The sequence below is a fragment of the Phosphitispora fastidiosa genome, assembly GCF_019008365.1.
Taxonomy (GTDB): Bacteria; Bacillota; Thermincolia; order Thermincolales; family UBA2595; genus Phosphitispora; species Phosphitispora fastidiosa.
Window position 1 is genome coordinate 1 of sequence record NZ_JAHHUL010000027.1, and the last position, 48313, is coordinate 48313.

Annotated in this window: 44 protein-coding genes and 1 riboswitch; of the genes, 28 read left to right on the forward strand and 16 right to left on the reverse strand. The window is 45.8% G+C overall.

The window, feature by feature from the left end; translation table 11 throughout:
- Together Ga0451573_RS17750 and Ga0451573_RS17755 are read right to left on the reverse strand one after the other, a co-directional pair.
- Positions 1–791: IS91 family transposase (locus Ga0451573_RS17750; RefSeq protein ID WP_231685504.1), on the reverse strand; the 791-nt coding region annotated here is incomplete at its 3' end.
- A complete protein-coding gene (locus tag Ga0451573_RS17755) occupies positions 784–1263 on the reverse strand; it encodes a tyrosine-type recombinase/integrase (protein ID WP_269438383.1) in 480 nt (159 codons plus the stop codon). The genes Ga0451573_RS17755 and Ga0451573_RS17750, both read right to left, overlap by 8 nt.
- Here Ga0451573_RS17755 and Ga0451573_RS17760 point away from each other — a divergent pair.
- Both Ga0451573_RS17760 and Ga0451573_RS17765 read left to right on the forward strand, forming a co-directional pair.
- Positions 1245–1832, forward strand: coding sequence for a DUF3795 domain-containing protein (locus Ga0451573_RS17760; RefSeq protein WP_231685506.1), 588 nt, complete (start codon positions 1245–1247; stop codon positions 1830–1832). The two genes, Ga0451573_RS17755 and Ga0451573_RS17760, sit on opposite strands and share 19 nt — an antisense overlap.
- A gap of 276 nt (positions 1833–2108) precedes the next feature.
- On the forward strand, positions 2109–4307 hold the full coding sequence (locus Ga0451573_RS17765) for an S-layer homology domain-containing protein (protein WP_231685507.1): 2199 nt from the start codon (positions 2109–2111) through the stop codon (positions 4305–4307).
- A gap of 393 nt (positions 4308–4700) precedes the next feature.
- Here Ga0451573_RS17765 and Ga0451573_RS17770 read toward each other — a convergent pair whose 3' ends face one another.
- Together Ga0451573_RS17770 and Ga0451573_RS17775 are read right to left on the reverse strand one after the other, a co-directional pair.
- On the reverse strand, positions 4701–5132 hold the full coding sequence (locus tag Ga0451573_RS17770) for a hypothetical protein (protein WP_231685508.1): 432 nt from the start codon (positions 5130–5132) through the stop codon (positions 4701–4703).
- 93 nt (positions 5133–5225) lie between these two features.
- A complete protein-coding gene (locus Ga0451573_RS17775; protein ID WP_231685509.1) occupies positions 5226–5813 on the reverse strand; it encodes a hypothetical protein in 588 nt (195 codons plus the stop codon).
- Positions 5814–6181: 368 nt separating this feature from the next.
- Between Ga0451573_RS17775 and Ga0451573_RS17780 the strand changes: the two genes are divergently transcribed.
- The 3 genes from Ga0451573_RS17780 (at position 6182) to Ga0451573_RS17790 (ending at position 7990) form a co-directional block, all read left to right on the forward strand.
- Entirely contained in the window at positions 6182–7432 is a 1251-nt protein-coding gene (locus Ga0451573_RS17780) for an MFS transporter (protein ID WP_231685510.1), read from the forward strand.
- A 110-nt stretch (positions 7433–7542) separates the two neighbouring features.
- Positions 7543–7818, forward strand: a complete 276-nt coding sequence (locus tag Ga0451573_RS17785) for a hypothetical protein (protein ID WP_231685511.1) — start codon at positions 7543–7545, stop codon at positions 7816–7818.
- 31 nt (positions 7819–7849) lie between these two features.
- Positions 7850–7990 (forward strand): polysaccharide deacetylase family protein, encoded by a 141-nt coding sequence (locus Ga0451573_RS17790; RefSeq protein WP_331459445.1) that lies wholly within the window; start codon positions 7850–7852, stop codon positions 7988–7990.
- Positions 7991–8084: 94 nt separating this feature from the next.
- Here Ga0451573_RS17790 and Ga0451573_RS17795 read toward each other — a convergent pair whose 3' ends face one another.
- Complete coding sequence (locus tag Ga0451573_RS17795) at positions 8085–8687, reverse strand: lysoplasmalogenase family protein (protein ID WP_231685512.1); 603 nt, start codon at positions 8685–8687, stop codon at positions 8085–8087.
- 160 nt (positions 8688–8847) lie between these two features.
- Here Ga0451573_RS17795 and Ga0451573_RS17800 point away from each other — a divergent pair, with 160 nt between their 5' ends.
- Positions 8848–9660, forward strand: coding sequence for a 4Fe-4S dicluster domain-containing protein (locus Ga0451573_RS17800; protein ID WP_231685513.1), 813 nt, complete (start codon positions 8848–8850; stop codon positions 9658–9660).
- 131 nt (positions 9661–9791) lie between these two features.
- Here the strand turns inward: Ga0451573_RS17800 and Ga0451573_RS17805 are convergent, their stop codons facing one another.
- Positions 9792–9968 (reverse strand): VOC family protein, encoded by a 177-nt coding sequence (locus Ga0451573_RS17805; RefSeq protein WP_231685514.1) that lies wholly within the window; start codon positions 9966–9968, stop codon positions 9792–9794.
- A gap of 97 nt (positions 9969–10065) precedes the next feature.
- Here Ga0451573_RS17805 and Ga0451573_RS17810 point away from each other — a divergent pair, with 97 nt between their 5' ends.
- Both Ga0451573_RS17810 and Ga0451573_RS17815 read left to right on the forward strand, forming a co-directional pair.
- On the forward strand, positions 10066–10542 hold the full coding sequence (locus Ga0451573_RS17810; RefSeq protein ID WP_231685515.1) for a GNAT family N-acetyltransferase: 477 nt from the start codon (positions 10066–10068) through the stop codon (positions 10540–10542).
- Between the two features lie 34 nt (positions 10543–10576).
- Positions 10577–11260, forward strand: coding sequence for a class I SAM-dependent methyltransferase (locus Ga0451573_RS17815; RefSeq protein ID WP_231685516.1), 684 nt, complete (start codon positions 10577–10579; stop codon positions 11258–11260).
- A gap of 102 nt (positions 11261–11362) precedes the next feature.
- Here the strand turns inward: Ga0451573_RS17815 and Ga0451573_RS20465 are convergent, their stop codons facing one another.
- The gene (locus Ga0451573_RS20465) at positions 11363–11476 is read right to left on the reverse strand and encodes a GyrI-like domain-containing protein (protein ID WP_492207359.1); all 114 of its coding nucleotides are present in this window, start codon (positions 11474–11476) and stop codon (positions 11363–11365) included.
- A gap of 253 nt (positions 11477–11729) precedes the next feature.
- Here Ga0451573_RS20465 and Ga0451573_RS17825 point away from each other — a divergent pair, with 253 nt between their 5' ends.
- The 5 genes from Ga0451573_RS17825 to Ga0451573_RS17845 all read left to right on the forward strand — a co-directional run bounded on the left by Ga0451573_RS17825 (position 11730) and on the right by Ga0451573_RS17845 (position 19314).
- Positions 11730–12680 (forward strand): hypothetical protein, encoded by a 951-nt coding sequence (locus tag Ga0451573_RS17825; RefSeq protein WP_231685517.1) that lies wholly within the window; start codon positions 11730–11732, stop codon positions 12678–12680.
- Positions 12681–12758: 78 nt separating this feature from the next.
- Positions 12759–15014: a DNA helicase PcrA gene (gene pcrA / locus Ga0451573_RS17830; RefSeq protein ID WP_231685518.1), complete on the forward strand. Its 2256-nt coding sequence runs from the start codon at positions 12759–12761 to the stop codon at positions 15012–15014.
- A 20-nt stretch (positions 15015–15034) separates the two neighbouring features.
- Positions 15035–17029, forward strand: a complete 1995-nt coding sequence (gene ligA / locus Ga0451573_RS17835) for an NAD-dependent DNA ligase LigA (protein ID WP_269438384.1) — start codon at positions 15035–15037, stop codon at positions 17027–17029.
- Positions 17030–17190: 161 nt separating this feature from the next.
- Positions 17191–18915 carry an aldehyde ferredoxin oxidoreductase family protein gene (locus Ga0451573_RS17840; RefSeq protein WP_231685519.1) on the forward strand — a complete coding sequence of 575 codons (1725 nt, stop codon included), beginning with the start codon at positions 17191–17193 and terminating at the stop codon, positions 18913–18915.
- Between the two features lie 75 nt (positions 18916–18990).
- Positions 18991–19314, forward strand: coding sequence for a putative Se/S carrier protein (locus Ga0451573_RS17845; protein WP_231685520.1), 324 nt, complete (start codon positions 18991–18993; stop codon positions 19312–19314).
- Positions 19315–19401: 87 nt separating this feature from the next.
- Here Ga0451573_RS17845 and Ga0451573_RS17850 read toward each other — a convergent pair whose 3' ends face one another.
- Positions 19402–19737 carry a carbohydrate-binding protein gene (locus Ga0451573_RS17850; protein WP_231685521.1) on the reverse strand — a complete coding sequence of 112 codons (336 nt, stop codon included), beginning with the start codon at positions 19735–19737 and terminating at the stop codon, positions 19402–19404.
- 223 nt (positions 19738–19960) lie between these two features.
- On the opposite strand from Ga0451573_RS17850, the gene gatC reads away from it, so the two are divergent.
- The 10 genes from gatC to Ga0451573_RS17900 all read left to right on the forward strand — a co-directional run bounded on the left by gatC (position 19961) and on the right by Ga0451573_RS17900 (position 33386).
- Positions 19961–20242, forward strand: a complete 282-nt coding sequence (gene gatC, locus Ga0451573_RS17855; protein WP_231685522.1) for an Asp-tRNA(Asn)/Glu-tRNA(Gln) amidotransferase subunit GatC — start codon at positions 19961–19963, stop codon at positions 20240–20242.
- 23 nt (positions 20243–20265) lie between these two features.
- Positions 20266–21723, forward strand: a complete 1458-nt coding sequence (gene gatA / locus Ga0451573_RS17860) for an Asp-tRNA(Asn)/Glu-tRNA(Gln) amidotransferase subunit GatA (protein ID WP_231685523.1) — start codon at positions 20266–20268, stop codon at positions 21721–21723.
- A 46-nt stretch (positions 21724–21769) separates the two neighbouring features.
- Positions 21770–23218 carry an Asp-tRNA(Asn)/Glu-tRNA(Gln) amidotransferase subunit GatB gene (gene gatB, locus Ga0451573_RS17865; RefSeq protein ID WP_231685524.1) on the forward strand — a complete coding sequence of 483 codons (1449 nt, stop codon included), beginning with the start codon at positions 21770–21772 and terminating at the stop codon, positions 23216–23218.
- Positions 23219–23575: 357 nt separating this feature from the next.
- A complete protein-coding gene (locus tag Ga0451573_RS17870) occupies positions 23576–24595 on the forward strand; it encodes a S1 family peptidase (protein WP_231685525.1) in 1020 nt (339 codons plus the stop codon).
- A 209-nt stretch (positions 24596–24804) separates the two neighbouring features.
- On the forward strand, positions 24805–25938 hold the full coding sequence (nifV, locus tag Ga0451573_RS17875; protein ID WP_231685526.1) for a homocitrate synthase: 1134 nt from the start codon (positions 24805–24807) through the stop codon (positions 25936–25938).
- Positions 25939–26053: 115 nt separating this feature from the next.
- Positions 26054–27349 carry an NADP-dependent isocitrate dehydrogenase gene (icd, locus tag Ga0451573_RS17880; RefSeq protein WP_435052300.1) on the forward strand — a complete coding sequence of 432 codons (1296 nt, stop codon included), beginning with the start codon at positions 26054–26056 and terminating at the stop codon, positions 27347–27349.
- Positions 27350–27422: 73 nt separating this feature from the next.
- Positions 27423–27512: riboswitch (cyclic di-GMP riboswitch) on the forward strand.
- Positions 27513–27652: 140 nt separating this feature from the next.
- The gene (locus Ga0451573_RS17885; RefSeq protein WP_231685527.1) at positions 27653–28624 is read left to right on the forward strand and encodes a tetratricopeptide repeat protein; all 972 of its coding nucleotides are present in this window, start codon (positions 27653–27655) and stop codon (positions 28622–28624) included.
- 82 nt (positions 28625–28706) lie between these two features.
- Positions 28707–29069, forward strand: a complete 363-nt coding sequence (locus tag Ga0451573_RS17890; protein ID WP_231685528.1) for a carbohydrate-binding protein — start codon at positions 28707–28709, stop codon at positions 29067–29069.
- A gap of 517 nt (positions 29070–29586) precedes the next feature.
- Entirely contained in the window at positions 29587–30852 is a 1266-nt protein-coding gene (locus Ga0451573_RS17895; RefSeq protein WP_231685529.1) for a glycosyltransferase family 4 protein, read from the forward strand.
- A gap of 14 nt (positions 30853–30866) precedes the next feature.
- A complete protein-coding gene (locus Ga0451573_RS17900) occupies positions 30867–33386 on the forward strand; it encodes a sugar phosphate nucleotidyltransferase (RefSeq protein WP_231685530.1) in 2520 nt (839 codons plus the stop codon).
- A gap of 153 nt (positions 33387–33539) precedes the next feature.
- Here Ga0451573_RS17900 and Ga0451573_RS17905 read toward each other — a convergent pair whose 3' ends face one another.
- The 3 genes from Ga0451573_RS17905 to Ga0451573_RS17915 all read right to left on the reverse strand — a co-directional run bounded on the left by Ga0451573_RS17905 (position 33540) and on the right by Ga0451573_RS17915 (position 38990).
- The gene (locus Ga0451573_RS17905; protein WP_231685531.1) at positions 33540–36203 is read right to left on the reverse strand and encodes an S-layer homology domain-containing protein; all 2664 of its coding nucleotides are present in this window, start codon (positions 36201–36203) and stop codon (positions 33540–33542) included.
- 414 nt (positions 36204–36617) lie between these two features.
- Positions 36618–38237: a glycoside hydrolase family 57 protein gene (locus tag Ga0451573_RS17910; RefSeq protein WP_231685532.1), complete on the reverse strand. Its 1620-nt coding sequence runs from the start codon at positions 38235–38237 to the stop codon at positions 36618–36620.
- A gap of 45 nt (positions 38238–38282) precedes the next feature.
- Positions 38283–38990 (reverse strand): DUF4912 domain-containing protein, encoded by a 708-nt coding sequence (locus Ga0451573_RS17915; RefSeq protein WP_231685533.1) that lies wholly within the window; start codon positions 38988–38990, stop codon positions 38283–38285.
- Between the two features lie 176 nt (positions 38991–39166).
- Here Ga0451573_RS17915 and Ga0451573_RS17920 point away from each other — a divergent pair, with 176 nt between their 5' ends.
- The 3 genes from Ga0451573_RS17920 to Ga0451573_RS17930 all read left to right on the forward strand — a co-directional run bounded on the left by Ga0451573_RS17920 (position 39167) and on the right by Ga0451573_RS17930 (position 42705).
- The gene (locus tag Ga0451573_RS17920) at positions 39167–41140 is read left to right on the forward strand and encodes a glycoside hydrolase family 15 protein (RefSeq protein ID WP_231685534.1); all 1974 of its coding nucleotides are present in this window, start codon (positions 39167–39169) and stop codon (positions 41138–41140) included.
- 107 nt (positions 41141–41247) lie between these two features.
- A complete protein-coding gene (locus tag Ga0451573_RS17925; protein WP_231685535.1) occupies positions 41248–41979 on the forward strand; it encodes a CPBP family intramembrane glutamic endopeptidase in 732 nt (243 codons plus the stop codon).
- A gap of 39 nt (positions 41980–42018) precedes the next feature.
- Complete coding sequence (locus Ga0451573_RS17930) at positions 42019–42705, forward strand: CPBP family intramembrane glutamic endopeptidase (RefSeq protein ID WP_231685536.1); 687 nt, start codon at positions 42019–42021, stop codon at positions 42703–42705.
- 49 nt (positions 42706–42754) lie between these two features.
- Here the strand turns inward: Ga0451573_RS17930 and Ga0451573_RS17935 are convergent, their stop codons facing one another.
- On the reverse strand, positions 42755–43207 hold the full coding sequence (locus tag Ga0451573_RS17935) for a hypothetical protein (RefSeq protein ID WP_231685537.1): 453 nt from the start codon (positions 43205–43207) through the stop codon (positions 42755–42757).
- Positions 43208–43382: 175 nt separating this feature from the next.
- On the opposite strand from Ga0451573_RS17935, the gene Ga0451573_RS17940 reads away from it, so the two are divergent.
- A complete protein-coding gene (locus Ga0451573_RS17940; protein ID WP_231685538.1) occupies positions 43383–43745 on the forward strand; it encodes a hypothetical protein in 363 nt (120 codons plus the stop codon).
- 128 nt (positions 43746–43873) lie between these two features.
- Here the strand turns inward: Ga0451573_RS17940 and Ga0451573_RS17945 are convergent, their stop codons facing one another.
- The 4 genes from Ga0451573_RS17945 to Ga0451573_RS17960 form a co-directional block, all read right to left on the reverse strand.
- Positions 43874–44527: a YidC/Oxa1 family membrane protein insertase gene (locus Ga0451573_RS17945; protein ID WP_231685539.1), complete on the reverse strand. Its 654-nt coding sequence runs from the start codon at positions 44525–44527 to the stop codon at positions 43874–43876.
- A 21-nt stretch (positions 44528–44548) separates the two neighbouring features.
- Positions 44549–44818: a hypothetical protein gene (locus Ga0451573_RS17950; RefSeq protein ID WP_231685540.1), complete on the reverse strand. Its 270-nt coding sequence runs from the start codon at positions 44816–44818 to the stop codon at positions 44549–44551.
- A 107-nt stretch (positions 44819–44925) separates the two neighbouring features.
- Positions 44926–46008 (reverse strand): hypothetical protein, encoded by a 1083-nt coding sequence (locus Ga0451573_RS17955; protein ID WP_231685541.1) that lies wholly within the window; start codon positions 46006–46008, stop codon positions 44926–44928.
- A gap of 14 nt (positions 46009–46022) precedes the next feature.
- A complete protein-coding gene (locus Ga0451573_RS17960; RefSeq protein WP_231685542.1) occupies positions 46023–46622 on the reverse strand; it encodes a hypothetical protein in 600 nt (199 codons plus the stop codon).
- A 216-nt stretch (positions 46623–46838) separates the two neighbouring features.
- Here Ga0451573_RS17960 and rlmD point away from each other — a divergent pair, with 216 nt between their 5' ends.
- On the forward strand, positions 46839–48224 hold the full coding sequence (rlmD, locus tag Ga0451573_RS17965; RefSeq protein WP_231685543.1) for a 23S rRNA (uracil(1939)-C(5))-methyltransferase RlmD: 1386 nt from the start codon (positions 46839–46841) through the stop codon (positions 48222–48224).
- Positions 48225–48313 lie beyond the last annotated feature (89 nt).

Below are 48313 nucleotides of genomic sequence, written 5' to 3' on the forward strand. Positions count from 1 at the left end.
ACCTTGCTGTCTTCAACCTTAATAATTCTATTGTTAGAAATAGCAACCCTGTGAGTGTACTGTCCCAGGTATTGCAGCACTTTCTCCGGCCCGGCAAATGGAGGCTTGCAGTAGACTACCCAACTCGCCTTATAAAGCGGACTGAGAAAAGCTTTAAACGTTTCATTGCTGCCTAAAGATTCAATCTTACCGGGGAAAACAAGCTTGTCAGAGAAAAAAGCCTGTTTTAAAAAAGCAAGGAATTTGCCCCGAAAAAGTTTTGCCATAACCTTAACCGGGATAAAGAATTTCTTCCTGGAATTAACCCAGCGCCTGCCATCCAATGACAGGCCGCCACCGGTAACCACGCAGTGGACATTATGCAGGACAAGGGTAGCGCCAATTTGTGCACCCAAATACTTCTTATCACAGGCAAGTTCCTTCAGGGTATCTGAAGCAGCCTGGAACAGGATAGAATACACTTCCTTTTGATTCCTGAGAGCAATTTGATTAAGCTCTTCAGGTATAGTGAAAACCACATGAAAATATCCCACCGGCAGCAGATCCTGACGCCTGTCCTCCAGCCACTTTTCTTTGGTTAACCCCTGGCATTTGGGGCAGTGCCTGTTGCGGCAGGAATTATATGAAATTTTCACATGGCCGCATTCATCACACTCTTGTACATGGCCGCCAAACATAGAAGTGCGGCAGAACTCTATAGCATGGACAGCTTTTAACTGCTGCAGGGGCAGAGCGTGGAGAGCCCTGTAATTTGAGCCATACTCACGGATGATGTGCTGAAGGTCACTCATTATCATCACCCTCCAGTAAATCAAGAGGGCTCTTCACATTTAAAACATCCATCCTGCGCAAATGAAGATAAATACAGGTAGAAACATCCTTTTGAATTCCGGACCTGACCTTGGCATCAACGAAAACCTGCTGCACAGTCCGGATAGAGATAGGCTTGTCCGCAGGCTTGCCGGGGAAAAGCCAGAGAGATGGCCGGTACTGCATCCAGTACTGCCTGAGGATAGAGAGGTTAGCAGGAGAGAGCAGGGAATAGCGATCCTTCTTGCCCTTACCCTGCCTGATAAGGATTTGCATATTCTTACTATCAATATCAGACACCTTGAGATTAGCAATTTCACCAACTCTGAGCCCGGCAGCAAAGGTAGTCATCAATATAGCCTTATGCTTCAGATTTCGGGCAACCGGCGTTCCTGCCGTGACGGCGAAAAACTGTGCTACTAGGGATATAAAGAATGAAAGATGGTGAAACAATGGTTCGGAAAGTTACGATTGAAATTTCTTATCCTGAAATTGGAATATGTGGCCTTTCATGCAGACTTTGCCCTATGTATCACACGGACGGCATAAGTAAGTGCAAAGGATGTAAAAGCCAGAACAGAATTGCCGTTGGATGCCCTTTTATCACATGTGCTGTGAAGAAAAAAGGAGTTGAATTTTGCTGGGACTGTAATGATAGTGGTCAGTGTGAGAAATGGAAAAAGCATAGAGATTTTAGCCGAAAAGTTGACTCATTCAAGTGTTATCAAAAGCTTGAAGACGATATTGGTTTTATTTTGGCAAACGGGATTGAAGACTTTGAAAAAGAACAGTTGTACAGAGAGCAATTGTTAACAGAAATGTTAAACGAATTTAATGAAGGGCGATCCAAAAGTTACTATTGCATTGCTGCAACAGTTTTAAAAATTGACGAACTTCAAGAGGCCTTAAAACAAGCAAAGGAAGGTTCTACCGGTTTAACTATTAAAGAAAAATTTAAATTACTTCATTCAAACATAGATGAAATAGCTAAGAAGAATTATTACATAAAGCTTAGAAAGTAAAAAATAGTTAAGCCCCGCAGGATTTTAAGTCCTGTGCGTCTGCCAAAAACATTAGCTTTGATCAGGTGCTTGCTTGAATTTCCGGCATGAATCGGATAAATAGTTCATATAGTTTAATGTTGACAATAAAAGGCGGAGTTGGTAAAATAAACCTGCATACCGACCGGGCAGTACGTTGCTCAGTTAATTTCCAGATGAAAGGAGGGAAATAAATAGTCATTTAAGTCACGACGAAACAGTGTAGATTTAGCCGAAAATTTGGAGGTGTAGTAGGGAATGAAGCGGAAAGTTTTGTCTGCAGCAATCATCATGACATTATTATTCAGCATTGTTTCACCTGCTTGGGCTCAGGGTGAGTCTGCCAAAATCAGCCAGGAAGAAGCCCTCAAGATAGCCAAGAATGCCTTTGGGATTTCGGACAACCAAAAAAATGTTAATATCGCTTACCGTGAAGGAGAGTATCAAGGCAACAAAAAGACATGGGAGTTTCAGTGGGATTTATCACGTTACAATAAGTTTCATATTATCAGGGTAGAAGTTAATGCCGATACAGGCGAAATAATCAGTTATATGGACGAAAAAGAGTATGATCCCAAAGGCAAACCTAATGCCAAGCTCAAATCCAAAGAGGAATGTAAAGTAATAGCCGAAACCCTTATTCAAAAACTGGCCCCGCAAAAATACCAGGAAATCAAAGAAATCAAGTCACCTATCCCGGAATATCTTTATTGGGGGTACAGCTCAAGGGCCTATAGTTTTAGATATGAACGGCAGGTTAATGGGGTTCCCTTCCCGGAAAACTCTATAAACGTTGCTGTTAATGCTGAAACCGGAAAGGTGGCTAATTACTATTTGAATTGGGACGACGTGGTTAAGTTCCCTTCCGCAGATAATACAATTACACTAGAACAAGCCGAAAAAATCTTCAGGGAGAAAATCGGCCTGGGATTGAATTACGTCCAAACGTCCGGGTTTTATCCGCCAGGCCCCAAGGCCAATAAAAAACCCGTCCAGTTATGTTATTCTATAGACGCACAGTATGGTCCACCTAGGTTAATCGATGCTCTGAAGGGGAAAATAATCGATCAGAACGGTAAAGAGGTTAGCGTTGAACAGAAGGTTTATTTAACTGCCAAAGAAGAACCTTCTGTGCCGCAAAAAAAAGACAAGGTGTTAACCTTAGAAGAAGCAAAAGCCAAAGTTGACGATTATATAAATATTCCGGGTGGCTATAAACTGCAGTCCTCCCGATATTCCGAGGGTTGGGGGGGCGGCAATCAAAAAACATGGAATTTCCAATACGAATCCTCAGACTACAATCCTTATGAATCGTATAATGTTACCGTAAATGCGGTTACCGGTGAACTCCTCAGTTACAACCGTTGGAACGGACCCTGGGAAGAACAGAAAGACCGGCAGATGAAGTATGACTACACAAAATGTAAGCAAATAGCCCAGAATTTCTTAAAGAAAGTAGCGGCTAATAAGGTTGATTATGTCTATTTACGGGAAGACCTGAACAGACAACAAATTATCTATTTAAACGGCAAACCCCAGACACTGCCGTCATATAGTTTCATTTTCACAAGGGTAGTGAACGGGGTTTCTTTTAGCAGCAATAGTATCAATATAGAGGTTGATAATAATACCGGACAAGTCAGAGGTTTCTGGTTAAATTGGGATTCGGATCTCCAGTTTGTTTCCACCGATGCGGTGATTACTGAACAGGCAGCGCTTGATGCACTGCTCGTCAAGGAAAAACCGAGACTGGTATATACAAGAAAATTGAGTGAAGACGGCAGGCCATCTCAGGAAGTACTGCTCACTTTTGCATTATTTACCGAAGACCCTAAAACGGTTAATGCTAAAACCGGTAAAGTGACCAGTTATTACGAGTTGGAGGACTCTGTAAAGATTGATGATATTGAACTCCACTGGGCTGAACGGGAAATCCGCACACTTGCTGCCTGGGGTATTATCTCGGGAAGCAACAACAAGTTTTATCCTGACAAACCGATTACCAGAGCCGAATTTATTACAATGCTGGGCACGTCTAAGGGATTGGAAGCACCCGCCGGCGCGGCCAAGGATTTTACCGATGTTCCTAAGTCGGCTTGGTTTTACAACGCCGTACAGGCAGCAGTTCAGGCAGGAATAGCCAAAGGTTCGGGTAGTACATTTGAGCCGAATAAAGTAATTACAAAACAGGAAATAATGGTCATGCTGATTAATGCTCTTAACGGCAGCGATGAATCGGATATAGCCGGGGAATTGCCGGAACAATTTAAGGATGAAAATAAGATAGCCCCATGGGCTAAACAGGCTGTTTTCAAAGCCTTCAACTTAGGTATTGTTTCCGGGGAGGACGGATATCTGAAACCAGATAACCCTTCAACCAAGGCGGAAGCTGCCGTAATGTTGTTCAAGGCGCTAGAGTATAGTAGTCAAAACGGTGGGTTTGGGTATACAGATTAATAATTAAAAATTTTTTTCTGCTAAGGCGTGATTCCGATATTCTATCGGAGTCAGGCCTTTTTTGCAGAATTTGACTGGGGATATTTGTGATATAATTTGATAAAGCGATACATGCACTTTCCCCCTACATAAATTTTCAGACAGATAGAAAGGGTGAATTCTAACGGATAGACAGATCAAAAAGCTAAAACGGGCTTATCGGAAATTTTATTTCAAGACCAGGGATTCAGACCTTCCACCACCTCTGCAGGATTTATTGCTGGAGAAAATAGTCAATGAAAAACTGATTCAGGGTATGGTTCAAATTAACCAAGGAAAAGCGGGAAGATATGATAGCGCTGATTAAAAAAACAGAGTCTTCCATTTGGGAAGACCCGTCTGCCATAACTGATTTTACAGTAAGGGCTTACATATTACCTGTTTAAGTACACTTACCGGCCCGGTAAAGACTCCGAAAACAACAAGTTCTTTACCCCCGGGACAGATAATGGCCAGAGATCCTACCCATGAATTACCGGTAAGCCTTTCTGCCGTCAGGATGGCAACACAATTTGAGCTTACCAAGGCGCTATTTTTCTTAAGAGTAACGTTGACAAACTTGCCCTCTACAAACTGGAGGCTGTCGGACAACAGTGTTCCCACTATTTCGGCGTTACTTGAACTAAAACTGAAATTACTGGTATCTCTTCCGGTAAAAGTTCTGATATTACCCTGAATACTTCCTGATGGTTGCCCGCCGAAACATGAAACACCTGCCGAAAATGATGCGGTGGTATCTCCTCCCATGATTTTACCGGTTACGGAGCCATCTGGCAATGTTCCCATTCATACTCCCCCTTTTTCACATACTACGCTTAATAAAGGGGTATTGTGACCAATAATCTCTGATTTGATTTGACACTGCCGAGATGAGCGGTCCTAGGTAGAATATTTAGAGCCTCTTTTGCTGTAGTGATGGTTTGGGATTATGCGTATTGATCTTGCTTTAGTTTTTATCTCTTCAGAAGTAGATACAGTTGGTTGAAGGTAATTATTTACAGGTTTCATGTCAAATAACGATGAATCGCCAAGTTTAGCAGCAATAAAGGTCGTAACCATACCGTATGCGGCGTGACTAAACATATATGACAGGTTACTGGCAGCGTCTTTTGGCCTTACAGTATTTTGGGGTAGGGCTCCAAGAGCGAAGGTGATGAATGAACCCATTGTTATTCCGGAAAGTAGTCCCTTAGTCATTAGGCTATCTCGACCGGTTTTTGACAGCAAATATACTGTTCCGACTCCTCCTAAAGAACCCATTCCAAAATCTAATAAGCCTCCAAGAAACTGACCTTTAATGTTTGTTGCTTCATTTTTGTTTTTGACCCAAACTCCCGCTGCAGTGCCACGGAATGATCGTTGAGAGATATTCTTTTTGACAGATAGTTCGTCGATTATAGTTTTTACCAGATTTCCTGCTAAACCAGCTACGATTCCTAATGTGATTCTATCCTTTATTTTAAACACCTATATCACCCCAATAGTTTATTTATTAGTATTTTTCCTGATTTAGGTTTTGTTATTACTGGAAAAATAGTGGAGTTGTGCCGGACATGTTGCCTAAACCGGCCAGTAAACGTGTTAATTTTAGGTCAATTTGAAGGGAAAGAAGGGAGAGTTCGATGAGCGAGCAACAAGTATATAAATCAACTAATAATGACTACATAAAGGTTATCGATGGAATAGAACGAAAAACACTGGTTTATGGAGATGAAACTCTGCTATTGAAAAAACATTAAAAGGTTCAAAATAATGGCTGAAACTTCAAAGAAGAATGATATGATATGATATGATATAATGTAGTTTAAATCATATTATGTTGGGGGTAAAAATTTTTGACGAAGAAAAGCTTCAGCTTTGTACATTATGGCTGGGTAGTACTCATAATGGGGACTTTTGCAATATTCGGTGCCCTTGGACTGGCCCGTTTTGGTTACTCGGTAATACTCCCTAATATGCAGGCAGGTCTCGGAATGGATAATGCGCAGATAGGGCTGCTAGCCACGATGGGGTTAGTTGGTTATTTGGTTTTAGCCATAATCGGAGGCGCTTTAGCTTCGCGGTATGGTGTAAGAATTGTTGCCTCAACAGGTCTTGCTTTGGCTGGAGCAGGTATGCTTTTTATGGGCCTGTCCAATACATATCTTATGGCTGCCTTCTGGAGCGGGTTATCCGGACTGGGCAGCGGCGCTGTGAATATAGCAATTATGGGACTTTGGCCGGCTTGGTTTTCGAGAAAAAAACGCGGTTTAGCATCAGGCATTGCGGTGTCAGGATCTTCGTTGGGATTAATTATTACCGGTTTTGTTGTTCCCAGAATTATCAGTGTATATGGTGAAAACGCTTGGCAGATAAGCTGGCTGGTTTTTGGAAGTATCACACTTTTACTTGCAGTAGGTTCATTCTTAATTATACGGAACAATCCCGGGGAAATGGGATTAAAGCCGATTGGTGATGATGAAGTAATACCAAATGTTTTACGGAATGACAATGTTAATTGGCGGGATGTCTATTTCTCACCTGCAGTTTGGTCTCTTGGCATTGTGTATATAGCGTTTGGGTTTTCCTATATCGTTTTCATGACATTTTTTGTTAAACACTTGGTAGCTGATGCCGGATTAGCGGAAACGACTGCGGGAAGGCTTTACATGTTAATGGGATGGTTCAGCTTGGCTTCAGGAATAATATGGGGCATGCTGTCAGATAAAATTGGCCGTAATAAAACCCTGGTAATTTTATATCTGATTCATGGATTGGCATTCAGCCTGTTTGCGATAGGTAAGTCTCCGATACATTTCACCATTACAGCAATGCTTTATGGCATTTCGGCCTGGAGTATACCTGCGATAATGTCTGCTGCCTGCGGCGATTTGTTAGGTCCTAAACTGGCTCCGGCAGCATTAGGCTTTATTACCCTGTTTTTTGGCATCGGGCAGGTTTTGGGCCCTGTTGTTGCAGGGATTATAGCAGATGCATATGGCTCGTTTTCACCGGTATTTCTTTTAACTGCAGCAGCAGCTTTTTTAGGAGCCTTGAGTTCAGCATTCATAGTGAAGAGCGCCGCAAATTATTTAACCACGGATTAAAAGATTAGAATTTATTTTCTTTAATTCTAAAGGGGAAATGATAAAAGGAACGAATTTTTAAGAGAGGAAAAAAAAGAATTCAGTAATTTGAAAAAGAAAGGATTGTTAAAATGAATACAAAAAAAATGTGGTTTAAACTAGCAGGCGTAATTGCAGACAATCTCCCTACCGAGTCCCAGGACTGTCCGGCATGTGGGCAGCCAAAAATCGATTTTCAATATGTCGGTGAAAAGAAAGCCATGAGAGGATTTTTATGCATTTGGTGTACCTCATGTTTACATGGTATTCACATTTCGGGAGTGAGAATTCCTGACCATGCGGATTTTTTGCCAAAAGATCAGGTTGAATTAATTAAAAAAAGAATACCTAATTTCAAAGCGGGGTAAATCGAGGATATTTCAATTTTTCGGAGGTATTATTTCTAGTGCGGAAACAGACAAGAAAATTGCAGCTTTAACTTTTAATGACGGTCCTATTAAAAATGCACAGGCGGTGCTTGATATACTCGACCAGTTAAAAGTAAAAGCTGCTTTTTTTGTTATCGGTAAAACCTTTTAAGGTTTTGTTGGGGGGAAGGTTATCAGATCCCTTTCTGCAATAGTAACCACAATAAGGGTCCAGGCAGGTACATAGGCTCCCCAAATAATGTTTTTTATCCACGGGACGAAGGCCTCGCTAAAATATGGATGCATAGGTCACATATCAGCATCAAAACCCCGGCTAAGGCGATGCGTCGCGAGCTTTTGGGGGTAAAATAACCTCTGTTAACTGTGCAGATACAGGTCCAGGAACAGTAACACAGAAGAATGATAAACAATAGCAGCCCATATTTAATAAATCCACTTAAAAATGGGAAAAGATTAATAACAACCGGGATAGTTAATACCAGAATCGGCAGTGCGGCAACTGCATCGAAGCTGCTTATTCTAAAGTTCTTTTGAAAGGCCAGGATGACTAATAAATAGGCGGCTGAAAAACTCAGAACTCCCAGCGGCAGGAATTTTACGGAATCAAAATAGGTTTTACAGAAGACTAAAAAGAAGTCTCCTGCCATAACAAAAAACATTGCCGCCGTTAACAGTCTTTGTTCCGGGTGTTTTCTACTAATTCGTAACGATATCAGGAAAAGTGTGATTATGGTAACGAATTTAATATAATTTACAAAAGCGGCTCCGGGGAAAAAATTATCTAATGCTATAAAAACCACCGTTAGGGGCAGAAAAATAGACAGCAGTAGTTTTTGAACTTTATTCAATTTTTTAACTTCCTCCTTTCATTTCAAGGTGAAAGATAACATTCGTTTGTTTCTATCGGATTAATTAATTATATTACTGTCATATCCGAAAATACAATAATCTTTCCGGATTTTGTGAAGTCATCCCTGCTCAGCAGGATGCAGGTTAGGAGGACTGGAAATGTGTGAGTTTTGTACAAAGCATGGTGAGGGCAAGAAGTGGTACGAGGTGATGGACAACTACTCACAGGAAATGCTGGCCCGGAACAATCGTCAAAAATATATTAAAGAGTTCATCCCAAATATTCAGCGTACCGCCGGCTCAAATTTGGCCAAATTGGAGTGGGCCAAAAGTAAGATGCCTGCAGCCGTATATCGATTTTTTCGGAAAATCGGGACTGCCGAAATGAAAAAGAGGCACTTCGGCCAGGTGGTCCCTCTTGAGGATGCGGAAAGGATCATCGATATGGTTCATTCCATAACCAGAATCGCCTGTGTCTGCCGGAGCGTTACTACAGGTAAAAATGATGCCAGGTATTGCCTGATGCTGGGTATTGACCCGGAAGGTGCAATTAATGATTATTCCGATCTACGGGCCAGTTTGGAAACTATATCGACTGCAGAGGCAAAAGAGCTTTTACGGAAGTTTGACCAGGAGGGCCTGGTACATTCTGTATGGACTTTTCAGACTCCATTTATTGGAGCGATATGCAATTGTGACCATGATTGTTTGGCCTACAGGATTCAGGTCAGTTCGGATTTACTTGAAATTATGTTTAAAGGGGAGTACATTGCTGTCACTGATGCCAATGCATGCACAGGCTGTCGTAACTGCCAGAGGCTTTGTCAATTCGGAGCTGTGGAGTATTCCTTATCCAATGAAAAATGCTATATCAATCCATATAAGTGTTACGGGTGTGGCATTTGCCGCAGTGGCTGCATAAAGAATGCGATATCTTTAGTTGATAAGCAGGACCTGCCTGTTTGGAGGTAAACTGTTTTAACCCCTGATTTAGATAGATTCGCCATCAGGACCTGTGAAAACAGCTCTCTTCCATCCCTTCTCATCAGGAGTGCGGGCATCTGTCGGATGAGGAACTGTTTCTACATGCACACCTGCTTTGGTCAGGCGGGTATAGTCTGCATCAAAATTATCCGTAAACAGGCAGAAATGATACCCGCTATTTGGACCGGCACATCATGCTCAAAGTAACTTTTAAAACCGAAATTGTCTTCATAGAACTTGATTGAATGATGACGGTCTTTCACGATAAATGCAATATGGTCGATTCTTTTAAACATGTCAATTACCTCCTGATACTGATAGTATAGATAGATAGATATCATACCCCATAAAAGTATGCAGATGCCCGTCACCAATTGACAAGGGGGAGCAAGAGTGCAGATAAAAATAGTTCAGGGGAATTTGGAACATATGGCTGACTGTATAGAAGCCCATAAGTATTCTCAACTGGGAGAAATTTATTATCACCCTGATGAGGAAATGGCAGAATTACTGATAGATGGTTTTAATAAGGGAGAAATATATGTGGCGCTGGATAAAGATCGAAATTGTCTGGGTTTTATCTGGATTGCCTTATCTGGTGCTTTCTACGGCTTTCCTTACTGCCGGATACTTGCTGTAAAAAAGGACTGCCGTGGTAAAGGGGTTGGCACGGCGTTATTGAACCATTATCAGAAAATGGGTTTTGCCAAATCAGGCAGGTTGTTCATCTTGGTTAGTGACTTCAACAAAGGAGCCAGGAAGCTCTATGAAAGATTGGGATTTATTCAGGTGGGCACTATTCCGGATTTATTTAAAAAGGGGATCAGTGAATTGATATTAGCCAAATTCAGGCCGGAAGACGAATCCTAAAAATCTGCAATATTCCAATGGACTGAGGTGAAAAATGATGGACCTAAATCAAGTCAGTGAGCATTTTGAAAAAGAAGCTCCTATATATGACGATTTAATTCTGAGATTAATACCGTTTTATAAGGAACAGCATAATATAATGCTTGGGCTGCTGCCTCATTGGCCTGAGCAAACATTGAGCGCTTTGGACCTGGGATGTGGAACCGGGGTATTGTCTTACCTGTTGTTGAGTAATTTCCCCAACATCCGGGTAACTGCTTATGATTTGGCGGAGAACATGCTTGCAACATGTAAAACAAACCTGGTCGGATACTCGGACCGCCTTACGCTTAAACAGGGAAATTTCGGGACTGACAGCTTTGGTGAGGGTTATGACGTTGTGTTATCGGGTTTTGCGATTCACCACTTGGATAATCCGGGTAAAGCTGACCTCTATAAAAGAATTTACCGGGGACTGAACCCGGGAGGACTCTTTCTTAACCGGGATATCGTTTTGGGGGCAACTCCTGAAATTACGGGACAGTATCACCGGTTATGGCGGCAGTTTATAAGGTCCAATGGAGAAGATGATGAGAAGTGGTTTCAAAACTATCTTGCTGAGGATATCCCGGCTTCAGTCAGAGACCAGCTGGACTGGTTAAATGATGCCGGTTTTGTGGATGTGGGCTGCCACTGGAAATGCCTGAATTTTGCTATTTTTGGGGGAAGAAAGCCTTAAGGGCGGTCAGAACCCCGGGCGGAAATACCGTTTGATGCCAAAACAAAATCACCACCGAAACGGCGGTGATTTTAAATATGTCTCCACGTGAAGTAAGGTCCTTTACCTGGTTGTTACAGGCACCTGGACTTCGGTTAACCATTCCTCGGGGTTTTCCTTATTCCAGATCCCATCTATATAGGATTCCCTCGGCAGCCCGATGATTTCCAGGTACATATATCAAATCTCCTGTGCGCACATTTGATTCATAAGTTAATTATAATTTCTCCCCTTACCGGAGAGTCAAGGTATTCTTTGAATAAATTTAGAAAATGAATAAATTTAGAAAAATTTTCCCTAAAAATGACATCCTCAAATGACAGAAGGGTAAAATTCTGATATATTTATACTGGACTTGGACTAACTTGGACCTGAATAAAATTTCGTTTTAGAATTTTTTAATATATTAACAAGGGGGAGAATGTAACAAATGCAACCAATTGATAATGCGGTACTGTTGGATGAAAAAGAGCTATCTCAATTTATCGGGGATATTTTGGAGGAAGCCCGTGGTGTGATTAACCCAAACAACATTAACCTGTACCTGAGGGATGACCCGTCGCTACATAGTATTATCCAAACGTCAATCGATGCGATCACCGGTGACTACTCCATTTACGTAAAACCGGAGGCAGTAAACGATGATTATACCCTGTCACATGAGCTGCTGCATATATGTGTGAGAAAACACGTGCCCGGATTTATCAAGGTTGTTCAATCTGATGTTGTGGGCCTGATAGGTGCCGAGCTTCAGGGATACCTGGATCATAAATGGATTTTGGCTGAACAGAAAAGAAGAGGGCTGGTCATCGATGAAATGGCGCTTTATGCCGGTATTGAAGAAACCATCGGGGCTGACCGGGAAAAGTTTGAAGACAACATTGAGCAGATACTGATAATAAGCAATATTTTGCGTAACCATCCCAAGGTATTTGAACTGCACCGGGAGTTTTTTGCCAACAATAATCCCGAATCCATGGAACTGGCACAGCGAATAATGTCCCATTATCCGGATCAGGAGGTTTATACCAATTATGAAGCCAGGCGTATTACTGTAAGCGCTATCAGGGAATGGAACAGTATATTTAAGGAAGAAGGACTTACCTCGGTGAACCTCAGTTTCCTTATCAGTGTGGAACCGGTTTTTTCCGCAAATCAGCTGCAGATGAAGGCAGATGTTGTGTTGGCCTTACTTCCATATGCCATTGTGGATGCGTCGGATAAGACTCCCAGGCATGTGCTGGCTACCCTGGCAGACAACCAGTGCTGTGTTGTTTTCTCAATTGAGGACAATGCCCTTGGACCTTTGAAAAGTTATATGGAACGGAAGACCCTGAAAGAATTCCTCGATTCAATGAACATTTCCTATCTGCTCAGATGAGGGAAAATGCCGGAAAAGCACAAGGAAAACTTCCAGTCGGGGGCGAATTAAGAGGGATAGAATTAAGGGAGGATCATAATGCAGCTAACACACAAACTTAACCCATCACAGGCCGAAGCCGTAGAATACTGTTCCGGGCCGCTGCTTATTCTGGCCGGCGCCGGAAGCGGCAAGACCAGGGTCCTGACCCATCGGATTGCTCATCTGATCAGGAATAAGGGGGTAGCCCCCTACAATATTCTGGCGATTACTTTTACCAATAAGGCAGCCCAGGAGATGAAAGAGCGTGTCGAGAGACTTCTGGGAAATCAGGCTGATCATATGTGGATTTGTACCTTTCACTCAGCCTGTGTGCGCATCCTCAGGAAGGAAATCGGGGCCCTTGGTTATGACACCAGTTTTGTCATTTATGACAGCGCAGACCAGCAGACCCTGATTAAACAGTGCCTTAAGGAACTGAATATTGATGACAAGCGTTTTCCACCCCGGGCAGTGGGTGCAGGTATTAGTCAGGCCAAAAACAGCCTGACGGGGCCCGAGGCTTATGAAAAGAAGGCCGCTGACCATTACCAGCAGACTGTGTCCAGCGTGTATCAGCTTTACCAGAAAAAGCTCTATACCAACAATGCCCTGGATTTCGATGACCTCATAATGAAGACTGTTATCCTGTTTCAGAAATATCCCGATATTCTTGAAAGCTACCAGGAACGGTTTAAGTACATCCTGATAGATGAATACCAGGATACAAACCATGCCCAGTACAGGCTGGTCAGGCTCTTGGCTGAAAAATACCGAAATATCTGTGTGGTGGGTGATGATGACCAGTCGGTTTACCGTTTCAGGGGGGCTGACATAAAAAACATTCTTGACTTTGAGCGTGATTATTCTGAGACCAGGGTAGTGCGTTTGGAGCAGAACTACCGCTCCACAAAAAATATTCTGGAAGCCGCCAATGAGGTGATCAGAAACAACATTGGCCGTAAGAAGAAACGGCTTTGGACCGAGAATCAGGAAGGAACACCCGTCCGTCTCTTTACTGCTCAGGATGAGCATCAGGAGGCATATTACGCTGCCCGTAAGATTGTTGAAGGCCATGACCAGCAGGACCGGGCCTATCGCGATTTTGCGGTTTTATACAGGACCAACGCCCAGTCCAGGGTTGTTGAAGAAGTCCTGATGCGCAACAATATTCCCTATACCATTATCGGCGGTTTGAAGTTCTACGACCGCAAGGAAATTAAGGACATCATGGCTTATCTGAAGGTGGTCTGCAATACAGCAGATTCTGTTGGCCTGCAGAGGATTATAAATGTCCCCAGGCGCGGGATAGGGGATGCCAGCCTGGCCAGGGTTTATGCATATGCCGCTGAAAATGGCCTCAGCCTTTATAGCGCCCTCAGTGAGGTTGAGCTGGTTCCTAAACTGCAGACACGGGCAGTTAAGCCGCTGCAGGGCTTTTACAGCCTTATTGAAGAATTCAGGGAAAAAAAGGACGGGATTTCGGTTACTGACCTGACCAAAGAGATCCTTGACAAATCAGGTTATATGAGAGAGCTCCAGGGTGAAAAAACCGTTGAGGCCGAAACCAGAATAGAGAATATCAAGGAATTCCTTACCGTTACCGCCGAGTACGACTCAGGCAGGGAGGAAGGCTCTTTGGAAGAATTTCTGGCAGAGGTTTCCCTGGTATCTGATATTGACAATATGAAGGAGGATACCGATGTTGTTGTCCTGATGACACTGCACAGCGCCAAGGGCCTGGAATTTCCTGTTGTTTTCATGATTGGTATGGAAGATGGGATTTTCCCGCATTCCCGGTCAATTGGCGAAGAAGCGGAGCTTGAGGAGGAACGCCGCCTCTGCTATGTAGGGATTACCCGGGCCCGGGAGGAGATTTACCTGTTAAATGCTAACCAGCGCACACTTTACGGGAATTTTATGCATAACGCTCCTTCCAGGTTTATTAGGGAGATACCGGAGGGACTGACAGAAACTGTAGATACCGGGGGCGCCGGAGCAACCGGTATGCCGCGGGACGGTTTCCGTCAGGAAAGCCGTTGGGGCAGCAGGTCAGCCGGTTCAGGCGGCAGGTCTGCCGGGTTAGGCGGCTTAAACAGTTATGGCAGCGCATCAGGCGCTTCCGGAGGAACCGGAATGGGGAGTGTTGTCCCAGGAAGTTACCGCCTTGGAGATAAGGTTGAACATGCCAAATGGGGACAGGGAGTAGTTGTTAGTGTAAAAGGGGAAAATGATGATGCCGAGATTAGTGTGGCCTTTCCGGGATTGGGGATTAAAACACTGATTGCAAAATATGCCCCGCTCAGGAAAGTATAGCCTTAAGGAGTGTGGACCGATTGGACAGGGATGCTGCGGCAGAGAGAATTACCAAACTGACGGAAATGCTGAATGAACATAACTATAATTACTATGTCCTGGACCACCCTAAAATCTCCGATGCTGAATATGATGGTCTGATGCAGGAACTCATCAGGATTGAAGAGACTTATCCGGACCTGGCGCTGCCTGATTCTCCGGCCCGCCGGGTGGGCGGGGAACCTGCCGCGGGGTTTGAGACAGTCAGTCACCTGGTTCCCATGCTGAGTCTTAGCAATGCCTTTGGTGAGCAGGACTTAAGGGATTTTGACCGCAGGGTCAGGGGCGGTTTGGATGGTCACCCCGTTGAGTATGTTGTTGAATTGAAAATAGACGGGCTTGCCGTCTCTCTGCTTTACGAAAACGGAATCTTTGTCCGGGGGGCTACCCGGGGTGACGGGGAAACCGGTGAGGATATAACACAGAACCTGAAGACCATTAACAGTATCCCCCTCAGGCTGAGGCATTTCCTGCCACAGTTAGAGGTCCGGGGAGAGGCATATATGCCCAAAAAGGAGTTTACCCGCATCAATATGGAGCGGGAAGAAGCCGGACTGCCGACTTTTGCCAACCCGCGCAATGCCGCTGCCGGGTCACTGAGGCAGCTTGACCCCCGGGTTACCGCGTCCCGGGCCCTGGATGCCTTCCTTTATGGTATTGGCCGCGTTTCCGGGATGACCGCAGCAGGTCACCGGGAAGGGCTGCAGGCGCTTCGGGAACTGGGTTTAAAAGTTAACCCGAATGTCAGGGTCTTTAGTGATATTGAACCGGTTATTGAATACTGCAGGGAGTGGGCCGATAAACGGCATGACCTCCCATATGAAATCGACGGCATGGTTGTTAAGGTAAACGACCTGGCCTTGCAGACCGAACTGGGGACTACCAGTAAGAGCCCCAGGTGGGCTATAGCTTACAAATTCCCCGCAGAGGAAGCGGAAACTGTTGTCAGGGATATCTATGTCAGGGTGGGCCGGACAGGGGTGCTTACCCCGACAGCGTCTCTTGAACCTGTCAGGGTTGCCGGGTCCACTATAAGCAGCGCCACTCTGCATAATATTGACATTATCCGGGAAAAGGATATCAGAATAGGAGACCATGTGGTCATCCACAAGGCCGGTGATGTCATCCCGGAAGTGGTCCGGGTAATCAAAGACAAAAGGACGGGCAGTGAAAAGGAGTTTCATATGCCCGGGGCATGCCCGGTATGCCGGACAGACGCCCAGCGGGCAGAGGGTGAGGTTGCGGTGCGCTGTCCCAATGAAATCTGTCCGGGCCGGGAACGGGAAGGCCTGATTCACTTTGTATCCAGGGATGCCATGGATATCGAGGGCCTGGGACCGGCGGTGATTGACCAGCTGCTAGGTGCGGGACTGATCCGGGATGCTGCTGACCTGTATTACCTGAAAGCCGAGGACCTGCTTGGCCTGGAACGCATGGGGAAGAAGTCTGTGGATAACCTCCTGAATGCCATTGAAAAAAGCAAGCACAAGGACTTGGCCCAGCTAATATTTGCCCTGGGGATTCGCCATGTCGGGGCCAGGACCGGGAAGATACTGGCGGCCCACTTTAGTTCCATAGCCCGCCTGCAGGAGGCAGAGGTTGAGGAACTGACTACAGTTCCCGAGATTGGACCCAAGATGGCTGAGAGTATTGCGGCTTATTTCAGGGAACCGGTTAAACTGCAGCTGCTGGACAGATTAAAGGCAGCCGGGGTTAACTTTACCCAGGAAACCCCGCAGGCAGGGGAACGGCTTTTTGACGGAAAAACCTTTGTGCTGACCGGGACCCTAGAGAGATATACCCGCAAAGAGGCGCAGAACATCATTGAGAACCTGGGCGGAAAGGTCAGCTCCAGTGTCAGCAAAAAGACCGATTATGTGCTGGCAGGCAGAGAAGCAGGTTCCAAGCTGGATAAAGCGACAGCCCTCGGGGTGAAGGTGATTTCTGAAGACGATTTTGAAGAACTGGTCAGTTGAAAACAGGGACCGGCCCAAAATAATAAGACGGGTTATAAGGATGAAGCTAAGGACGACCGCAGTAAAACGATGGCGGCCGTTCTTTATTTTTATTAAGGAAATTATTTTCACCTCTACTGCTAATAATAAGACGTATCATGAAATCAAGGAGGGAAAAACAGATGAAAATATACCGGGTTAATATGAACGAATTGACGGTAAAAGCAGAGGATGTCCCGGATGAATGGAAAGGCCTTGGCGGAAGGGCGCTTACTTCAGCAATTGTGGCCAAAGAGGTAGAACCGGCCTGCCATCCCCTGGGGAAGAAAAACAAATTGGTATTCGCCCCCGGCCTGCTGACCGGAACGGCAGCCCCTAACTCGGGCCGAATGTCTGTCGGGGCTAAGAGTCCTCTCACGGGCGGGATCAAGGAAAGCAATGTCGGGGGGACAGCCTCCCAGAAGCTTGCCCGCTTAGGGATAAAGGCAATTATTATCGAAGGTTTGTCTGATGGGAGTAAGTATTATAACCTGCACGTTGATAAAAACGGGATAAAAATTCAGGAAGAAAGTGAACAGTTAGGAAAGGGTAATTATGAGGTAATCGACACCTTAAGCAAAAAGCTCGGTGATAAAACAGGTGTGATTACCATTGGTCAGGCCGGGGAATACGGGCTGTCTTCAGCAAATATCTCGGTAAAAGACCCGCACGGTAATATCCGCAGCGCCGGCAGGGGCGGCTTGGGAGCTGTGATGAACTCCAAGAGAATCAAATATATTACAGTTGATGACAGCGATGCTCCCGGTGTACCTGTGGCTGACCCCGAAAGATTCAAACAGGGCGTGCGGGTGTTTGCTGATGCCCTGAAAAAACACCCGGTTACCGGGGAGGGACTGCCAAAATATGGCACCAATGTACTCATAAATATCCTCAATGAGGCCGGGGGTTTGCCGACAAGGAATTTCCGCATGGGGCGTTTTGAAGGGGCACATAAGATAAGTGGTGAATTTATGTATGATACTATTGTGGAACGAAAAGGCAAGCCGACCCATACCTGTCATGCCGGTTGTGTTATTAGCTGCTCGCAGGTGTATAACGATAAGGAAGGAAACTATGTTACTGCCGGATTTGAATATGAAACCATTTGGGGATTTGGTGCGGTCTGCTGCATTGATGACCTGGACATAATTGCCCAGGCGGACCGCATCTGTGATGATATTGGGATAGATACCATTGAAACAGCTGTTGCGGTGGCGGTGGCTATGGAAGGCGGGTTACTGGAATTCGGCGACGGGCAGGGGATGCTTGGCCTGCTGCGGGAGATAGAAAAAGGATCCCCTCTGGGAAGGATAATCGGAAATGGGGCATCTTTTACCGGGAAGGCATTTGGGGTTACCAGGGTTCCTACTGTGAAAGACCAGGCAATTCCTGCTTATGATCCCAGGGCGGTGAAGGGTATCGGCGTGACTTATGCCACAACTCCCATGGGAGCCGACCACACGGCAGGGTACTCGGTGGCCACCAATATTCTGAAGGTTGGTGGTGATATCAGCCCACTCGAGAAGGAAGGCAATGTGGAACTCTCCAGAGACCTGCAGGTTGCCACAGCAGCAATTGACAGCGCCGGGCTCTGCCTCTTTGTGGCCTTTAGCATGCTGGACAACCCCGAGGCCTTCCAGGCTGTGGTGGATATGCTTAATGCCCAGTATGGACTAAACCTGAGCGCCGATGACATCAACGGGCTGGGTAAATCGGTATTGATTACCGAACGGGAATTTAACAAGGCAGCGGGGTTCACCGAAAAGGATGACCAGCTGCCGGAGTTCTTCGAAGAAGAAGTGCCCCCCCACAATGCCACCTGGGACTTTAGTGCTGAAGAACTGCAGGAAGTTTTTAATTTTCAGTAGGATCGGCAAAACTATTGAAATAAGTGGCTGCTGCTGTTATCATGATTATGGGTAAGATTTGCGGGGTGAATTAATTTGGTACATAATCCAACCAAGAGGTCAGACCATAACAAAGTACTGTCAATAGGGGACCTGATTAAAATGGATGACTATTGTGCCATTATATTCCCCAATACCCATAGTGCGCTGCAGGCCGAAAAAACACTTCAGGAGACCGGGAAAATCCCTTTTGTGATTATGCCGGTGCCCAGAATAATTTCTTCCAGCTGTGGTCTGTCGATCAAGATTCCTCCGGATAGCTTGCATGAGTCGGTGGAAATTATGAAGAATTCGGGTACTGCAATTGAAGGGGTTTACAGGATAGACAAAAACAGGAATACAGCGGACAGGTTAATCTAGTAAAAAACACAAGGCAAAAAGGATTTTATAACAGATGAAGGATAACAAATGCTAAAGATTAAGAAGGTTAGGCTGGGCCTAACCTTCTTAATCTTTTATGACATAAGTCCAGTTTTCTCCATTATTGTTGTCCCAGTTACTGGCGCTGTCCTTGAAACAGAAATTCAACTGATCGTCATTCATGTGCAGGACCGGTGATTCCCAACCCCTGTCCGACTTCTTTAGTGGGTGGTCATAGGTTGACTGCCAGCCGCGCCGGGTTCCAAAACCTGCTCTCATAAATACTTGGTCGGCGCCTGATTTTGACAGTAACCCATCATAAATGATTTTAACATTTTTACCGTCGGAAGATGTGGGATCAGCCTTGATATGTGACCAGGAAACGTAGTCGCCTTCACCGTTATGGGATTTTAGATATATCACATTTTCACCTCCAATACAATTTTCAGTCAATAGTGTTCCCATTGGAGGAATAGTTACACTTTGAAAAAAATGGGGCTAATCATTAGTTCAACCAATTTCGCCATTACTTGTAATCAAACTGCTAATCTGATATAATAAAATATCGTGGAACCCTGTAATACCAAGGTTTTAAGGCGGCTGAACTCACGCTGCCGGTCACTATTCCAACAAGGACGGTGAGACTATGCTTACCAAGAAACAGGTTGAACATGTAGCTCTACTGGGCAGGCTGGAATTATCAGATGCTGAAAAGGAAACCTATGCGACCCAGCTGAGCGAGATTCTGGAGTATTTTGAGGCTTTAAATAAACTTGATACAGAGAATATTCCGCCTACAGCCCATGTTCTTCCCCTTAAAAATGTTTTCAGGGAGGACAAGGTGTTTGAGCACCTCGATAATGAAAAAGGCCTGGCAAATGCGCCGGCAAAGGAAGGAAACAGTTTTAAGGTGCCCCGGATTCTATAAAAGCAAGGCAGGAGGGATGCAAGTTGCAGTTCAATGCACTAACCGCACATGAACTTCATGATAAATTAGCCAATAAAGAGATCAGCTCAGTAGAGCTTACTCAGGCTGTTTTTAAGAGGATTGATGAAGTTGAAGAAAAGGTAAGGACTTTGGTTACCCAGACCAGGGACAAAGCCCTGGGGAAAGCCGCTGAAGTTGATGCCAAAATTGGCCGTGGCGAGGTAATCGGCCCATTGGAAGGAATTCCGGTGGTCATCAAAGACAACATGTGTACAGAAGGTATTTTAACCACATGTTCTTCGAAAATGCTCCATAATTTTGTGCCTCCATATGATGCGACTGTTGTCGAAAAATTAAAAGAGGCCGGCGCAATCATAATCGGGAAATCTAACATGGATGAGTTTGCCATGGGTTCCTCAACCGAAAACTCAAGGTTTTTTGCCACCCGCAACCCTTGGGATACAGACCGGGTTCCTGGAGGCTCCAGCGGCGGCAGTGCAGCAGCGGTTGCTGCAGATGAGACCATCTACTCCCTGGGTTCAGATACCGGCGGTTCTATCAGGCAGCCGGCCTCCTTCTGTGGTGTGGTGGGACTTAAGCCCACTTATGGCGCTGTCTCCAGATATGGGTTGATAGCTTTTGCCTCTTCTCTGGACCAGATTGGCCCCTTTGCCAAAGATGTCAGGGATTGTGCCCGGGTATTTGGTACAATTGCCGGACACGACTCTAAGGATTCCACTTCAGCGGAATTTGCCGTACCTGATTACACTTCATTCCTTACCGGTGATGTAAAGGGTTTGAGAGTAGGTATTCCCAAAGAGTACTTTGTTGAAGGTACAGACTCCGGAGTTAAGGAACTGATAAATAATGCCATCAAAAAATTCGAAGAGCTCGGCGCTGTCTGTGAGGAGACCTCACTGCCGCATTCCGAATATGCACTGCCGGTATATTATATCATTGCTCCGGCAGAAGCCAGTTCAAACCTGGCCAGGTATGACGGAGTCAGGTATGGTTACCGGGATGAGTCAGCTGAAGATATTGTGACCATGTTTATGCGGACCAGAAGTGAGGGGTTCGGAACTGAGGTCAAGCGAAGGATTATGCTTGGTACATATGCTCTCAGTTCGGGGTATTATGATGCTTATTACCTCAAAGCGCTGAAAGTGAGGACTCTTATTAAGCAAGACTTTGACAGGGCCTTTGCAAACTTTGATATTCTGATTTCACCTACCGCCCCGACACCGGCATTTAAATTCGGTGAAAAATCAGATGACCCGATGCAGATGTACTTGTCTGACGTATTTACGATTTCCGTGAACCTGGCAGGTATTCCCGGGATAACAATTCCGTGCGGCTTTGTGAACGGGCTTCCTGTAGGGCTGCAGCTCATGGGCAGACCTTTCGGTGAAGGCACCTTATTCAGGGCGGCTTATGCCTTTGAGCAGAATACCGGGTTTCATTTAAGCAGACCTAAACTTTGATTAAGCCTGAATAAAAGATTCCGAGAGACTAATGAGGTGAAGTTATATGGCGACACAGTATGAGATAGTTATCGGCCTGGAGGTTCATTCTGAACTCAAGACAGCTTCAAAGATTTTCTGCTGTTCTTCAACTGAATTCGGAGGGGATCCTAACACACATATCTGTCCTGTTTGTCTGGGACTGCCGGGTGTCCTGCCGGTTACCAATAAAAAGGTTGTTGAATTTGGCATCAAGGCAGGGCTGGCCTTGAATTGCACCATAGCTGAGTACAGCAAATTTGACAGGAAAAACTATTACTATCCGGACCTGCCCAAGAACTATCAAATTTCCCAGTATGACCTGCCCATAGCCGAACATGGGTATCTTGATATTACTGTTGATGGGCAGCAGAAGAGAATTGGTATTACCAGGGTCCATATGGAAGAGGATGCCGGTAAACTGGTCCATGAGGGTGAGACTATGGCTGCATCACGTTATTCACTGGTGGACTATAACAGGACGGGTGTTCCTCTTGTAGAGATTGTTTCTGAGCCAGAAATCAGTTCACCGGAGGAAGCCAGGCTCTATCTGGAGAAAATGAAGGCAATCCTGCAGTATACCGAAGTTTCTGACTGCAAGATGGAAGAAGGGTCCCTAAGGTGTGATGCCAACATCTCGGTCAGACCGGTAGGACAAAAAGAGTTTGGGACAAGGACTGAACTAAAGAACATGAATTCCTTCCGGGCGCTCCAGAAGGCCCTGGAATACGAAGCTGAACGGCAGATTGAAGTGCTTGAGGACGGGGGCAGAGTAATCCAGGAAACAAGAACCTGGGACGAGGCCAGGGGAATTACTCTCTCAATGCGCAGTAAAGAAGAAGCCCATGATTACAGGTATTTTCCCGATCCGGACCTGGTTCCCATGGTGATTTCCCCACAATGGATCGAAGAAATCAGGCAGACACTTCCGGAACTGCCGGATGCCCGCAAAGAGAGATATGCCAGAGATTATGCCTTACCTCTGTATGATGCGGAAGTGATTACGGGCTCTAAGGAACTGTCCGACTACTTTGATGAGGGACTGAAATACACCGCTAATGCCAAGGCCCTGAGCAATTGGGTGATGGGTGAATTGCTGAAATATATCAACACCTCCGGAATGAGTGTGGCCGATTTTGATTTCCCCATACCGCCTGCTAACCTTGCCGAACTGATTGAACTTATTGACAGTGGTGATATCAGCGGAAAGATAGCCAAGGATGTATTTGCAGGCATGCAGGAAAAGGGGGAACGGCCTTCAGTGATAATTGAGGCCAGAGGCTTGAAGCAGATTAGTGATGCAGGCGCCATTGCGGCTGTTATAGATGAGGTTATTGCCAAGAACCCACAGTCGGTAGAAGATTTTAGAAACGGAAAAGACAAGGCCATTGGTTTCCTGGTAGGTCAGGTAATGAAGGCAACCAAAGGCCAGGCAAATCCGGGTGTGGTTAATCAACTGCTTAGGGATAAAATGTAGTAATAGGGTGGCTTGTGTTGCTCTCCCCTTTCTTGCCGAACTGGGAAAAAGAGCATTCACACTGCCCTTTTTTTTCTTTGCAAAGGAAGTCACATTGATGACAAAAGGACTCGCTGGAATAATTTTTGGTGGCCGGACAGCGGTCAACGCCAAACCTGACAAAAGTACTCCGCATTCAGAACCTTACCTCCTTATACCTTTTGGTAACATTATTATACAGTTAGATGAATTTTATGCCCGCTCTTTTGCCACCGCCTGAAGGCGGTTTTACTTTTTTCTTCCTTCTAATTCCCCAAAAAACCTGTTCTGCATATAATGTATTGAATTTCAGGTTAAGAGTAGAGAGGAGGAAATTGTGTGGAAAAGATTCGTTCCGCTCTTGACAAGCATCGGAACAAGCTGCTGGCAATGAAAAATGTGGTAGGAGTGGGAGTCGGATATAAGGAAACTGTTCGCGCCTCAACGGGTGAGCCTAAGCAGGGTATTGTAGTCCTGGTAAGGCATAAGTTCCCCGAAAATGAGCTTGAGGCTCAGCACATTGTACCCAAAGATATTGATGGGGTTGTTACAGATGTAATTGAGGTTGGTGATATCCGTCTTCTGGGCGCTATTGACCGCACCAAAAGAGGCGGTCCGGCCCAGCCGGGAATGAGCATCGGCCATTACAAAATTACTGCCGGCACTTTTGGCGCTGTTGTTAAAGATCGGAAAACAAGAGAACTGCTGATACTTTCCAATAACCATGTTTTGGCCAATTCAAGTAACGGCAGGGATAACCGGGCTAAGATCGGAGACCCGATACTTCTCCCCGGGCCCCATGACGGAGGGCTGATGGATAAGGACTTGATTGGCCGGCTGCATCGGTTTCAGCCGGTAGATAAGACGCTTAACCAATCGTCTTGCCCTAAGGCCGCGGCTGCTGAGTTCTGGGCAAATGTGGCATGCCGGTTTATGGCGCCGCATTATGTAGTCAAGTTTTTGCGCGAATCAAGTACCGGGAATACTATAGATGCTGCATTAGCTAAACCGGAAAACCCGAAAAAGCTTAATGCTGAGCTTCTAGAGATAGGCAAAATAACAGGTGTGGCGGAAGCTGAACCCGGTATGACTATCATAAAAAGCGGTCGCACAACAGGAGTAACCAAGGGGACAGTAAAGGTTGTCAATGCAACTGTATCAGTTGAAATGGGAGACGGTACAGAGGCGGAGTTTCACGACCAGATACTGGCCAGTGAGATGTCACAGGGAGGAGACAGCGGCGCATTGGGAGTTGATGATAAGCGCCGGGCGGTTGGACTTTTGTTCGCCGGCTCAGATAAAGTGACAGTATTTAACAAAATACAAAATGTGATGGATAAAATGGATATAACTTTTTAAGAAATTGTATATATTGGTTCCTGGCAAAAGGGGCCAATTTTTTTATTTAAAAGAGTGACTCGGCATAAAATGCTGATGCGGCAGATTTTTTACTTCTCAATTAATGCCTTTCATGGTAAAATATTAACAAATGGCTCTCTTAAAAAAGGACCAATACATAAAATTATGGGCTGCAGCTAAACAGACAGCGAAAGAAGAGGTGGAAACATGTGGCGGAGCAGAATATCAGGATAGTTGATACGACACTGCGCGATGGAGAACAAACTGCCGGTGTGGTATTTGCAAACAAGGAAAAAATAAGAATAGCCAAGTTTCTGGATGAAATCGGGGTCCACCAGATTGAAGCCGGGGTACCGGTAATGGGCGGGGATGAAAAAAAGGTTATCACGGATATCGCCAAACTCGGTCTTAAGGCAAGCATTATGGGCTGGAACAGGGCGGTCATTTCAGATATTGAGCACAGTATAGACTGCGGTGTAGATGCAGTGGCAATATCGATTTCGACATCAGACATACATATCCAGCATAAACTTCAGACAACTCGGGAGCGGGTCCTGGAAAATATGATCCAGGCAACAAAGTTTGCAAAAAAGGCAGGGCTGTATATTTCGGTTAACGCTGAAGATGCTTCCCGGACCGACATGGATTTTCTGATTCGTTTTGCCGCCGAAGCCAAAAAGGCAGGAGCGGATAGGCTTCGCTATTGTGATACCATCGGGATTCTTGACCCTTTCATCACATATGACCGGGTTAAAACCCTGATAGAGAGCACGAACCTGGAAGTAGAAATGCATACCCACAATGATTTTGGCATGGCGACAGCCAATACCTTGGCCGGCATTAAGGCAGGAGCCACACATGCCGGGGTTACGGTATTGGGACTGGGTGAGCGGGCGGGCAATGCCGCACTTGAAGAAGTCGTCATGGCCTTAAAGCATATAGGTGGAATTGACCTGGGCTTCAAGACCGAGATGTTCCGGACGGTAGCCGAATATGTCTCTCTGGCTTCAGGACGGGAACTTCCTGCCTGGAAGGCTATAGTGGGTTCGAACATGTTTGCCCATGAATCGGGGATACATGCAGATGGGGCCATCAAAAACCCCTTGACTTATGAGGTTTTTGCGCCGGAGGACGTAGGTCTGGAAAGACAGATTATCATAGGAAAGCACTCAGGTACCAAGTCCCTGATAGTGAAATTCGCTGAATATGGGATTCATCTTACCAAAGAAGAGGCCAATGAACTGCTGCGAAGGGTTCGTTCTACTGCAGTTGACCTTAAAAGGTCGCTGTTTGATAAAGAGCTGATATATATCTATGAGGATGTGTATGGTTCCCAGGTGTAAAGAGATGCCTCCATTGAGGCGTCTTCTTTTTTAGTGGAAATAATCAGCAATATAGGGTAAAATGTTTAAAGGGTCAATTACCCGTTTACAGACAAAGATGAAGAGGTGAGAGGTTGTGGCATTATTCAGTAATTATGACATGCCAAAAGAAGGAGAAAAAATTATTTTTCAGAACGGCTGCTTAACTGTTCCTGACTATCCCATAATTCCATTTATTGAAGGGGACGGGACAGGTCCGGATATTTGGGCTGCGGCATCAAGGGTGCTTGATGCTGCGGTGGACAAGGCATATGGAGGCCAAAAGAGAATCGCGTGGTTTGAGGTGCTTGCCGGGGAAAAAGCGTTTCACCAAACGGGTGAATGGCTGCCGGATGACACCCTGACTGCAATCAGGGAGTATATTGTTGCCATCAAAGGACCACTGACGACTCCGGTTGGGGGAGGGATACGTTCCCTTAACGTTGCTCTGAGACAAGGACTCGACCTATACGTATGCCTTAGGCCGGTAAGGTACTATAACGGGGTTCCTTCTCCGGTGAAAAATCCCGAGCTTGTGGATATGGTTATCTTCCGTGAAAATGCAGAAGATATTTATGCCGGTGTTGAATGGGCTGAAGGTAGTGATGAAGTCAAGAAGGTAATTCGTTTTCTTACGGAAGAAATGGGAGTGAAAAAAATCCGGTTCCCGGAAACCTCAGGAATTGGCATCAAGCCTGTTTCCAAAGAAGGTACAGCACGGCTGGTGAGGGCCGGTCTCGAATATGCCATAAAGCACAATCGTAAGAGCCTGACCCTGGTACATAAGGGCAATATTATGAAGTTTACCGAAGGGGCATTCAAGAACTGGGGCTATGAGGTTGCGGAAAAAGAGTTTGGTGACCGGGTATTTACCTGGACCCAATATGATAGAATCAGCGCTGAACAGGGCAAAGAAGCTGCCGACAGGGCTCAGAGCGAAGCTGAAAAAGACGGCAGGGTTATTGTCAAGGATGTTATTGCTGATGCCTTCCTGCAGCAGATATTGACAAGGGCGGCAGAGTATGATGTCATTGCCACATTGAACCTTAACGGCGACTACATTTCCGATGCTCTGGCAGCACAGGTGGGAGGCATCGGTATTGCCCCGGGGGCAAATATAAATTACATGACGGGTCATGCGGTATTTGAAGCAACCCATGGCACAGCCCCTAAATATGCCGGTCTTGACAAGGTCAATCCGGGTTCTCTGCTGCTTTCGGGGGTTCTGATGCTGGAATACATGGGGTGGCAGGAGGCTGCAGACCTCATCTACAGATCAGTGGAAAAAACTATTGAAAGCAAGGTCGTCACCTATGATTTTGCCAGGTTGATGGATGGGGCAGTTGAAGTAAAGTGCTCTGAATTCGGTGATGAGCTGATAAAGAATCTGTAATTTTAGGAGAAATGTTTTGAAAACACTAATGTTAGCCTAAATATTTGACGATATATTTAATAACAGAATTTTAAAACCGACAGGGCAAACCCTTCGCAAGACGGGGACGCAAAGCCACGGGTCCTATAAGGTATGTTTATTAAAGGACAGCCGGGTTACCGAAGTTTAACGGTTTACAAGCAAACCAGTCTTTCTTCGGTCTTTTTCCGAGAAGACTGGTCTCCTTATTTTTAGGACGAGTTTTTGCCAAAAACCCTGAAGGGCTGCCGGAGAAATTAAAAGATCGAGGGAGGGTACTTTTTAATGACAAGGAAACCATTTGTCTTGGGTCTGGTATTGTTGACATCTCTTGTATTTGTCAGTGGCTGTTCTTTTAACCTGTCCAAATTGAGTTCCATACTTCCTTCCCGGGAAAAGCCGGAAACTGTCTCGGACAAAGTCTATCAAAACAAGTCTGCAGTTAAGGCCCCTGCCAAGTCCCGGGAAGCGCTGCAAAAAGAATTGGATAGCGAAATCAATCTGGTGGTTGACCAGATTATGGCCGGTAGATGGAATGAGGCTATTAACCTGGGTGAAGCAGCTTATGAAATGGTTCAGAAGGAGCATAAGGGCAACGCGGATTCTGTGAACAGTGCAGTATATGATGCCTACGGTTACGATGCTGCCAAAGAAAAATTGTATGAGGTATTGAGTGCAGCATATGATTTTAAATATCACCTTGAGGGACTAAACAATACTGAAAAAGAAAGATATGTCAGAACCGCAAAAGCCCATTTTGATATCGATCCTTCAGATCCTTTCAAGAAACTGGCGCTGGCAAAGGCACAAATTGATACAGGTGACATGAATCAAGGTCTCGGGCTTCTTGGGGAACTTTATAATTCCCAGTTTAGAGACAAGGATATCACCGAATCTTACGCCTGGGCGCTCTATCTTTCAGGCAGAAAAGATGAGGCCTACAATATATACCGGGCCTTTTATCCCCAGTCAGAGACACTGATTCAGCTTTTTCACAGCGCTCAGGTAATAGAGGAAAAAGACAAGGCCCTGGGACTGAATCTTTATAATGGCGTTACAGGAGCGGCAAATAACCTTATGGTAAAAGACCCTAATGTCAACAATATGAGCGCTCAGACCTACATAGACCAAGTGCGGACTGGATCCCGGAATGCATCTGAAAGGCTCTTGGCAGGAGGGTTCAAGCTCAACTCCCAATACAACCTTCAAAAGATTGACCCGATTGTAAAATCAATCGTGAAGCTTTCGGGTGAATAATCTTAGCTGTATTATTTACCACATATAAAAACCCCCTGGTATATGAATACTAATTACAGAAAAATATTAGGGGGGAAATTTGATGGACCATTTAGATTATGACCATGTGAGCCATAGCAGTTCCGATGGCATGCATGACGTTAGCGGTGTCAATGTTTATCCCACTCCCATCACCCTTGGAGAGCACGTTAATATTATATATGATGGCCTCCTGTCAAGATCCGGAGCACAGGATGTTTATCTACATGCCGGTTTTGGGTTTCACGATCAGTGGCATGGGATAAAAGACCTGAAAATGCTACGCACCGGGCGCGGCTGGGAACAAACCCTGCATGCCGATGATGCTACCAGATTAAACTTCTGTTTTAAGGATGGGGCGGAGCACTGGGATAATAACTGGGGTCATAACTGGAGTTTTGAGATTCATGACGGGAAGCAGTATTAGGGCTGTAATTTTTGGAGCTATTTAACGGCAATGTAAATAGGGGCAGATGTGTTCTTACGGCGGGCCCCCAATCCGTTACCGAAACCCCGGGCTTTTAAAAAGGCCGGGGTTTCGACGGATTGGGGGGGCCCCCGACATCTCAACCGGTTACCCAAACCCACTAAAGCGGGTTTGGACCGGTTGACGACAGACACCGCCTTTCAGAACACATCTGCCCCTATCTTAATAAGCTGCTAAACAGCTCCAAAAAACAGCCCTGGCATACTGCCAGATATAGAGAAGCGGGTATTTCGCCGAAGCCTGTTTTTAAGGTGGTTAGGTGATGAAAATCATAACCGGCAGGTAATCTCCCAAGTTACTCGGGAAATTACCTGCCTTAATTTTACTAATTTGGTGGCGTATTGTACGAGAATTTCTGCGGTAGTGCGAAAAATCTATACTATACGTCACCATAGAGAATAAAGGATTTACTCCTAAGGTAAAATAAGCTGGAGAGGAAATAAGGAGGAGTTCAAAGATGAAGGTACTGATGTTATCCTGGGAGTACCCTCCCAAAAACGTTGGGGGATTGGCCCAGCATGTGTATCACCTGTCCAAGGCTCTTGCCAGGCATGGGGCGGAGGTTCATGTTATTACAATCGGCGCGGATGATGCTGTGCCCTATGAGGAAAATGAAGGTGTCCGGGTACACCGGATTTATCCTTACAGCATCTCAGCCCCAGATTTCAGGACATGGATACTGCACCTTAATTTTTCGATGCTTGAATATGCAGTAACTCTGCTTAACACCATCAAGGGTGTTGATATCATTCATGCCCATGACTGGCTGGCTGCATTTGCGGGGCGGGCGCTGAAGCATTCATTCCGAGTGCCCCTGGTGGCTACAATTCATGCAACGGAATTTGGGCGCAACAATGGACTGCACAATGAGAACCAGAGGTATATCAGTGATGTCGAGTGGTATCTCACTTTTGAAGCCTGGAAAGTAATAGTCTGCAGTACTTATATGCATAGGGAACTGAAGGGTTTTTTCCAGCTTCCTGAGGACAAGCTGAGGATCATACCAAATGGTGTTACTATTGAGGATTTTGAGACTGGTTCTGATTACCGTCACAAGGGCACAGAAAAATATATTTTCTTTATTGGCAGACTGGTTCGGGAAAAAGGGGTACAGGTGCTAATTGAGGCTGCACCCAAGATACTGTCATACTTTCCTGAGGCCAGATTTGTCGTGGCCGGTACCGGCCCCTATGAAGAGCACCTGCGCAGTATGGTGCGGGAAAAGCGGCTCGGACACCGCTTTTATTTTGCCGGTTATGTGGATGATGCTACCAGAAACCGCTGGTTTGCTCAGAGCAGTGCCGCTGTATTTCCCAGCCTGTATGAGCCCTTCGGTATAGTTGCTCTGGAAGGGATGGCAGCGAAGACACCGGTGGTAGTCTCTGACACCGGAGGGCTGAGTGAAATAGTGGAACACGGTCGGGATGGGATGAAATGTTATGTGGGTTCCGCCAATTCACTGGCAGATAACATCATGGCAGTACTTGGGGATGCGGCGCTGGCAAACCGTCTGCGTAAAAACGGTTACGAAAAGGCCAGAAATAAATATAGTTGGTTTTCGGTTGCCGGCCAGACCCTGGAAGTTTATGAAGCAGTAATCACTCAGTCCAAAAGGGCGGATTGGCATACTGATACCTGGAGGGCAGCAGATCCTCTCTCGGCTCTTTATGAAAAAGTAAAAAGCCTTGGCAGGGCAAATGTTCCCGGGCAGAGAGTCCACTGAAAGGAGAAGATACCTTGGTACAGTCAATTATTATGGCCGGTGGAGAAGGTTCACGCCTTCGGCCGCTGACCTGTAACCGGCCCAAGCCGATGGTGCCGATGCTTAACAGGCCGGTAATGGAATATACGGTGGAGCTTCTGAAACGGCATGGAATTAATGAAATTGGTGTCACTCTTCAGTATATGCCGCAGGAAATACAGAACTATTTTGGTGACGGGTCCGGTTTTGGAGTCAGCATGGAATATTTTATCGAAAACACCCCTTTGGGCACCGCAGGCAGTGTCAAAAACGCTAAGGGGTTCCTGAGGGATACCTTTATTGTTGTCAGTGGAGATGCTCTGACTGATTTTGATCTGACAGAGGCCATCCGATTCCACCGCGAAAAGGGGGCTCTGGCTACAATTGTACTTACCCCTGTGGAGATTCCCCTTGAATATGGCGTTGTGATTACGGAGAATTCGGGAGCCATCAGGCAGTTCCTGGAGAAACCGGGTTGGGGAGAGGTTTTCAGTGATACTGTAAATACCGGGATATACATTTTGGAGCCGGAAGTTTTAAAATATATTCCGGAAGATACCAAATTTGATTTCAGTAAAGACCTTTTCCCCTTCCTGCTAAGGGAGAATATGCCTCTCTTTGGGGTAAATCTGAGAGGATACTGGTGTGATATCGGTAGCCTGAAACAGTATCAGGAAGCCCATTTTGCAGCTATGGAAGGCAAGGTTAATCTTGAGGTCAGGACGGCTTCCGCGGGTAACGGTATATATACCGGTGAAAACTGTCGGATCGACCCGGCTGCCATTATAAAGGCTCCGGTTATTATTGGCGCTGACTGTCATATTGGTCCGGGAGCGGTAGTTGGTCCACATGTGGTAGTAGGCAACGGCTGCAGGGTGGATAATAATGCTTCGATAAAACGGGCAGTGGTCTGGAACGGTTCACATGTTGGCAAACAGGCCGAAATAAGGGGCGCTGTCATCTGTGGCCGGGTCACAATAAAGGATGGGGCAGCGGTATTTGAGGGTGCAGTTATTGGTGAAGAGAGTATCATCGAAGAAAATGCGCGGGTTAAACCCAACACCAATATCTGGCCACACAAGCTGGTGGAAAAGGGTACGGTTGTTGATACCCATCTAGTGTGGGGGACAAAGGCCTGCCGTAATCTCTTCGGAACTGACGGTGTCTCCGGAAAAGTGAATACTAACCTTACCGCAGAGTGTGCCGCCAAACTGGGGGCTGTTTACGGCACTATTGCCGGTTCCGGGGCTACTGTATTGGTAAGCAGTGATTACCACCGGAGCACCAAAATGATTAAGAGCGCTATTATCGCGGGTCTGATGTCAGTTGGGGTAATGGTGACAGATGGCGGAACTCTGGTAACTCCGGTACACAGGCATGCTGTTCGGGCTGTTGCAGCCAAAGGGGGGATTCACGTAAAATCATCGGCTGCCGACCCGGAGACAATAAACATCAATTTCTTTACCGCAAACGGGGCCATGATTTCCAGAGATATGGAACGAAAAATTGAGAACCAGTTTGAAAGGGACGATTTCCAACGCAAAACCAAACACCAGGTGGGTGTTGCAACATATATGCCCGGACTCACCGAATCATATATCCGCAGTTTGTTGGATATGGTTTGCAGGGATGATATCAGGAAAGAACAGTACCGGATAGCTGCTATCCTGCCAGGAGACAGCCTGCAGTCTATTGCTCCCTGTGTTTTTGGGGAATTGGGCTGTGAATTAGTCAATTTTGCACCGGGGACAGGCCACATCATGGAGAACAGCCCTGAAATAGCTGGTGGCAGACCTGATGGGTATGCTGAGTTTGAGCAGATGATGACTGTTGCTGAGAAAATTGCGCCTGAACTGGCAGGGACAGGTGCGGATATGGGGGTTGTATTTGACAGTAATGCCGAACATGTCATTTTAATAGATGGGTCCGGACGGATTCTGGATGAACCGCTCTTTACAGCACTGATGTCAGCAGTTATCCTGGATTCATCCCGGGATCCGGTGGTAGCAGTTCCGGTAACAGGGAGCCGGGTGGTGGAATCCCTGGCAGAAATCAGAAATGGCAAAGTTATCAGGACGAAAACCTCACCTGTGGTATTTATGCACGAAACCATGAAGCCTGAGCTCATCGCAGCCCAGGGGCAGTTTAACCAGTCTGTAGTTACCTTTGATGCCATCTCAACAGTTGTCCGGATTATGGATTACATGGCTGCCAGGGACACTGATCTTGTTGACATAATTGCGGCACTGCCTGAGATAAATATGATTAAAAAGGAGACGGACTGCCCGTGGACTGCCAAAGGCAGGGTAATGAGAAAACTGATTGAGGAAAGCAGTGGTCAGGAAGTGGAACTGCTGGATGGAGTAAAGGTTTACCATGACAACGGGTGGGCGCTGGTACTTCCCGATGCCGAAGAACCCAGGTATCACGTTTATTCCGAGGGATACTCTTACGAATTTGCCGAAAGCCTGGCTGACTTTTATATTGACAGGATTAATCAGTTGAAAAACAGTTAAAATGTAACATGGAAATGGGCAGATGAGTTCTTCCGGCGGGCAACGCCTCCGCCTTCCATAACACATCTACCCATTTCTTAATAACATTTTTAAGTCTCAAAAACAATGCAAGACTTTATCAACAGTCTGACGCCGTTTATCAGCCCCTTTACACTACTTCTTCTCCAATTCATATGCGGTATTATTCAGGACGTACAGGTCAACTGAATCGTTTTGTGAGAAGTTATCCAGGCTCAGAGAAGCGCTGCCTGAATGGATATATGCATCTGGGCTAAGGTTGTAGGTAGACCAGGTAACGGTATTTTCCGTTACATAAATTTTGGTGCCTGCGTCATTGCGGGACTGGAATTTGCCGCTGCATTTATTCAGTACGGTAAACGTTTTCCCACCATCAATGTTTTCTTTAACCTCGACCCGGTCTCCTGTAGTGAGAGCGGTTACCAGGCTGAATTCCCGATCGTCTTTGACAATTTCACTGTCACTGTCAAAGACAAAGGTTTCTGTTTTCCCTGCAAAGGTACTTAGAGTAACGGATTTTGTGTATGTATTTATTGTAGTAATTTTTCCGAAGGTAACCGGGACAGATTCAACCTTAACCAGCCTGCTGCCCATAAATTCAGCCTTTACCAAATCCCCCTGGCTGAAGTCTTCGGCATCAGGGGAGTTTATTCCCGGGACAGTTAGGGTGACCTGGCTTTCCAAATAAAGATATGAAGAATCACCGTCATCATCTTCTACCTTAAGTTTGTCTGGGTCCTCATAAACCCTGATCACCCGATAATTGAGGGTGGTTTTCACATTGATATCTGCAACCACCTTGCTTTCACTGCTTTCAAACCTTAATTCAACATAATCCCCTTTATCCAGATCATCGAGATCAGGGCTGCTGACGCCCTTAATATTAACATCAATGTCATCTGAGAGGACATATGTCTTGGTTCCGGAACTAATGGTGTTTACAGTAAGCAGGTCACGGTCGGCATCAATAGTGACAACAGTGCCTTCCACAGTATTTTTGGTTTCCAGATAGATTATCTCATCATTGAGAAGCTGTACTTCTACTTTGAGGTTTCGCTCTACATCAGCTATGTCTGAGGTGGTATCATTATCAATATAAAACTCGGCTCTGGAATAAACTTCGTAGATTTCCACATCCCCGTCTTCGGTTTCCAGAGTAATAATCCTATTTGCCGTGTCAACTGCCAGCACTGTTCCTTTGACCGTATCCCTGACATTTCTATTTTGGACGGATATTTTGGTGACTTTTCCGTTCTGGATAGTTAGAGTCACCTGGTCATTAACCAGTACATTAGAGAATAGAGGGTAGTCAAGTCCGGAAATAATGACCTCGGCATCTTCTGCCGCCTCAAATGCCTGCAGTAATCCGTCTGCATTGGAAATGGTAATAATCCGTTTTTCTTCTGACAGCAGAAGTACTTTTCCGGAAACTGTCATCTCCTGCTTGGCTTTCAGCAATTCAATTTCAGTAATAAGATTACCTGTGAAGGCGATTTTCACTTCATCCCCCGGTTCCAGGTCAGTTACTGCCGGAAACCTTATCTGGGGTATTGTAACTATAGTTCCTTCAGAGTACTGGTAGGTATTCAGGATGCCCTGTGAATTTTTAATGATAATCAGCCCGGTTTCAGGATTAACTGAGAAAACAATACCGCTATTGGCTGCGCTCTGACCTGAATTGAGAAGCAATACAGATATTACCGCACCGGAAATATTACAGTTCAAGGTTACATTGTCACCTGTCTTAATATCTGAGAGCCCGCTTAAGGACCCTGTTTGTGCTGTAAAGGACACATAGTCAGCAAGTGTTTTGGTATGTATTTTCAAGGCAGTATCCTGAATTACAATAACGTTTTCGGCGGGCAGGACCTGGAGTACAGAACCGCTTAAGCTGTCCACAACCGCATCTGCTGCCAGTATTTCCACCAGCCTGACAGTCTCACCGTCAACAATGACTTTTACCGGGTCGTTTTCCGAAATACCGTCCCAGTCGGTATAACTGCCGTCATCTTTGAAGACCCAGGTATCGGAGCTAATATTAAAGTCTTCTATAGTGCCGTTTATGGAAAGAGACAGAGTCAGTCCGGATTGTCCGGCAACCCTTGCAGATAAAAATGATTCACTGAGGTCAAGGTACTGCTCGCTTTCGCCCAGCAGTTTGACCATTTCTGCCCTGGTGACATATCGATAAGGCTTAAAGGTGTTGTCCGGATACCCGTTAACCAGTTTATACCTGATGGCTGCACTTATGTAACCCCGGGCCCATTCAGGAATGGCTGCGGCATCACTGACAGCCGGCATTTCCCCAGACATCTGGGAAGCCTCGCTGTCTTTGCCGATAGACCTCACTATCAATTGTGTTACCCAGGATCTGGTGGCACCCGCAGCTGAATTAAAATTATTTTCCGAGGGAATGATAAGCCCTTCCTGTACTGCAAAAAGCATTTCAGCTTTATAGTAGTCGCTAACCCATTGAGGGACCTCCACCGGCAAATCCTGGTCTGTATTAATGGTAGCAAGATGGTCAGTAATCGCCATATTGCGGATTGTCATCAGGATGGCTTCTACCTGGGTGATCGGCTTGTTAGGCTGGAATGTTCCGTCTGTGTAACCGGTAACCACCCCGCGGACATTCATTTTGATTATATTTTTCAATCCCCAGTGGGTGGTATCGACATCTTTAAAGGGAGTGGCTCGCGATGCCGGGTTGGCGAAGGCTGGGACAATTGATATCAGCAGAAACAGCAGGCCGAGTGTGATGATAAAGAGGCGGTTTTTTTTGCAGGGCAGTCTGGACATATATCCATCTCTCCTTTTTAGTAGTATGTCGGCTTGGAAGTATTCCTCATTGGAAACTTATTCCGTGGCAAACATTACTAAATTTCGACGGAGTATGCCTGAATTCCTTTTTTAAACTTATAAGTCTCTTGGAAATTATATCCCCAGGAGACTTAAAAAAGGATGAGGGGAATTCCTCATCTAAGACTGTTGACACAGTCGAGATATTGAACTTTAAAAATGTTATAAGACAGGGGTAGATGTGTTCCGGAGGGCGGAGTCTGTCGTCCGTCCGGCCCGTGACCGCAAAGCGGGAGCGGCTGCCGGAGGAGATGTAGCCCGCCCGAGGAATTCATCTACCCCTGTCCCTTACTACATTTTAATAATTAAAAAATATAGAGTTTGTTAATAAGCTGAGTTGGACCTCATCTTTTATTACAGGTTGACCGCAATGCTGCTTTTGACCGGCCGGTAAGGGAGAAAATGCCTGTAATTAATGTCAGGGAAAATATTATCTTTGTATTCAAGCTCAGCGACCCATGAAGGATTTATCTTATTCCACTTAATATCTTCGTAAAGGCCGGTGAACCTGTGGATATGCTGTTTGGTCCTCTTCTGAGCATAATCGACCATAGTACCTGTTTTCATGATAAATGCCCAGTCACTGCTCTGGGCCAGCAGTACTTCGCGGGCCGCTTGTTTTAGGGCTCTCAGCAGGTCACCTTCAGCTTGGGGGAACATTGATGCCAATTCTGTCATTCTTTCACTGGCCTTGTGCAGATGACGGTAAATCCAGTCATTGCTTCCTTCCAGCCATACTTCGTGGAACCCTTTATACCCCCAGCTTGACGCAGAGGGGACGGTCATCTGGTTGACAGGATATTCATCCAGATAATCACCCGGTGTTGTCAGTTTAACAACATCCTGGTCGCAGGCAATTTTTCTGATGAGATAATTTAGGAACTGCGGGCCCTCAAACCACCAATGCCCAAAAAGCTCGGCATCATAAGGAGATATTATCAGGGGTTTGCGGTCCAGTACACCTGTCAAATATTCTATCTGTTTTTCCCTGTTAAACATAAAATTCCCGGCGTGAAGAGCTGCTTTATGGTTTGCCCGGTATGGGTTATACGGTTCCTTGTAATTGGATTTTCCTGTAATCCGGTAATATTTGATTCCGGTGTTAATCCTTTGCCCATTTGGATGAATATATGGCTTAACGTAGTCGAAACCAAGGTCCCAGCCAATATCACGGTAATATTCCCGGTAGTCAAAATCTCCGGGATAACCTTCATTAACACTCCAGACCTGTTTGGAGGTTTCAGTATCCCTGCCAAAGGCTGCAACTCCGGACGGACAGTAGACAGGTGCATATATGCCGTATTTTGGCTGTGTATCTGCATGCATGATGCCGTGAGTATCGACGAAAAAGTACTTAATTCCAAACTCCTCAAGGATGTGGTCATCCCCAGGGTTGTAGCCGCATTCCGGCAGCCAGATGCCTTTCGGCTTTCTGCCCATGAGCTTTGTGTACAGGTCCACAGCAACACCTACCTGGGCCCGGACACTTTCTTTTTTTACCCCTATCAGGGGGAAATATCCATGGGTGGCTCCACAAGTAATTACCTCCAGGACTCCAAGATCCTGAAACCTTCGGAAGGCATTTAAGAGGTTCCTGTGGTAACGGTCATGGAAAGTCCGGCTGGCCTCAATAAACATGTCTCGATACATTTTAGCCGTCTCGTGAAAATGCGGTTCCCACTTAGTCCGGGCAACTTCCTTTTCAGCAAGCTCTATTAGGTTTGTAATATGTTTTGAATATCTTTGCTGCAGCAGTTCATCAGTAAACATGGACATCAGCGGGGGGGTTATCGACATAGTCAGCCGAAAGTTTACCCCGTCATTTACCAGCGATTCAAAGACGTTAATCAGAGGGATATAGCACTCAGTGACAGCCTCAAAGAACCATCTTTCTTCCAAAAAAAACTCATGTTCGGGATGCCGAACATAAGGCAAGTGTGTGTGCAGCACCAATGCCAGGTATCCTTTGGGCATCAAATCATTCCTTTCATCTTGAGATTACCGGATAATCATATGAAATCACTGGATAAAACTCTTGAATATTTCATATGAACTCATCCCATCCTTGCTTCCAATACGAGCATACAGTTTGCGCTGGTTCCCGGATACCAGCATCCATTCGGGGTCAATCCTGTCTGACAGGGTATTCCTGGGGGTTGAGGTAAAGTTCGACCTTGCAATTGTAACAAAGGTGCCATCATTAAGCACCCGGCCCAGGTCAACACAAAATGTTCGGTTTGGGATACCCACATGGAGATACCAGCAGCCGGCAGAATCATCGACCATAATATCATAAAAACTGTTGGCATTGACGCCGTTGAAATAATCAATGCCGGTAACATCATAAACCCGTAATACAGGCATGGATTCATTCCATCGGGCGCCATAGCTGAACCCGAAGGTGTCGCGCAGCTGTTCACTGATATCCCAATATGCATAGACTGTTTCCGGGTCTCTGGCCATAATGGTTATTTTGTTGTCATCATATCCCCAAGGCAGTTCGGGAACGAAGTCGTGTTCAGAATCCGGTTCGGGTTCAGCTAAAAAATCCAGTCGGGGAAACAGTTCCTCTGCTGTTTCAGGTTCCGGTGTAATTTCCCGGACCGATACCGGTCCAGGAAGCGCTTTATAAGCCATGGGCTTCTTCTTGGACATTAAATAAATACCTCCGCCAAAAATAAGTATGCTGAAAAACAGTATTAACATAAATGCCTCCAAATTATACATGATCCCTCCTCCTTTTCCCCGTCAGGAAGATAGCAGCGAACCCGGTGAGTTTTTATATTTTACCGGGCTTTGTGGAATAATGATTAATGACTTTTTAATGACTTTTTTATTATCTCACAGAAACTGAAATTTATTTAGGCAAAACCAGTAAAAACAAAGGAACGGAGCTGCAGAATATGCCCAGAGATATTGCCATTGGCAATGGTTCTATGTTAATTAACTTTGACCGCGGTCTGAATATGAGAGATTTGTACTATCCGGTTGTCGGCCTGGAAAATCACATCCTGGGGCATCGCAACAGGCTTGGAATATGGGTCGACGGAATTTTTTCATGGGTTGATGATGATATGTGGTCAAGGAAAGCTGGTTATCGGAAAAATAGCTTGGTAACCAATGCAGAGGCTGTTAATAATAATCTCGGAATTTCTCTGGAAATTACTGATGCTGTTCACTATAGGAAGGATTTGTATATAAAGAAGGTTCGCATTACTGATACCACCGGCGAAAAACGTGAGATTCGCCTGTTCTTTACCCATGACCTTTCTATAAACGAGACCGATGTCGGTGATACGGCGATATATGACCCAAGCCGTGATTGTATATGTCACTACAAGCGGAACCGATATTTCCTCATTAATGGAAGAACCGGTGGGCAGGGAATTTACCAGTACGCAATGGGGATTAAGAGGTTTAAGGGCGCCGAAGGAACATGGAAAGATGCCGAGGACGGACTCCTGGAACAGAGTCCGGTGGCTCACGGGTCTGTGGACAGTGTGATTAGTTTCAGGTGCAATCCTAAAGAGGGGGGCACAGTTTCATTAGATTATTGGATTGCTGCCGGAGCAAATATAAAAGAAGTCAGACGGGGTAACAAGTACATTCTGGAAAATGGAGCAGAAAAAATATTTGATGATATTGAAGCATATTGGTCAGCCTGGGTATATAAGAAAGGAAGGGGGTTTGCCGACCTTACCGATGAAGTCAAAGATATGTACCATCGCAGCCTGCTGCTTATAAGAACCCAGACCGATAATGGCGGTGCCATTTTGGCGGCTAACGATTCTGATGTATTGATGTATCATCGGGATCATTACAGTTATATGTGGACCCGTGATGGCGCCCTGGTAGCTTATGCCATGGACAAGGCAGGTTATCCGGAGATTACGGAAAAATTTTATCAGTTATGTGCTGATATCATTACTGAAGGCGGCTACTTCCTCCATAAATACAATGCTGACGGGACCCTCGGCTCCAGCTGGCATCCCTGGTTCCGGGACGGTGAGGTTCAGATTCCGTTGCAGGAGGATGAAACTGCTTTGGTTCTATTTGCATTAGGCCATTATTACAGTGTATATCGCAACCTTGAATTCATCGAGTCCCTGTATCCCCGGCTGATAACCAGGGCAGCCGATTTTCTGGTCTCGTACCGTGACCCGGTGACAAAACTGCCTTTGCCCAGTTTTGATCTTTGGGAGGAACGCAGGGGAATATTCACTTTTACCTCTGCCGCTGTTTACGGAGGGTTAAAGGCTGCTGCTTTTTTTGCGGAAACCCTTAATGACCGGGCGGCTGCAGTGAAGTATGGGCAGGCGGCCTCTGAGGTCAAAAGCGCAATGGAAAAGTACCTTTTCTGTCCTCAGCTCGGACGCTTTCTGAGGGCAGTATATCCCTGCAAAGACGGGACCTTGGAAAAGGATACTACTCTTGACAGCAGTTTATATGGAATATTCGAGTTCGGGGCATTTGCTCCAGAGGATAGCCGGGTTGTGAATACCATGAATGCGGTAATGGAACAGTTGTGGGTAAAAACTGAGGTGGGAGGGATTGCCAGGTACGTTAATGATTACTACTTCAAGAAAAGTGAGGATATTGAAAATGTTCCCGGAAACCCATGGGTGATATGCACTCTCTGGATGGCCGAATGGTTTGCCGATACCGCCAAAGCTTCAGAAGGACTGGCAAAGTGTCGGGATCTTATAAACTGGGCTGTCAGGTATGCTCTGGACAGCGGAGTTTTTGCAGAACAGGTTCATCCGTATACAGGTGAAGACCTGTCAGTGTCACCTCTGACCTGGTCCCACGCCACATTTGTCCTGGCCGTAGAAAAATACCTTGATAAGTGCAGGCAGTTACAAGAACCCCTGAATTAGTATTAGCCAGAGTTAGTATCCAGTAGAAAGCATCTTGCCAGGCAAAGTAAAATCTGTTATTCTTGGCAGGAGAACTTGGAAACTAAGTAAAGTACAGGGGTAATTAAATGGAATCAAAAAATGTTGTTTTACCCCCGCCGTACCCCAAGTGGTCATGGTGGGATCTGGTTCTGGTCCTGGTTATGCTGCTGGCTTTGATACCTGCGGCCGGCTTCCTGAAACACTATATAATGAAGGCCATTGCAGCACTGAAAGCAACCGGAAACAGTCCCCAGACCCTGGCCCTTTTTATGGGCGCTTTTATCCAGGCAGCAGTTATGATTGTGGCCGTAAGTTTGCTCACATGGCGCAGGGGCGGTTCCGGAAAGGATCTTGGTCTGGTCAGTAATGACTTGATGTATAACTTATTTATGGGAGTTGCCGGGGGCGCTGTCCTGGCAGTAGTAATCTGGATTATGGGACTAATAGTATTGTGGATTTTTGGACCTCCGCCTCCCCAGGATATAGAAAAACTGCTGACAGGTGTGAAGTCAGGCGGGGATTTTCTGCTTCCTTTTATTTCAGTTGCAGTGTTGGCGCCCCTGAGTGAAGAAATATATTTCCGCGGTATGGTATTTCCTGTGGTTAGAGCCAGATTCGGTCCGGCGGTCGGAATGCTTCTGTCAGGTTTGTTCTTTGGAGCCCTGCATATGGATATTTACCGGGTGCTCCCCATATCGGCGATGGGCTTTGTATTAGCTTATTTTTATGAAAGAACAGGTTCCCTGGTGGCGCCTATTATAGCCCACAGTGTATGGAATTCAATCATGCTGCTTATTCTGTATATTAGCGGCAGATAGTCTTGTATATTGACAGTAATTAATTGAGAGGTGAGAGTTTTGTCCGCCGATGGACCGGTGAATGAAGCAGCAATCTGGGGATTAAAGGAAATTATTTATATTTTTGCCCTCCGGGCCATTTTCGGGTACGTGACAACCCGGCTAGCCGGACCGTATACAGGTGAGCTGACGGGAGCGGTGGTTACCCTGGCAGACAGGATGCTGACGATTATCCTGATTTACCTGATAGTACGCAGGCTGACTGAAGGGTGGCAGCAGGCATTGGGGCTGAAAACCGGCGGACTGGCCCGGCAGGTAGCCATCGGACTGGCCGCAGGTGTCGGCCTGCTGGCAGCGCTAAATATTGGAGAAAAGGCGCTTTATCGTTTTCTGGCGGTGGAACTGCAGACACACCCGCTAATTGGTTCCGCTTTTGGGGCCGGCAGTTTTTCGCAATTCCTCTGGCCCCTTTTGGCAGGGGGGATATTCACTCCAGTTGCGGAAGAAATGCTGTACAGGGGGATGATTTATCCTGCTGCTGCCCGCCGGGCAGGGGTTGCTGGCGGAGTTATTATTTCTGTGATAGTGTTTACGGTATTTCATTTTAATTTGTATTGGCTGGGGGAGATATTTTTTGCCGGACTGGTCTTTACCCTGTTATATATCAAGACCCGTTCAATAATCCCGGGTATTATCGCACATGCAGCGGTTAATTCATGGCGGCTGATAATGGCGTTCCTGGCGTGATTAGCCTGATTAACTGCAGCAGGGAGCCATTAAATTCTTAAAGAGGACTTTAGAGTAACTCTGTTCTTTGATCAAGGTATTTCAGAATAAAAGCAGTAGAAAAACCGAACACAATTGAACCGATGTAGAGATCGAGCGCTGCACGAGGCGGGATATTGATCCACATCGGCATTTTAAAGAGAGTGCCGATGCCTGTCAATAATACCCAGAGAATAGAACCAAAAATCATTCCCTTGAGCCACCAATAGTTGCTCGTAGCGTATCTAAAGAGAGCGGCAAATACTATTCCAAACAGGGCACCGACACTAACGTGTGCCACCAACTGCATAAAATGGGCAAGAAGTCCCTGGTAGTTCTGGCTCATAACCAGAACACCTGCATAATCACCGAAATCCCTGGTGGAAAAGCCAAGCACTGTGGTCAGATTGGCATAAATCTCCTGGAACACACTAGCCAGCATTCCCGAAATTGCTCCGGCAATCATACGGTCATTTTTTAGCATGGCAGATTATCACCCTTTCAAGCTTGTTTAAGCCATATGAACAGCTTGAAATATAGTATTGTATATTTTTATCATAATAATTCGTCGACTCATATTATGTTAGCTGAATGATTCGCAGCCCGCCATTATTGGATGAGGCAGCTAATTGGTTTTTAGCAGACAGGGGAGGTAGGATATGAGGTTTTTGCGGGTCTATGCTTCCGGTTCTATAGCAATAGGCATTTTGCAGGTGATTGACGGGATCCTCTTGGTATTGGGTAAGGGTGACCCAGTGCAGTTCAACTATGTTGTAGCTGTTTTTGAGCTTCTGTGGATTCCTGTTTGTACCGTAATGGTTTTTTTGTTTAAGAGAAATAAAATAAGCATGGTGTCTCCGTATTCATACGTCCTGTACAACTTTATCGGCTGGACAATTGCGGCATTGCTGCTAAAACCGGATGCTGCCGCAATCCCGATATGGTTTGCAGGTATCGGAGCCTTATTTGGAATTTATTATGTAATTATTAATGACCGGTTATTAAGAAGATTATCCCGATAGGGATTGCCGGCGAATTCCTTTGGTTTATCACATTCATACATATTTAAAGATATTAAAATTAAAAGATATTAAAAGGCTGCTGAATTGATCAGCAGCCTGAATACCCGGGTTTTGCCCGGGATTTTTGTTTATCCCACAGATTTCAGCATTTCTTCAGGAGGGGTCACTTTTAAAAACCGCGTTCTGAAAAATTCCATGGCCAGTATTTTCTTTTCGGCCAGGCTCAGCATAGAACTGATACCCCAATAAACACTAAGCGCTGCCGGAGCCTTCCAGAGGAATAACAGTCCTATGACAGCAGGTATAATGAACATTAACAGGTTCCTGTCCGCAGAGGCAAGACCTCCCAGTCCTTGGAGCAGGCCGGCTGTGGCTGGCAGAATATGCAGGTTATCAATGCTGCCTGCATTCACCACCCATGGAATCAGGATACTGCCTGCTGTAGTCCCAAAGTTAACTAAGGCAAAATAGAGGGAAAACAAAATCGGGGCCTGTACCAATATCATTATTAACGGCATCAGCGGGTTTATTCTGTGTTTTGCAACAATTTTGACCAGCTCACTGTTAATCCTGTCAGAGCGGTTTTTAAACTTTTCTGACAGAAGTGACTTTACTTGACCAAGATTCTGGGATAACAGGAGAGCTTTTTGCTGTTTTATGGTCACGGGAAAAAGCAAAACCTTTACCGCCAGGGTGAGCAGGACAATGGCAAGAACCCAGTCACCGGTGAAACTTATCAGGAGATCCAACAGTTGGCTAAACACAGTGCCTAATATATTCACAATATCTTACCTCCTCAGTTTTTAGTTGTAAGAAAAAACAGAGGAAGTAAAGAATGGTGTTTCATCATCATTGTCACTGATTTTAATCTTTCTCCTGACAACCAGATACTTGCGTATTACCGGACGTATGCTGGCCAAAGCCCTGATGCTAACCAAAGGCCTGCCGGCATCGCAGACTTTCCGCACTGCATAGGAGTTTTTGGATAAGAATTGAAAACCCAGCCAGGAAAATACTACTATTAGGCTTACATTAAGCGAAACAGCTAGTAATATATGGCTGTCAAGCTGCATTTGACCCACCACCTAAAGGGATTATACATGTATTTGAAAATATTATATATTGATTCCGGCCAGATTACAAGCTGTCTGCATATGCGAGGTAATCATTTAAAATTGGTTCATTCAATATATATATCATCTGCACAGTTATATGCATTTTCCGGCTGGAATGGTTCATTACAGGCATACCTGCCGGTGTTTAACACCGCAGTTCCCACCAAGCTGCGGAAAAACGGGATATCGGCGTTTTCTTCAATTACCCGGAACCGGTCTTTGTCAATGTGGTAAGTCGTCATATAATTGACCGAAATCTCCGGTTCCTCAGCCATGACGAAAATGTTCCCCTGCTTTTTAAGCTTAAACAGGTATTCCAAAGGGTGTTTCTCTCCCCTGGGGAAGATGAAAAATCTTGCCTCGTACTCATCATGTGTCAGGATCGTAAAGGGAATGTAGCCCAAGGGTATGTTGACATTTTTGGCTGCAGGGATGGGTTTACCGGTAATCGACTCATTCCCGAAGCTTATTTTGAGCTCACCATAGGCCACGAAAACAGGGCTGTCCTCCCTGGCAATAAAAAGGTAATAAAAGTAATCATCAAAGGATAATTCCTCTTTTAACACCACTTTGGCCTTATTTTCGTTATGCGGTTTTATCAATAGTCTCAGCCGAGCCTGCCTCAGGATGGATTTAACAGACACATTTACATAGCTGGACAGGAATGAAACGCTTCTCAGCATTACAGGAGGCGGAATCAGGGGACTCATCAGGTAATTTCCGAAGGGGTAAATGGTGTTTTTCAGCAGGTATCGATAGAAAACTAAAATACCAAGTCCCATGAATATAGGCAGCACATAGAACAGCAGGGATATGCTGAACGTCCACCGGGAGCCGAGGGTTAATATACTTGCCCAGGATATTACCACTACCGCTATGGTTAGATTAATATATTGGATTATCAGGCGTCCGGGGGTGTCGGGAAACAGGTAATGCATCTGATACTTTTCAATAAGCTTGTACATCTTTCCGGTAATATTGGTATCACTCTGATAGGAGAGGTCGAGAAATTCCTCCAGGATGTCCTGAAGACGTTCAACTCTCCGCTGTACTGTCAGGGAAACAAAAATGCCCACAGAACCGAGCAGGGTTATCAGGGCTGCATTTATGGAAGTAAGGACACGTAAATATGATTGAACATCAAACAATAGCAACACCCCGGTTAAGTTTCAAGGTTAAAGCGGGCATTTTTAGCTGCAGATGCAAGCGACTTTTCGCCGTTTTCCAAGGCCTTATTTTCCAGAATCCTTAATGAAGACTGGGTATTGCCTGTGGGAAGCCCCTTAAGTGCGGCAATTCGTCCCATGCCTGCAGTGGAATCGATAATTTCCCGGCAGGCATCGTAAAAACCGTTTTGCACCAGAAAGGAACCTACAGTTCGCAGGCCCTCACATATATAGTTCCAAACCTCTTCCGTGAAGGGGAAATCGGGCATCAGGCATCTGCTGAATATCATTCGGAGCCGGTACATATAAAGTTCTGCCATGGGTTCTTCGTTTTCCACGTTAATTCTTGCCAGAAGGTATTTAAGCAGCTCATTGATACCTGTTTTTATTTTATCCAGATGGCATTTAGCGATTTCCTCCATCATAATTTCCTGAAAGCCGCTTAGTCCTCCGGGAGGCGCAACGGGGGACAGCAGCTCTTGCGGGGAGGGAACTGCCTCCAATTTGGCCAAATCTATGTAGCCATTGTTACCGGCGGTTTGTGAGTTCTCTAGTTCCAGCCTGATTCTGACCAGGAACCTGTCTGTGTTTTCCATTCAATGCACCATAGGTAAATAATATTTTCTTCTATTATGTCATAGGTTTGCTAAAGGTATACGGCTGTGTAGACAGTCCTCTGAGCTGAAAGCCGCAGCAGCAGGCGTTTTGCGGTTGCAGGAATTTTTTTAGTGACAATAGAAAAATATAGTAATAATTAAAGATAGCGGAAATCAAGAAGAAGTTCGGAAAATAAAGAATTTAGGAGGAAGCACATGAGCCGGGAGATGGTTGTAAATCCGGGAGATCAGATTGAACTGAGGATAGATTCAGTTAATCACCAGGGGGAAGGTGTCGGAAGATACCGCGGTTTGGCGGTGTTTGTGCCCTTTACCGTCCCGGGAGAAGAGATTCTTGCTAAAATAAACAGTGTTAAGAAAAACTTTGCCCAGGGTGAAATAGTTCAGGTTCTCTCTTTAAGTGAAAAGAGAATTGAGCCCAGGTGTCCGGTGTTTGAAACCTGTGGCGGGTCAAAATTTCAGCACATGGATTACGGGTTGCAGCTTGAGCTGAAGAAGCAGCTTGTTGAGGATTCCCTGAAACGCATCGGGAGGATTACCGGTGTGGAGGTCAGACCGGTAATCGGGATGGAAAACCCGTGGGGTTACCGCAATAAGGCACAGTTCCAGGTTGATATGATTGACGGTAAAATAAAGCTGGGCTTCTTTGAAGAAGGCACCCATGTTCTGGTCCCGACAACAGACTGCCATTTGCTTGACGAGCAGGTACGGGGAATTGCTGCAGTTACCGAAGGGCTGCTGAATAAATTCAAACTGTCCGTTTATAGCTTGGAAACCGGTAAGGGACTGCTGCGCCATGTGATTATCAGGAAAGGGTGGTTTACCTCAAAGGTTATGGTGGTTCTGGTGACCTCGGGTGAGAAGTTTCCGGAGGCTTTTACAATTGCCAGGGAGCTGCGGGCAAAAGTCCCGGTTGTAGTCTCGGTTGTCCGCAATATTAATCAAAACCCGGCTCGTCAGGTGTTTGGCCGGGAAACACAGCTCCTGTCAGGGCAGGCAACCATCACAGATCATATCGGGAAATATGTTTTCGCTATCTCCCCGGAGTCATTTTTTCAGGTGAATTCCCAGCAGATAGAGATTTTGTATGCAAAAGCTCTTGAATATGCGGCTTTGACTGGAGAGGAAACAGTCCTGGATGTATACTGTGGAATTGGGACGATTTCACTGTTTTTGGCGGAAAGGGCCGGCCGGGTGATTGGCTATGAGGAGTCTGTACAAGCTGTGCATGATGCCGGGGCCAATGCCAGGATAAACAAGGTGACAAATGTGGAATTCGTCTCCGGCAGGGCTGAGGAACGCCTGCCCAGGCTGGCTGAGCAGGGTTTCAGGCCAGATGTGATTGTAGTTGACCCGCCAAGGCAGGGTATTGATAAAAAGGCTCTACAGGCAATAGCTGATATGCAGCCGAAAAGGATGGTGTATATCTCCTGTGACCCCGGCACATTAGCCAGGGACCTGCAGTTTTTGTCCCACCGGGGATACAGGGCGGTGGAAGTGCAGCCGGTGGATATGTTTCCGCAGACGAGCCACGTTGAGAGTATAGTTCTGATGACGAATAGTGGTTTGAAGGGCAAATAAGGCAGGTTAACCTGCGATTGTCAAGAAAAAACTGAGCCAGTCGCCAGAAAAAAAATGAGCCACTAGCGCCAGGAAAAAAGTGAGCCACT

Bases quoted from the DNA above. Each gene is read 5' to 3' on its own strand.
- Ga0451573_RS17760 (WP_231685506.1), top strand. From the start codon at position 1,245: ATGAAAGATGGTGAAACAATGGTTCGGAAAGTTACGATTGAAATTTCT.
- Ga0451573_RS17765 (WP_231685507.1), top strand. From the start codon at position 2,109: ATGAAGCGGAAAGTTTTGTCTGCAGCAATCATCATGACATTATTATTC.
- Ga0451573_RS17770 (WP_231685508.1), bottom strand. From the start codon at position 5,132: ATGGGAACATTGCCAGATGGCTCCGTAACCGGTAAAATCATGGGAGGA.
- Ga0451573_RS17785 (WP_231685511.1), top strand. From the start codon at position 7,543: ATGAATACAAAAAAAATGTGGTTTAAACTAGCAGGCGTAATTGCAGAC.
- Ga0451573_RS17800 (WP_231685513.1), top strand. From the start codon at position 8,848: ATGTGTGAGTTTTGTACAAAGCATGGTGAGGGCAAGAAGTGGTACGAG.
- Ga0451573_RS17805 (WP_231685514.1), bottom strand. From the start codon at position 9,968: ATGTTTAAAAGAATCGACCATATTGCATTTATCGTGAAAGACCGTCAT.
- Ga0451573_RS17815 (WP_231685516.1), top strand. From the start codon at position 10,577: ATGATGGACCTAAATCAAGTCAGTGAGCATTTTGAAAAAGAAGCTCCT.
- Ga0451573_RS20465 (WP_492207359.1), bottom strand. From the start codon at position 11,476: ATGTACCTGGAAATCATCGGGCTGCCGAGGGAATCCTATATAGATGGG.
- Ga0451573_RS17825 (WP_231685517.1), top strand. From the start codon at position 11,730: ATGCAACCAATTGATAATGCGGTACTGTTGGATGAAAAAGAGCTATCT.
- pcrA (WP_231685518.1), top strand. From the start codon at position 12,759: ATGCAGCTAACACACAAACTTAACCCATCACAGGCCGAAGCCGTAGAA.
- Ga0451573_RS17840 (WP_231685519.1), top strand. From the start codon at position 17,191: ATGAAAATATACCGGGTTAATATGAACGAATTGACGGTAAAAGCAGAG.
- gatC (WP_231685522.1), top strand. From the start codon at position 19,961: ATGCTTACCAAGAAACAGGTTGAACATGTAGCTCTACTGGGCAGGCTG.
- gatB (WP_231685524.1), top strand. From the start codon at position 21,770: ATGGCGACACAGTATGAGATAGTTATCGGCCTGGAGGTTCATTCTGAA.
- Ga0451573_RS17885 (WP_231685527.1), top strand. From the start codon at position 27,653: ATGACAAGGAAACCATTTGTCTTGGGTCTGGTATTGTTGACATCTCTT.
- Ga0451573_RS17890 (WP_231685528.1), top strand. From the start codon at position 28,707: ATGGACCATTTAGATTATGACCATGTGAGCCATAGCAGTTCCGATGGC.
- Ga0451573_RS17895 (WP_231685529.1), top strand. From the start codon at position 29,587: ATGAAGGTACTGATGTTATCCTGGGAGTACCCTCCCAAAAACGTTGGG.
- Ga0451573_RS17905 (WP_231685531.1), bottom strand. From the start codon at position 36,203: ATGTCCAGACTGCCCTGCAAAAAAAACCGCCTCTTTATCATCACACTC.
- Ga0451573_RS17910 (WP_231685532.1), bottom strand. From the start codon at position 38,237: ATGCCCAAAGGATACCTGGCATTGGTGCTGCACACACACTTGCCTTAT.
- Ga0451573_RS17915 (WP_231685533.1), bottom strand. From the start codon at position 38,990: ATGTATAATTTGGAGGCATTTATGTTAATACTGTTTTTCAGCATACTT.
- Ga0451573_RS17920 (WP_231685534.1), top strand. From the start codon at position 39,167: ATGCCCAGAGATATTGCCATTGGCAATGGTTCTATGTTAATTAACTTT.
- Ga0451573_RS17925 (WP_231685535.1), top strand. From the start codon at position 41,248: ATGGAATCAAAAAATGTTGTTTTACCCCCGCCGTACCCCAAGTGGTCA.
- Ga0451573_RS17935 (WP_231685537.1), bottom strand. From the start codon at position 43,207: ATGCTAAAAAATGACCGTATGATTGCCGGAGCAATTTCGGGAATGCTG.
- Ga0451573_RS17940 (WP_231685538.1), top strand. From the start codon at position 43,383: ATGAGGTTTTTGCGGGTCTATGCTTCCGGTTCTATAGCAATAGGCATT.
- Ga0451573_RS17950 (WP_231685540.1), bottom strand. From the start codon at position 44,818: ATGCAGCTTGACAGCCATATATTACTAGCTGTTTCGCTTAATGTAAGC.
- Ga0451573_RS17960 (WP_231685542.1), bottom strand. From the start codon at position 46,622: ATGGAAAACACAGACAGGTTCCTGGTCAGAATCAGGCTGGAACTAGAG.
- rlmD (WP_231685543.1), top strand. From the start codon at position 46,839: ATGAGCCGGGAGATGGTTGTAAATCCGGGAGATCAGATTGAACTGAGG.